Genomic DNA, 54,985 nt, shown 5'->3' on the forward strand with positions numbered 1-54,985 from the left:
GACGAACGCCGTGAACAGCGGCATCTCCTCTGCGGCCTCATCGGGGTCGATCATCTTCTCGGGGTGCCACTGCACTGCCCAGAAGGGCCAGTCGTCGTCGGACTCGACGGCTTCGACGATCCCGTCCGGCGCCCAGGCGACGGAGTGGACACCGGGGGCGGGAATGTCGATCGACTGGTGATGGATGGTGTTCACGATCCGCTCCCGCGTGCCGTAGAGGGCGGCGAGCCGGCTCCCGTCCGCGAGGACGATCGGATGCCGGGCGGCGAGCTGCTGGTCGGCGGCGCGCACCGGCTGGTGGTGTTCCGTGGTCGGGATATCGATCACGAGGGACCCGCCGAAGGCGATGTTGCTCACCTGCAGTCCGCGACAGATCGCGAGTACGGGGATACCGCGCCGGTGTGCCCCGAGGGCGAGTTCGATCTCGAAGCCGTCGCGCGAGGGGTCGTAGTTCTTCCCCTCCTGCGGCTCGGCACCATAGCGCGAGGGGTGCACGTCTTCGCCGCCGGAGAGCACCAGCCCGTCGAGGCGGTCGAGCACCTCGTCCACGCTCGCCGTCGGAGGGAGGAGAACGACGGCACCGCCGGCCGCTTCGATGGGGGCGGCGTACTCCGTTCCCAGGGTGTGCGCCGCGCGGCCGGCCCCGAGATCGGTGTCGATGAACCGGCGCCAGGTGGTGATGCCGATGAACGGGCGCGTCATGAGAGCTCGATCCAGGTGGTCTTCAGATCGGTGAACTTCTCGAGCGCGTGCAGGCTCTTGTCGCGACCGAATCCGGATCCCTTGACGCCGCCGAACGGGATCGTCATGTCGCCCTCTTCGAAGCAGTTGACCCACACGACGCCGGCGCGCAGGCGCCGAGACAGGGTGTGCACGGCGTTGAGGTCGGTGCTCCAGAGCGCGGCGGCGAGTCCGAACTCGGTGCCGTTCGCTATCTCGAGGGCGTCTTCGACGTCGTCGTAGGCGATGACCGAGAGCACGGGGCCGAACACCTCGCGCTGCGCGACCTCGTGCTGGGGAGTGACGCCGAGCACGACCGGGGCGAAGTAGCTGCCACCATCGACGGCGTGGAACCGCTCGGGGCTGCCGGCCGCGAGTTCGCCGCCTTCCGCCTGGGCGCGCTCGACGAAGCCGGCGATGCCCGCGAGCTGCCTCTCGCTGACGATCGCGCCCATCGAGGTCGTGACCTCGAAGGGGTCGGCGGGAAGGGTCGTGCGTGCGACGTCGGCGGCGATCTCGAGGGCACGGTCCCGCTGGGCGCGGGGAACCAGCAGACGCGACGAGGCCGTGCACATCTGGCCCTGGTTGTAGAAGCAGCCGTCGGCGGTGGCCCGCACCGCGCGCTCGAGGTCGGCATCCGGCAGCACCAGGCTCGCGGTCTTGCCACCGAGCTCGGGCCAGACGCGCTTGCCGTTCGACGCCGCCGAATAGCCGAGGAACTTGCGGCCGACCTCGGGCGAGCCCGTGAAGGTGACGACGTCGACGTCATGGTGCTCGCCGAGAGCACGGCCGGCGACCTGGCCGGTGCCGGGTGTGACGTTCAGGACGCCGGAGGGGATCCCGGCCTCGTGTGCGAGCTCGGCCAGACGGAGCGCCGAGAAGGTGGTGTGCTCGGCGGGCTTGAGCACCACGCTGTTGCCGACCGCGAGAGCGGGGGCGAGCTTCCAGGCGGTCATGGTCAGGGGGAAGTTCCAGGGCACGACGGCCGCGACCACTCCCGCCGGTTCGCGGGTGACGAGCGCGAGGCTGCCCGGGGCGGTGACCGGCATCTCGTCGAGGACCTTGTCCGCAGCCTCGCCGTACCAGCGGAAGCAGTTCACGACGGCGCGGAGCTCGGTCTGCAGCGCCTCGCGCAGGGGCTTGCCCATCTCGAGCGAGATGGTGAGGGCGAGCTCTTCGGCGTTGTCGTGGATCCTCTGGGCGAACGCGATCAGCAGCTGTCCACGCTCGCGGGGAGCGATCCGCGACCAGATCCCGGAGTCGAATGCCGCGCGCGCCGAGCGCACAGCACGGTCCACATCGCCCACCGAGGCTGCGCTGATCGGCGGGAGCGCACGTCCGTCGCGCGGGGCCACGGGAGTCAGGGGCTCGGCCGAGCCCTCCTCCCACGCGCCGCCGATGAACATGCGCGTGCGCAGGGGCAGGGTCGCTGCGCGATCCGCCCAGTCGTCTCCAGTAGCCGTGAACACGATCGTCCTCTCCAGGGGTGATGGCCCTGGAGAGGATACTTGCCCTATTTCGCCACTAGGTCAAGCTGTGGAGAACGATCTCGCCATTTCGTTACATGCCAGTAACAGAATCGGACTACAAACGAATTGCGCCGGTGGGCATGTCCTTCGCCAAGGCCTCAGGGGCCTCGTCGACGATCAACGATCCGCGCAACACCGGAGTGATGACCACCAGGGACTCCACCACCTCGAGACCTTCGTGTCCTGCCACCGCCGGTCCGGTGAGGAACTCGTAGAACTCGTCGGCGTCTTTCACGAGCACGTTGGCGAGCAGTTGCGAGGTGCCGGTGGTCGCGGCGATGAACTTCACCTCGGGCGCTGCCGCCAGGGCGGTTCCCACTCTCTCGAGGCGCGCCATCGGCACCCGGAGCCAGACGAGCGCCTCCAGTCCCAACCCGAACAGACTCGGCACGACCTCGGTCCGCGGATGCATCAGACCGCGACGGCTCAGGGACTCCATCCGGCGCCGGGTGGTCGTGACGTTCAGTCCCAGCGATCGGGCAAGCTGAGCGACCGGCATCCGTCCGTCCTTCAGCAGCAGCCGGATGAGCGCCTCTTCGTCCGTGCTCAGAGAATCGGCGGGGTCGACCTCGGATCCGGACGACTCGTCGAGCATGCGCGCCTGCTCGTCGGTGAGCACTCCCGCGCGCCAGTCGTGCCCCGAGCGGAAGAACTTCAGCACTGTCGTGACATTGATCGAGTCAATGCCGTCGAGCTCGGGGAAGTCGGTGAAGAGCAGCTCGCGGATGGAGGCGTCATCGTGGGGGAGCAGCATTCCGGCGATGTCGCTGCTGCCCTCGAGCACCGAGACCGAGGACGCGTCCGCCCGCCGCGCGAGCGTGCGTGCCACGTGCCACAGGGCATGGGGCTCGGTCGTGATGCGGAACAGCACCGCGCGGGCGTGTAGGACGCGGGCCGGGTCGACGTAGGTGGAGACGCGGACCAGTCCTCGATCCAGCAGCCGTTGGCCTCGACGGGCGACCGTGCGCTCGGGCAGATCGACCACGCGAGCGATCTCGCCCCACGACGCGCGGCCGTTCACCTGCAGGGCCGCGGCGACGATCCGATCGGTCTCGTCGGCGATCACATCATTCGCGGACACTTGCTCTCCTTCACCGGGGACGGACTCGGGTGAAGGCTATCTCAGTCGGCGGTTCCGTCAGGCGATGGGGAGTCTTGTCGACAGCGTCCGGATTCGCTTCAGATGTCGCTGAAGTCGTTGCCTCCGGTGCTGAGGCGGGTCACGACATCGCCGGTGATCTTGAGGTCGATGTACTCCACGCCGACTTCTCCGGGATTCACGAGGGACGATGTGCCGGGAACCTCTCGCACGTCGATGCTCAGGTAGTCGGCGACGCCGTCGCCGTCTTCATCCCAGCCGTCCACCGCTCCTGCGGCCATCGCCTCGGCGCGCGTGGAACCGATGCCGATGCCCTCCGGGGTGCGGAATATCACACCGGGGGCATCCGCCGACACGACCAGGTCGATACGGGTCTCGCGGACCGTCGCCTCCGTGCCCTGCCAGTCGTATCCGGAGTACACGGCGCCGTAGGGGCCCTCGACGGTTCCTTCCGTCGGAGCCGATCCGAAGGCGTCGGTGAGGGCGGCGACAGCGCCGTCAGGGTCGTCGTACGCGATCACGGCGCCGTCGTCGACCGAGAGGCCGTCGACCGAGATCTCGACGACCCGGTCCGCAGGCGTGGGGGACGGAGAGGCGACCGGCGACGATGACGATGACGGCGTCACCGAGCCGTCTGTGCTCGCCGGGGCGCAGGCGGTGAGCGAGAGGCCCAGGAGTGCGGCTGTGGCCGAAGCGAGGATGAGGCGAGAGTGAGGGCGCATGTCCACAGCGTAGGGGTGTGTGGAGGAGGGGATGGCTCCCCGTGAGCAGCGGAATCCGCATCGTTATCGATGGGATATCTGTGCAGGGAAAGAGGGTGCCGGCCTGTCCGAAGACGGCACGGCACCCTCTCGTGCGGACTACTCCGCCTCGGTCGTCTCCACCGCGGCGTGACGGCGACGACGGCGCATCGCGAACAGGCCGAGGCCGGCGGCGAGGAGCACGACGGCTGCGACGATGTACGGCGCGCTGTCGGCACCTGTGGTGGCGAGGTCGCCGCCTGTCGAGCCGCCGTTGCCCGGTGCCACCGCTCCGCCACCGGCTGCCGCTGCGACGGTGAGGGCCGCGGTGACTTCGGTGCCGTCGGGCAGGATCACCGCGAGCGTGTGCCCGCCGGCCGGGGTGTTCGCCGGGATCGTGACCGTGCGCTGGAAGGATCCGTCCGCACCGGCGGTGGCGGTGCCCAGCTGCACCGGGTCGGACCGCAGCTCGAGTCGCAGCTGCGCGCCCTCCGCGAAGCCGCTGCCCGATACCGTGACCGTGCCGCCGGCCTTCACGGATGCCGCGCCGAGCTCGACCTTGGCCGGAACTTCGGGCTCCGGCGTGACCGGAGGCGTGACGCCGGCCTCGGTGACCCACTTCTCCCCGGCATTCGACTTCGTCACGGTGAACGTGTCGTAGACGGCGCCGACGGGGAGGTCGGTGGTCGCGCCCGGCTGCTTCTCGGCGAGGTACGAACGGTAGACCAGCTGATTCTTCGACACGTCGATGACCTGGTACGTGGTGACACCCTGGCCACGCAGCACCTGGGTGGCGCCGTTGTTGGTCCAGACGTTCTTCTCGGGGATCTCGAGGTCGTAGTGCTTCGCGCCCGAGTTCGACACGACGTAGACCGGGCCGGTGGTGAGGCCGGTGGTCTCGGTGGCATCGGTGTTCACGTAGCCGCGAGCGTAGGTGTGGTCGTGGCCCATGAGCACCAGGTCGATGTCGTTGCGCTGGAAGACCGGGAGCCACTCGGCGCGCAACACCGGCTCGTCGCGACCCTCGGATGCCGAGAACACCGGCTGGTGGAACGTGACGACGTTCCACTTCGACGGGCTGTTCTGCAGCAGCAGGTCGAGCCAGGCGCCCTGGAAGCGGGTCCACAGCGTGCCGATCTGGGACGACGGGCACTCCGTGCCCGTGCAGGACGGGAGTCCGGCCGGGGTGAGGAAGGTCGTGTCGCGGGTGGCGTTCAGCGTGATGAAACGCACGCCCTGGTAGTCGGTGTAGTACGCGGTCTCGGCGGCGAACGAGCTCCAGTGGTCGAAGAACGCGCGGTACTGCTGCGCCACGGCGGAGTCGCCCTTGGCGAGGTCGGCCAGCTCGCCGATCGAGCTCGTCGACGGGTTGTTGCGCGGGTATTCGAACGCGGCCTTCCACGCCGTGAGCAGCTTGTCGCCCGAGTATTCGTGGTTGCCAGGGGCGGCCATCACGTTGGTGCGGACGGCCGAGTCCTTCATGCCCTTGAACCAGTTGACCCACTCGTTCTCGTTGCTCGACGTGTTGATGAGGTCACCCGCGTGCACCGAGCCGATCGACCGGGGCGCGGCGGCTTCCGCCTGCTTCACGACGCTCGGCCACGTGGTGTCGAGGCCGATCTGCGCGTCGCCGTAGTAGATGAACTGGAAGTCGGTCGCGGACGGATCCGCGGTGCGGAAGGTGAACCAGTCGCTCCAGCTGCCCGGGAGGCCGACGCGATAGCGGTACTCGGTGGCGGCGGTGAGGCCGGTCACGGTGGCCGAGAAGTGCTTGTTCGGGTTGCCGTTCACGACACCCGCGTCATATGCGTCGACGGTGCGGGTCTCGCCGCCCGCCGAGGGCGCGATCTCGACCTGTCCGACCGTGTGCGAGGAGTCGCCGGCGAGCCAGGAGAACGACTGCGAGACGGCAGGCTGCTCGGTCGGGGTGAGGATGACGCGGGTCGGCGGGGCGACGACCGGGGTGCCGGGGGCGGATGCCTTGACCAGGGTCAGCGACGACATGTCGAAGAAGATGTCGGAGCTGGTCTCCCGGTCCTGGAACAGCGAGACGGCGATCGTGTTGGTGCCGTCGTGCAGCAGGTCGCCTTCGGCGCTGAACGTGCTGGTGAGCGGGTCGCCGTTGCCGTCTCCCGCGTACTCGACGTTGGTGGTGTCGGTGATGCGGCCGTCGACGTAGCGGGCGACCTCTTCGCCGTTGATCCAGACGATGATCGCGTCGTCGTACGTGATAGTGCTCTGGAGGGCCGCGACCTGCTCGGCGACGCCCGCTTCGAGCTCGAAGGTCGTGCGGAAGAAGTAGGTCGGGACGGTGGGGGCCGCCGTGCCGTCGAGGTAGTGGTTCAGAAGGGTCTTCGGCGTCTGCGGACCGACCGGTGCGAGCTTCCCGCCCTTCGCGCCGAACGAGCCGGCAGCGGTCTTCCATGCACTGTCGTCATAGGCGGGCAGCGTCCAGTCACGGAGCGCCGCCGGTGCGGGAGACGGGTCGGAGCCGTCGTCGAGGTAGTGCCAGGAGGTGTCGCCGGTGATCAGCGATCCCGTCGGCACCTCGGGGTCGGGTGCGGCGAGAGCCGCGGGGGCGACGACGGCGCCGCCGAGCAGGGCGAGGAGCGCGACGGACGTCAGTCCGCGACGCCGCCACCGCACCGCAGGGGTGGGGGAGGTCATGTCAGTCCTTCGAGGTGGGGTTTCCGTGCTCAGCCGCACGAGGCCCCTCCACCCCATCGAAGACGGATGACCGGCGTCTGACCCCGAAGGGAAGGGTGGGTGAACTCCGCGACCGACGCTCCTTCGGCCGAAACGGAGACCGACGTCGCGGGGACCGGCGTGTCGAGGGGTGGCGCGCCGGCGCGCGGGCGGACGATCTGGGTTTTCGCAGAAGGGCTCGGAGAAGAGGCAGGGGCAGCAGACTGCCCCGGCACGAACGGCTCACCCCGGTACGCTGGAACCCATGCTCAATATGGCTGACGGCCTCGCCCGTCTCGGTGCGCTCGCCGAGAATCCGGTCGTCCGCACCCTCGCGACGGCGTTCGAGGAGGCCGGCTTCGATCTGGCCGTCGTCGGTGGTCCGGTGCGCGATGCGCTGCTCGGACGCGTGACCCATGACCTCGACTTCACGACCAACGCCTCGCCCGACGAGATCCTGACCATCGTCACGCCGATCTCGACCGCCCAGTGGGACATCGGCCGGGCGTTCGGCACGATCGGCGCGCGCGTGCAGCGCGAACAGGTCGAGATCACGACGTATCGTGCCGACAGCTACGACGGTGTGACCCGCAAGCCCACGGTGGAGTTCGGCGACACGATCGACGGCGACCTCGTGCGCCGCGACTTCACCGTCAACTCCATGGCCCTGCAGGTGCCGTCGGTCAAGCTCGTCGACCCGACCGGTGGGGTGGAAGATCTGATCGCGGGTGTTCTGCGCACCCCGGCGGACCCCCGGATCTCATTCGGCGACGACCCCCTGCGCATGCTGCGCGCCGCGCGCTTCAGCGCCCAGCTCGGCTTCCGCGTCGAAGAGGCCACGGCCGAGGCGATCGCCGAGCTCCGCGAGACGCTGAAGATCGTGAGTCCGGAGCGCATCCAGTCCGAGCTCGTGCGCCTCATGCAGACCGAAGACCCGGTGCGCGGGATCCGCGTGCTGGTCGACACCGGGCTGATCGACGAGTTCCTGCCCGAGGTCACCGAACTGCGCCTCGAGGTCGACGAGCACCACCACCACAAGGACGTCTACGAGCACTCGCTCACCGTGCTCGCCCAGGCGATCGAGCTCGAGCACTCCCGGCACCCTGGCGCCGCGCCCGACGTGCCGCTGCGCATCGCGGCACTCCTGCACGACATCGGCAAGCCGCGCACCCGCAAGCTCGAGGCCGGGGGAGTGGTCACGTTCCACCACCACGATGTGGTCGGGGCGCGCATGGCGCGCAAGCGGCTGCAGGCGCTGCGCTTCGACACCGAGACCACGAACGCCGTCGCCACGCTCATCGAGCTGCACCTGCGCTTCTTCGGCTACGCCGAGGGCGCCTGGACGGATGCGGCCGTGCGTCGCTACGTGCGCGATGCCGGCGATCTGCTGGAGCGCCTGCACATCCTCACCCGCGCCGACGTGACCACGCGGAACAAGCGCAAGGCCGGTCGTCTCGCGAGCGCCTACGACGACATCGAGTCGCGCATCGCCGCACTCCGCGAGCAGGAGGAGCTCGACGCGATCCGTCCGGAGCTCGACGGCAACCGCATCCAGCAGGTGCTCGGCATCAGCCCCGGACGCGAGGTCGGCGAGGCGTACCGGTTCCTCCTCGACCTGCGCCTGGACGAGGGCGTGCTCGGGCCCGATGTCGCCGAGCAGCGGCTTCGGGAGTGGTGGGCCGCGCGCGGCTGACCTGTCTCAGCGCAGTTCGGGGACGATGATCTCGACGTCGCCGGACACGAGCTCGAAGTCCTTCGGGTTGAAGGTGAGGAGGGCGGCGCCGAGTGCGTAGGCGTGCCCGGCCAGCATGAGGTCCTTGCTCCGGGCATGTGCGGGACGGGTCAGGATCACCTCCGACGCAAGGCGGGCGTATCCCTCCGCGGCTGCCCGATCGAACGGGAGCCAGTCGGCTTCGAGGAGTGAGGAGAGGCGCATCAGTTCGTTGCGGCGGCTGCGGCGAAGAACCGGATCCGTCGCACGCTCGACTCCGAGCTGAAGTTCGGCGTAGACGATGGCGCTCAGAGCCACGTCGTCCGGGGGCAACTGCACGCTGTCGAGCTGGATCAGCACGTTCGTGTCAAGAAGAATCACGACTCTCCCACGGGTCCCGGAGCGGTTCGAGGAAGAAGGGATTCGGCCTGTCCGCCTCCAGCTCCGCCGCCCATTCCCGACGCATCCTGTCTTGTTCCGGGGTCGACGGGTTCGCTTCCACCCTCGCCATGATCTCGCTTGATGGGACCGACCACCGGCGCGGACGGGCCATCCGCTGCGCCAGGTCGGCTTCGAGCCCGCTCGCGCTGTTCTTCGCCAATCGCGTGAGCACGTCGCGCACCTCGGCCTCCATCGAGCGGGAGTTCTGTCGGGCACGCTCCTTCAGCGCGTCGACGACATCGTCGCTGAGATTCCGGATGGTCACGGTCGCCATATCCCGCCTCCTGACAGCAGAATGCTAGCAGGAAGATCTCTCTCGCATCACCCCTCGCGCCGACGCTCCAGCTCGGTGAACACCACGCCGCTTTCGTAGGCGACCGTCTGCACGGCATCGAACCTCTCGGGGCGATACGGGCGCTCACCGAACAGGGGAATGCCCGAGCCGAACAGCAAGGGCTGTCGTTTGAGGACGAGTCGGTCGATCTCGTCGGCGAGTGTCGCCGCCAGGGCGCCCCCGCCGCAGAGCCAGATGGCGGCGCCATCTTCCTGTTTCAGTCGCCGCACGACGTCGATCGGATCCTCGGCCGTGACGACGAGGCTCTCGCCCTCGGCCGTCTTCGAACGACTGAAGACGATCTGTCGCAGGTGACGGTAGGGGCTGGAGACCCCGCCGACGGCGTAGGTGTTCCACCCCATCAGCACCGTGTCGAAGACGTCGAGGTTCTGTGCGATCCCGAGCGCTGCGGCCGCGGCGGTCGGGAGGGTGTCGGCGAAGCGCCGATTGATGCCGTCCATGTGGTCGCCCTCGACGAGGAACGCGTCGAACTCGCCGTTCGGGCCGGCGATGTAGCCGTCGAGGGTGACGGCGGCGTAGTACACGAGTTCTCGCATGATGCTCCAATCACTACACTTGTCGCAGTTACAGTACAACAGGCGTAGTGATTGCGCTAGTCTTCTTCCCATGGTCAAGAACGACTCCCGGCGGCGGGCGATCGCGGATGCGGGACTCACGGTGCTCGCACGGGAAGGGTCGAGAGGTCTCACGCACCGCGCGGTCGACGTCGCCGCGCGGGTTCCGACCGGCACCACATCGAACTACTTCCGCAGTCGGAACGCCCTGATCGAGGGACTCGTCGAGCGAATCGGAGAGCGACTCGCTCCTACGACCGAGGATCTCGAGCGCCGCGCGAACGTGCCACCCGGCCCCGCGCTGTTCGCCGACTACATCCGCGACATCGTGCGAAGGCTGACCGAGGATCGAGACGTGACGCTCGCCCTGTTCGAGCTGCGACTCGAAGGCGGCCGACGCCCCGAGGTCGCCGCCGTGCTGGGCGCCTGGCAACGTGCCGGCTTCGACGGCGACATCGCCTTCAACACCTCGGCAGGGCTCCCGGGCGGACGGCGCGAGATCGCGCTTTTCCACTACGCGATCGACGGACTGCTGCTCGACCGGCTCACCACTCCGATCGATCCGGACACCTCGACGGACGAGGTGATCGACGACCTCGTCGCCGGCCTCCTCCGTTGACGCGGTGAGGTGTTCCCTCGGGGCCGCGCTGCTCGTACACTGAGGCAACGCACGCTCTCGACGATCGGAGACCGCTGTGTCTGCGCCGTGGCAGGTATCCCGCGAGTCCCTCCCCCCGACATCGCGACTGCTCATCGAGCGTGCGCACGAAGAGCTGCTCGCCGGCAATCTCGACGACCGGCGCCTGCAAGAGGTGCGCCCCCTCGTCCGCGAGTCGTGGGAGAGGTCGTGGCGCGGTCGGGTCGGACCCGAAGGCGCTCCTCCGCTCGAACTGGTCAGCGACGAGCTCGAGGCCTACCGCCTCGCCCACCCTCTCGCCTCGGTGATGGACATGATCCGTGCGCTGCTGCTGCCCGGCGAGGCGGAGGACACCGGAGTGATCATCGCCGTCGGCGACCAGGCCGGACGCCTGCTCTGGATCGAGGGGGATGATCAGCTGCGCTCGCTCACCGACGGCATGGGCTTCGTCGCCGGTGCGAACTGGTCGGAGGATGCCGTCGGCACGAGCGCCCCCGGAACCGCGCTCGCCCTCGGCCAGTCGGTGCAGATCCGCGGCGCGGAGCACTACAACCGCCTCGTGCATCCGTGGTCATGCACGGCTGCACCCGTCCGCGACCCCGAGACGCAGCGTGTGCTCGGAGTCATCGACATCACCGGAGGCCCCGAGGTGGTCTCGCTGCAGGCGCGACTGCTGGTCGATGCGACGGCCCGCGCGGTCGAGTCGGAGTTGATGGTGGCTCGTCTGCGCCGACGGAGCGAGGAGTCCCGGCCGCGAACCAGCGTGACGAAGGGACGCATGCCGGCGACCGCGCGCGCGACGCTGCATGTGCTCGGCCGGGATCGAGCCCGCCTGGAGACCGAGTCCGCACACGACGAGTCCATGATCGAGCTCAGCGCACGCCACGCGGCGATCCTGCTGATGCTGGCCGTGCACCGCCAGGGTCTCTCGGCCGAGCGCCTCTGCGAGCTCGTCTACGGCCCGGGCGTCTCGCCCGACACGCTCCGCCCGGAGATGGTTCGCCTGCGCAAGGTGCTCGAGCGCACGGCCCCCGATCTGGTGCCCGAGTCGCGCCCGTACCGCCTTCCCGTCGCCCTCGATACCGACGCACATGACGTGCTGTCACTGCTCGATCGCGGCGCGCACCGGGTGGCGCTCACCGCCTATCGGGGTCCGGTGCTCCCCGAGTCGACCTCGCCCGGCGTCGAGGAGTTCCGGGAGTCGGTGAGGGGAGCGCTCCGCGAAGCGATGCTGTCCGAGGCGAGTCTCGACGTGCTGCTCTCCTACGCAGAGATCCCCGAGGGGCAGGGAGATGCCGAGGCACTCCGTCTCGCGCTGGAGATGCTCCCCGCCCGGTCGCCGAAGCGCGCAGGGCTCGTCGCGAGGATCGAGCGCCTCGAGGCCTGACCGCGGCCTGCAACCGGGCGCAACGTTGCGCATCGGGGCGCAACCCCGGGCGACCTACCTTCGGAGAAGAGCCGCTGCACCGACGCGCGGCCCCGTCGAAGGAGACCCCATGAGCATCGTCGAAGAAGACGTGTCCCTCGCCTACGCGGCCCCGGGCCAGCCGGGCGCCCTCGCGAACTACCGGCCGCGCTACGGCCACTACATCGGCGGCGAGTTCGTCGAGCCCGTGAAGGGCCAGTATTTCGAGAACGTCAGCCCCGTGAACGGCAAGGTCTTCACCGAGGTCGGTCGCGGCACGAGCGAAGACATCGACCGGGCCGTCGAGGTCGCGTGGCAGGCGTTCGCGACCTGGGGCAAGACCAGTCCTGCCGAGCGATCCGTGATCCTCAACAAGATCGCCGACCGGATCGAACAGCACCTCGAGGAGATCGCGGTCGCCGAGACCTGGGAGAACGGCAAGCCGGTGCGCGAGACCCTCGCCGCCGACATCCCGCTCGCCGTCGACCACTTCCGCTACTTCGCCGGCGTCCTGCGGGCGCAGGAAGGCGGCATCAGCCAGCTCGACGAGAACACCGTCGCGTACCACTTCCATGAACCGCTGGGTGTGGTCGGGCAGATCATCCCCTGGAATTTCCCGATCCTGATGGCGGTCTGGAAGCTGGCGCCCGCGCTCGCCGCGGGCAACTGCGTCGTGATCAAGCCCGCCGAGCAGACACCGGCATCCCTGTTGTTCCTGTTCGAGATCATCGGCGACCTGCTGCCGGCCGGCGTCGTGAACATCGTGAACGGGTTCGGTATCGAGGCGGGCGCTCCGCTCGCGCAGCACAAGCGCATCCGCAAGGTCGCCTTCACGGGCGAGACCACGACCGGTCGCCTCATCATGCAGTACGCCTCGCAGAACCTGATCCCGGTGACGCTGGAACTCGGAGGCAAGAGCCCCAACGTGTTCTTCGAAGACGTCGCGCGTTCGACCAGCGATCCGTTCTACGACAAGGCGCTCGAGGGCTTCACGATGTTCGCGCTGAATCAGGGCGAGGTCTGCACCTGCCCCTCGCGCGCACTCATCCAGCGGTCGATCTACGACGGCTTCCTCGCCGACGGGCTGGAACGGGTCGCGAAGGTCGTGCAGGGCAATCCGTTGGATCCGGCGACGATGATCGGCGCGCAGTCGTCGAACGATCAGCTCGAGAAGATCCTCAGCTACATCGACATCGGCAAGCAGGGCGGTGCGCGACTGCTCACCGGTGGCGAGCGGGTCGATCTCGGCGGCGATCTGAGCGAGGGCTTCTACGTCGCGCCGACCGTGTTCGAGGGCACCAATGACATGCGCATCTTCCAGGAGGAGATCTTCGGGCCCGTGCTGTCGGTCACCTCGTTCGACGGCTTCGACGACGCGATCTCGATCGCGAACGACACCCTCTACGGACTCGGTGCCGGTGTGTGGAGCCGCAGCGGGGACACGGCTTATCGTGCAGGGCGGGCGATCGAGGCCGGACGCGTCTGGACGAACACGTATCACCAGTACCCGGCGCATGCGGCGTTCGGCGGGTACAAGCAGTCGGGCGTCGGGCGCGAGAACCACAAGATGATGCTCGACCACTACCAGCAGACGAAGAACCTCCTCGTCTCGTACGCGGAAGGGCCGATGGGCTTCTTCTGAGCTCGATCCCCGGGCGGGCGCTGCTCCCTCAGCATCCGCCCGGCTCCCTCCCCGGAAGGCGGCAGTCATGGTCAGCATCGGCACCTATCAGCGCGTGGACGTGACGGAGGCGGCGGCCGCACTCGTGCGTGAGCTGACCGCACAGCACGGGCCGCTCATGTTCCACCAGTCCGGCGGCTGCTGCGACGGCTCTTCACCCATGTGCTATCCGATCGGGATGTTCATCACGGGGCCGGGCGACGTGCTGCTCGGTGCCCTCGACGTCGGGCTGCCGCAGACGGTGGAGGTGTTCATGTCGGAGTCGCAGTTCGAGTACTGGAAGTACACGCACCTGACCATCGACGTGGTGCCGGGGCGCGGTGCGGGTTTCTCGGTCGAAGGCCCGACCGGGATGCGATTCCTGATCCGGTCCCGGATGCTGAACGATGCGGAGCTGGAGTACTTCGGCTTGTCGACGCGAGCGGTGTGAACGGCGCGACGGAGGCTTCTGGTTACGATGAGCCGATGTGGTGGACGGACGAGCAGTGGTCGGAGCTCATCGATCCCGCGCGGTGTGGCATGTGCGGCGACGCTCACCTGGAGGAGAACGAACACAGCATCCTGGTGGGTTCCACCGAGGCCACGTACTTTCGTCTCGTGCGAAATCAAGCTCACGCCGGTTATTCCGTGGTGATTCTTCGTGAACACGTCACCGACCTCGATCGGCTCGATGCGCTCCAGCTCAATGCTTTCTGGCACGACGTGCAGCGCGCGGGGAAGGCGGTCGGCGCGGCGTTCACGCCCCGAAAGATCGACTACCTCGTGATGGGGCATCGCGCACCGCACCTGCACTGCCATGTGTTCCCGCAGCATCGAGACGATGACCCGCTTCGGAATGTGGATATCGCGGAGGGGCCTGTGTACCTGTCGGCGTCCGAATTGGATGGTTCCGTCGCCGCTCTTCGCGAGACGTGGCGGGACTTCGCCTGACCCCGCCCGGTGCTCAGCGCGGCAGCCGCGGCACGGCATCGACCAGAGCCCGCGTGTACGGGTCCTGCGGTTTGTGCAGCACGGCCGGGGTGGCCCCCTGCTCGACCACGCGGCCGTTCTGCAGCACGAGCGTGCGATCACAGGCCGAGGCGATCGCGGTCAGGTCGTGCGACACCATCACGAGCGACAGGCCGTTCTCGCGGCGAAGCCGGTCGAGCAGCTCGAGCACCTGCACGCGCGTCGTCACGTCGAGGGCGCTGACGGGTTCGTCGGCGAGCAGCACCCGGGGGCGTGAGACCACGGCGCGCGCGATCGCGATGCGCTGGCGCTGCCCACCGGAGAACTCGTGCGGATAGCGGCGCGCGGTATCGGCGGGAAGTCCGACGGAGTCGAGCGCCTCGGCGATGCGGCGTTGTGCATCGGCGCCGGATGCCAGACCCAGCGAACGGAGCGGTTCGCCGATGATCCGGTCGATGCGTTGGCGCGGGTCGAGAGACGAGTACGGGTCCTGGAACACCGGCTGCACGCTCGCGCGGAAGCGACGCATCTGCGCCCGGTCGCGCAGTGCGAGCGGGGCATCCTCGAACAGCACCTGTCCATCGCGCGGGGCGGCGAGTCCGAGCAGCAGTCGCAGGATCGTCGACTTGCCCGCACCCGATTCGCCGACCAGGCCGAGGGAGTCGCCTTCGTCGATGCGCAGCGACACGTCGTCGAGCACGCGGCGGGACCCGTAGGCGAAGCCGGCACCACGCAGTTCGAGCAGGCTCATGCGCCGACCTCCCCGGCGTCGAGGAAGGCGTCGAGTGCACGGGCGCTGTCGACCAGCATCCTCGTGTACGGCTCGGCGGGCTCCTGCAGCACCTGCGCGACCGTGCCTGCTTCGACCACGAGTCCGTCGCGCAGCACGACGATGCGATCGACCATGCGCGAGACGACGGCCAGATCGTGGCTGATGAACAGCAGCGCCATGCCTCGTTCGTCGACCAGGCGTTCCATCAGCGCGAGCACGCCGTCCTGCACGGTCACGTCCAGTGCAGTCGTCGGTTCGTCGGCGATGAGCAGTTGCGGGCGAGCCGCGAGGGCGACGGCGATCGCCACCCGCTGACGCTGGCCACCCGAGAGCTCATGCGGGTAGGCGCGTGCGATGCGGGCGTCGGACAACGCGACCTCGTCGAGGGCAGCCGCTACCGCAGAACGCAGTTCCGCGCCGCGCAGCCCGAGGTGGCGACGCAGCGGTTCGGCGATCTGGCGACCGACCTTCATCAGCGGATCGAGCGCGGTGAGGGGCTCCTGGAACACGATCTGCGCGACGGGTCCGCGCAGGGGGCGCAGATCGGCGTCTCGAGCGTCGATCACCTGGTGGCCGTCGAGCAGCACCGAGCCCGACGCGCTGAGGGCATCCGGTAGCAGCCCGGTCACGGCCAGGGACGTCAGCGATTTGCCCGAGCCGGACTCACCGATCAGGCCCAGGCGCTCACCGGGCGCGAGGGAGAAGGCGACATCGCGCACGAGGGTGCCCGCGCCGGAGCGGACGGTGAGGCCGGAGACGTCGAGGATGCTCATCGGCTCCTCCTGCGGGTCGGGTCAGCCAGGTCACGCAGACCGTCGGCGAGGAAGTTCACGCCGAGCACGAGCGCGATGATCGCGACACCGGGAGCGATGGCGCCGACGGGGGCGGTGAGCACGGTGCCCTGCGCCTCCTGCAGCATCCGCCCCCAGGAGGCGTTGGGCGGCGGTGCCCCCAACCCGAGGTACGACAGGCTCGCCTCGGCCAGCACGGCTGCGCCGAACTGCAGCGCCAGGTTCACGGCGAGCGTGGGTGCGATGTTCGGCAGCACATGCTGGAACACGATTCCGAGCACACCGGTGCCGCTCGTGCGCGCGGCGGTGATGTACTGCTCCTGCAGCACGCGACGCGCGAGGATGCGCGTGAGACGGGCGACGACCGCCGACATCGCGAGTCCGATCGCGAGCACCGCCGACCACAGCGACGCTCCCTGTACGGCGACGACCAGCATCGCGAGCAGGAGGACGGGGAACGCGATCACGACATCCAGTCCGGCGGAGAGGGTGTCGTCGACCCAGGGGCGCGCGAATGCGGCGAGAAGCCCGACGACGGTGCCGAGGATCGCCGCGATCGCGACGGCGCAGGTGCCGACGATGAGGGCGATACGTGCGCCCCACATCAGCTGCGAGAACAGGTCGCGTCCGAGTCGGTCGGTGCCGAGCAGGTGCAGGGTGCTGGGCCCCTCGAGACGGCCGCCGCTGGTGTCGGCCAGCGGATAGGGGAGCCAGAACAGGGAGACCAGGGCGATCAGCACGATGATGCCGGTGAGGACGATCCCGATCAGCAGGGTCGCCTTCGGCCGCCGGCGCACGGGCACGGACGCGGTGATCAGCTGTTCGGCGACGCGGCTCATCGGTTCCCCGAGACGCTCGTGCGCAGGCGCGGGTCGATCAGGCGCTGCACGATGTCGGCGGCGAACCCGACCAGCAGCACGAACAGGGTGCTGACGACGAGGACGCCCTGGATGACCTGGAAGTCATGCTGTTCGATGGCCGACAGCAGCAGGCTGCCGAGTCCCGGAAGCGTGAAGACGCTCTCGACGACCACCGCGCCGAGAAGCGTCGTCGACAGTTCGATGCCGAGCACCGCGACGACGGGCACCGCGCCGTTGCGCACCCCATGCCGGAGCAGAGCCTCACCCATGCCGGAACCACCGGCGCGGGCGGTGCGCAGATAGTCGCTGCCGAGCACGTCGAGCGTCGCCGAGCGCACGTATCGGCTCAGGGAGGCGCTCATGACGATCACGATGGTGAGGATGGGCAGCGCGAGCGAGCGCAGTGCATCCGTCGGATCTTCCCAGTCCTTGCGGGGGAATCCGCCGGACGGCAGAGCACCGAGGCCGAGCGCGAACACCCAGACGAGCACCACGCCGACCCAGAACACGGGGACCGCGACACCGAGCTGCGCGAAGCCCGAGAGGGCGATGCCGTACCAGCGGTCGGATTTCACGGCGGCGGTGATGCCGATGACGAGGGAGACGAGCAGCGCGATCGTGAAGGCGATGAGGGTGAGCGGAAGCGTCACGGCGAGACGGTCGGCGATGTCGGGCCCGACAGGGCGCGAGCTCAGGAACGATTCACCCAGATCGAAGCGGAGCACCTGGCTCGCCCACGTCGTGAACTGCTGCAGCAGCGGCTGGTCGGAGCCGACCTGAGCGCGCGCGGCATCGATCTGCTCCGGGGTGGCGTTCACCGAGAGCAGGGCGTTGGCCGGGTCGCCGGGAAGCAGGCGCAGCAGAACGAAGATCGCGACCATCGCGACGACGAGCGATACCGCGAGGAACGCGAGGCGGCGCAGGAGGTAGGCGAGCATGGCTTCTCAGGATGACGTGGGGGATGCCGACGCGCGGCATCCCCCACGAACGTCAGGACTTGACGATGTCGTAGGCGAAGAACTGCGAGTTCAGGCCGTTGACCGGGTACCCGCTGAGATCGCTGGAGGCGACCACGATCTGCGGGTACAGGTACAACCATACGCTCGCGGCATCCGCGGCGATCTTCTCGTTGACCTGCTTCAGCAGGGCCGTCTGCTCGTCGGTCGTTGCGGCCTGCTCGGCCTGGGCGACCCACTGCTGCACGTCGGTGTCGTTGTAGCCCCAGTAGAAGTCGGGGTTGCCGTACCAGACCACGTCGCGGTCGTTCACGTGCTCCTGCAGAGTGGCCTCGAAGTCCTGCTCCTTGAACACCTTCGTGTACCACTCGTCGGCGCTGATCGTGTTGATCTCGACCGTGATGCCGACCTGGGCGAGCTGCGACTGCAGGAACTCCGCCACGGCGGGGTGCGGGTCGTAGCTCGGGGTGTCGAGCGTGAACGTGAAGCCGTCGGCGTAGCCGGCCTGCGCGAGCAGATCCTTCGAGAGCTCGACGTCGTAGGGATTCACGGAGGTGAGGTCCTCGTACCAGGGGTCGGTCGGCGGCACCATCGACCCGATCAGCGTGCCGTAGTCGCCCCAGATCGACTCGAGGAGCTTCTTCGTGTCGATCGCGGAATAGACCGCCTTGCGCACGAGCGTGTTGTCGAAGGGGGCGACGCGGTCGTTGAAGGCGAGCAGCTCCTTCGTGGTCGAGGTGCCCTCGCTCACGACGTAGTCGTCGGAGTCGAACTGCGTGAGCGAGTCGGGGTTCTGCACACTGGTGATGACGTCGATCTCACCCGTGAGGAGTGCGTTGTTCTCCGCCGTCGCGTCGGTGAAGTACGTGTAGACGACCTCGCCGTTCTTGGCAGGCTCGCCCCAGTAGTCGTCCCAGCGCTGGAGGGTGAGGGTCGAGCCCTTCTTCCACTCGTCCAGCGTGTACGGGCCGGTGCCGTCTTCGGACGACGTGATGTCGCCGGCCTCGTCGTTCACGATCCAGACGTAGCTGAGGTTGTACAGGAACGAGATCGAGCGCTCCGACAGCGTGAACACGACCGTCTTGTCATCGGGGGTGGCGATGTCGGCGATGGTCTTGAAGCTCGACTTGCGGGCGGACACGGAGTCTTCGGCGGTGACGGCCTCGATGCTCGACTTCACGTCGGCGGAGGTGAGCGGGTCGCCCGAGTGGAAGGTCACGTCGTCGCGCAGCGTGATCGTGTAGGTCAGGCCGTCGTCGGACACCTCGGCGTCTTCGGCGAGGAGCGGTTCGACCTCGCCGTCGTCCGTGAGCCGGTACAGGCCCTCGTAGACGTTGCCGGTCAGCGCCTCGGTCACACCCTGGCCGCCGCCCTGCGTGTTGCTGAGGTTGGTGGGCTCGTACAGCGACCCGATGAGGATCGTGGCGTCTTCGCTCGCGGTGGCGTCGTTGCTCGTGCCCGACGCGCAGCCGGCCACGAGGGCGAGCGTGGCGACGGCGCCGAGCGCGCCGAGGATGCGGGTTCTTCTCATGAGTACTCCAGGGTGAGCGAGTGCGGCGTCAGGCCGCGTAGATGTCGAAGCCGTCGCGGAACACGACGTTCTTCTCGCCTGCTCGGATAGGCAGGGGGAAGCGGTTGGATGCCGGCGGCAGCGGGCAGTTGTACTGGGCGCTGAATCCGCACGGCGGCACGAAGGCGCGGTTGAAGTCGAGGACGACGGAGCCCTCGTCGTCGCGCAGCTGCACGAACAGGAAGCGACCGGATCCGTAGGTCTCCGAGCCGTTCGTCTCGTCGCCGAACACGAGCAGCAGCGTGCCGCCGTCGTCGAACGCGGCGAGGGTGTACTCGTGGCCGTCGAGCTCGAGGCGGATGTCGCCGGGGACGACCAGGTCGCGCGTGCCGCCGTTGTCGCGGATGTGCTCGAACGACACGCGTCGATCACCGGAGACCGGGGTGAAGTGTCCCTCGAGCACCCACGCCGGGTCGTAATCGTAGGTGTCGATGCGGTCGAAGGCGCGGATGGCGGGGGCGTCGGCATCCCAGACGCGCAGCCCGTGCTCCGCCTGACCCGTCTCGATGTTCGTGCGCTCGATCGGCGTCACGGTCACTGTGCCGGCCGCGGCGCGCTGTTCGGCATCGACATCGGGGCGCTCACCGGTCCAGCGGGTCTCGATCAGGGCGAGGTTGCCGGTCGGCGACGTGACGGCGGCGCGGCGCTCGGCCTGCCAGTGGGTGTGTTCTTCGCGTTCAGACATCGCTTTCAATTCTCTTGCATGCAGAAGGGGGCGGGGTCGGGTTCGTCACCCGGGGTCACACAGGCGGTGCTCAGTCGCTCGCGCCGTCGAGCATCGCCCTCGACGCGCGCGTCTGCGCGCGCAGAGCTGCGGCCAGAGCGGAGACGGCGGGCAGGCGCAGCGACTCGGGACGAGCGACCAGGTAGTAGGGGAGCTTCTCGGCGAACACCGAGGGCAGCAGCCGCACGAGGTCGTGGTGGCGGTCTGCCGCGAAACAGGGGAGGAGGCCGATGCCGGCGCCTGCTCGCGTGGCCTCGACATGCACGAAGACGTTGGTGGAGGTCAGGCCGTCCTGCATGCGCGGCACGAGTCGGCGAGGCAGGTCGAGGGCATCGACCTGCAGCATCGAATCGACGAAGTACACCAGCTGGTGCTGCTCCAACTCGGCAGCGGTGCTCGGCGTTCCGACCCGATCGAGGTAGTCGCGGGACGCGTACATTCCCAGCGTGTAGGTGCCGAGCTTCACGGCGTGCGCACGACGCGTCTGCGGCACCCCCACCACGACCTCGAGATCGAGACCGGCGCGATGCTCGGCGGCGCGCCGGGTCGCCGCGACGATCTCGACCGTGAGTCGCGGATGGTCCCTGCGCAGCGCGGCGACCGCGGGGGCCGCGATGTAGGCGCTGAACCCGTCTGTCGCCGACATGCGGACGACGCCGGAGATCGGATCCGGCGGTTCGGTGCCGCCGTCGAGCTGCGACAGCGCCGCTTCGATCCGGCCTCCCGTCTCTGCGGCGGACCGGCCGAGGTCGGTCAACTCCCACCCCGTCGCCGACTGTGCGACCACGCGTCCGCCGAGCACGTCCTCGAGGGCGGCGATACGGCGGGCGACGGTCGTGTGATCGAGTCCCAGATGCGCGGCGGCACTCGTGTAGCGTCCGGTGCGCGCGACCGCGAGGAGCACGAGAAGGTCGTCGGCGCGAGGCCGCTTGACAGCATCCATTCTGCAATTATGCACAGTCGATGTGCAGCACTGGGCGTTGTTGCAGAGACCGCCGTGCTCGACACTGGGACGCGGGTGTCACCGGCGACACCCGAAGGAGACAGACATGACATCCTCAGTGAGCGCGGCCCCCACCGCCCCCTCCGCCCCGAACTCGAAGCTGAAGCGGGTCGTCGCGGCCTCCATGGCCGGCACGGTCGTGGAGTGGTACGAGTTCTTCCTCTACGCCACCGCGGCCAGCCTGGTGTTCGGCACCTACTTCTTCCCCGCAACCGGTTCTCCCCTCGACGGGATCATCGCGGCCTTCGTCACCTACGCGATCGGATTCATCGCGCGTCCGCTCGGCGGCATCGTCTTCAGGCAGATCGGCGACCGGTTCGGCCGCAAGCCCACCCTGCAGGCGACGATCATCATCGTCGGCGCAGCGACGTTCCTGATGGGGTGCCTCCCCGGGTTCCAGAGCATCGGCTACTGGGCGCCCGCCCTGCTGGTGGCGCTGCGCTTCCTCCAGGGCTTCGCCGTGGGCGGGGAGTGGGGCGGCGCCGTGCTGCTGGTCGCCGAGCAGAGCCCCGACCGCTCGCGTTCGTTCTGGTCGAGCTGGCCCCAGGCCGCCGTGCCCGTGGGGAACCTGCTCGCCACCCTCGTGCTGCTCGTGAGCTCATGGGTGATGAGCTCGGCCGCCTTCCTCGAATGGGGCTGGCGCATCGCCTTCTGGTTGTCGGCGGTGATCGTGCTGGTCGGCTTCTACATCCGCCGTCACGTCGAAGAGGCGCCGATCTTCCTCGAGGCCAAGGCGCAGGTCGAGGCGGAGAAGGCCACGTCGTACGGTGTCGTCGAGGTGCTGCGCCGCTATCCGAAGGGCATCCTGCAGGCGATGGGCATCCGCTTCGCCGAGAACATCGTCTACTACATCGTCGTCAGCTTCACGATCGTCTACCTGAAGACGGTGCACGAATACGACACGAGTCAGTTGCTGCTCGCGTTGCTCATCGCGCACGTCGTGCACTTCGCGATCATCCCGCAGCTGGGGCGTCTCGCCGACCGGTGGGGGCGTAAGCCCGTCTACCTCACCGGCGCGATCCTCAGCGCGACCTGGGCGTTCTTCGCCTTCCCGATGTTCGACACCCTCAACCCGGTCCTCATCGTGCTGGCCGTGACCATCGGGCTCTGCTTCCACGCCTTCATGTACGCCCCGCAGCCGGCGGTGATGGCGGAACTGTTCCCCACGCGGATGCGGTACTCGGGCGTCTCCCTCGGCTCCCAGGTCACCGCGATCCTCGCCGGCTCGCTCGCCCCGATTCTCGCGATCCAGTGGTTGCGCGACTTCGGATCCTGGTTGCCGATCGCGATCTACATCGTCATCGCCTGCGTCGTGACCGCCATCGCCGTGGTGTCGTTGCGCGAGACGAAGGGCATCTCGCTGCAGGCCATCGATGACGCCGATGCCGCCCGTGCGGCCGCGGCCTGATATGCGAAGGAGTACGACATGACCGATCTGCACGGACGCAGGGCGCTCGTCACGGGTGGGGCGAGCGGCATCGGGGCGGCCTGCGCCCGTGAGCTCGCTTCGGCGGGCGCCCGGGTCACGGTCGCCGATGTCGACCGTGCGTCCGCGGAGGCGCTCGCGGCGGAGATCGGCGGAGAGGCGTGGCACGTTGACCTCTCCGACCTCGGGGCGCTGGCCGATGCCCGCATCGACGTCGACATCCTCGTCAACAATGCGGGAGTGCAGCACGTGAGCCCGATCGAGGACTTCGCGCCGGAGCGGTTCTCCTTCATCCTGCGGCTCATGCTCGAGGCGCCGTTCCTGCTCATCCGGGCCGCCCTCCCCGGAATGTACGACCGGGGCTTCGGGCGGGTGATCAACGTGTCGAGCGTGCACGGCTTGCGCGCCTCCGCCTACAAAGCGGCGTACGTCGCAGCGAAGCACGGCTTGGAGGGGCTGTCGAAGGTGACGGCACTGGAGGGCGGGCCCCGAGGTGTGACGAGCAACTGCATCGACCCGGGCTACGTGCGCACGCCCCTCGTCGAGAAGCAGATCGCCGATCAGGCCCGCGTGCACGGGATCCCCGAGGAAGAGGTCCTCGCGACCGTGATGCTCACCGAGTCCGCCATCAAGAGGCTCGTCGAGCCGAGCGAGGTCGCCTCGCTCGCGCTGTGGCTCGCCGGTGACTCCGCGGGGATGGTCACCGGGGCCAGCTACACGATCGACGGCGGCTGGTCGGCCCGCTGAGGGCGTGCTTCAGCCGTTGAGGCGCTCGGTGAGATGCACGGTCACCTCGTCGCCGTCGCCCTTTCCGATGCGCGTGCGGATGGGGGCGGCGACCGGGAGCTTGTGGGTGCCGTCGCCGAGCGCCATGAAGGCGCCGCGGAAGGGCTCGCCGTCGATGGTGCCCGCGACCTTGACGAGTCCTCGTGTGCCGAAGATGGTCGCGGAGTCGTCCAGCTGCACGCAGGTCCAGGTGTCGCCTTCGCGAACCTTTCCGAGGGTGGCCGTGAATGTGATGTCGAGGGGGCTGCTCATGTGCCTCTCCTTTCGGTCAGACGAACGATCCGACGATCGCTCCGATGATGACGAGCTTGAGGATCCAGTCGAGCAGGTGCACGCCCGCTGCCGGCAGCGCGGTGTTCTCGTGCACGACGCCGCCCATGAGCAGGACGAGAGGGAGTGTGCACAGCGCCAGTCCGAGGAGCGACCCGGAACCGGCGCCGTGCCAGCCGGCTGCGATCATCAGCCCGGCCACGAGGCAGGAGACGATGAGGCTGCGCAGGACCACCGATGCCATCTGTGCGGCGGCGGGGAGGCCGGGTCGAGGAGTGCTCGTCCGAGAGATGAGCGCCGAGACCGGGGGCACGGCGTAGAGCAGAGCGCTCGCGATGAACGATGCCACCGTGGCGAGGACGATTGCCGGAACGATCATGTCGGCCTCCTTTAGTACTTGTTGGTACTCAAAGTATGCCCGACAGGGGAAACTGTCAAGTACTAAACTGAACGACATGACCGCGATGACTCGAACGCCTGGACGTCCGGCCGGTCGCACGGGCGAAGCGCTGCTCGATACCGCCCGTGATGTCTTCCTCGAGTTCGGATACGCGGGGGCATCGATGGACGAGGTCGCCAAGCGCGCCCGCATCTCGAAGGCGTCCCTCTATCGGGAGCATGCGTCGAAGTCGGCGCTGTATGCCGCCGTCGTCCGGCATTGGGCGCTCGCCGGCCGTGATGCCATGAGACCGGCTCTCGAAGCGGTGAGGGCGCATCCCGACCTGAGGGAGGGGCTCGTCGCACTCGGCGAGACGATGCGGGCCGGGATGCTGAGCGCGCCGGTGGTGGCGATGCGTCGACTGGTCATCGCCGAGGCGGCCGCGCATCCGGAGGTCGCGAGGGACTACCTGGCGCAGAGCTGGGACGCGAACATCCGCAATCTCGCAGACGCGATGATCGATCTCTCCGACGCGCACGGCCTGACCGTCGACGACGCCGACGCACTCGCGAGCGAGTTCACTTGGCTGGTCGTGGGCGCACCTTTGAACGCCGGCCTCTTGGGTGTGGAGACAGGTGAGCCACCGGTGGCCAGAGCCGTCGATCTGTTCTTGGCGGGCTACCTCCCTCGCGAGGACCGCGGGTAAGCAAGCGCATTCGCCCGAATGGATGCAACGGGTTGCAACCTCGCCCGGTATACCATTTGGCCATACGCCCAGCAGCGTCAGTCCCCAGCTGACCGTGGGCGGGGCGGCTCAGCCGTCATGCGGAGGGAGAGTGGATCTCTTTTCGATCCCGAGGGGGGATGGGGTGGGAGCTCGGTCCCCAGCCGGCACCCACCCCCACACTCGGCCCTCCGCCTCTCTCCGCCCGTCGGCTCAGCCCGGCTCGTTCCGTCGGCTCGGTTCCGTCGGCCTCTGTTCCGTCGGCCTCCGTTCGGTCGGCTCCGTGGAATGGGTTCAGTACAGTCGGCTGACGATCCAGAAGCCGATGACCGCGATCACGATGACGACCGGCACCCAGGTGCCGCCGCGCTTGAGCCGTCGGCCCTGCGGCGCGACGCCGGGAGGCGGGGTGAGCAGCCCGGCCGGGGGAGCGAACGGCAATGAGGGAGTCGGCGCCGGAGCCGAGGCGAGCGATCCGGTCTCGGCCACGAGCCGCTCATCGCGCCACCGCGTCCATTGATCGAACTTCGTCAGCAGGGCTCCGACGGTGCCGAAGAGCCAGGCCCAGGTGGCGGGATCGAGGCTCGAGACCTTCCGTTGCGTGTAGAGGAACAGCCAGTCGTCGACGATCTCCACGTCGAGCTCGGCGGCGTTGTCGATGAACCTCGCCATGATGTCTGGCGTGAAGAGATAGAGGGCATCGCGTTCGTACCCCTCAGGGCAATAGAGCGTGAAGTGCCGATCGAAGTCGCCCTCGAGGGACAGGCGCTGGCTTCGCTGGAACGATGCCGGCAGGTTCGAGCCGAAGCCGTTGTTGCCCGTGGCGTCGAGCACGATGTTCGGCAGCGGCACGTCGAGCTTCACGGCCACGTATCCCCACCGGTAGGTCGTGGAGTTCTTTCCCGACTGCACCGTGTACTGGTAGTTGCCGAACTCGACGAAGCGCGGGCGGGTGCCGCGGATCAGATCGGTGGACTGCCGTGCGCGGCCGAGATGGAAGATCATGCCGGGCAGGGGTGGGTCGGCGACCTTCGGCTCGTAGGTCATTCCGTTCGCCTGGGCGAAGCTGTGCAGTCGATATCGCCGGGCCTGCGCGTTGCGCACGCCCAACCAGATCATCACTCCCACCGCTGCGAGGAGGAGCACGATCAGCACGAGGGGGATCGCCGCGGCGGCGGGCGAGTCGCCGAAGGACGCCAGACTCAGGGTGACGCCGACGAGGAGCGGGAGCATCACGACCGCGAAGATCGCTGCCGCGACGATGCCGATGACCGTGGACGCCGTCACGCCGCCCGTCGGTCGCGAACGGAGTTCTGCGGCGAAGGCGCGCACCGCAGCGGGATCCACCGCATCGGTGAGCGGGCGCGCGTCGAAGGGCGGCTGCGGGGAGGTCACCGGTTCACCGCATCGGCGTCCCACGTGAGGGCCGCCCCCTCCGGAAGAGGGAGCGCCTCCAGCTGCTCGTCCGCGCAGAGCGCCTCGATCAGGGCAGACGAGCCGGCCACGATCGTCGAGTCGTAGTCGACCTCGCTCACCATCACCCAGGCACGATCCTCGGGCCAGAGGATGCTCGGGCTCTGGCCCGATGGCGGGAATCCGTGCTCCTCGGCGGGGAGATCGCGCCACGGCACGTGCAGCACCCACTCCGGGTCGGCGAATGCGCGCGGCGGAGCGGAGAACAGCACGTGGTCGCGCCCCGGCAGATCGAGCCGAGGCCCCTCCGAGATCTCCCGCGAGAGGATGCCCTCTTGCCAGGTGGGCCGACGGAAGACGTTGTTGAACGGGTCGTGCGCGCTGCGCTCGAGCAGCGCCTGATGGTTCGGATCGTCGGTGAAGGTCAGGAAGGAGCGGGAGGGTGTGACACCGAAGAAGCCCAGCAGCCCCCCTCGCCCCTCCCAGAGCGCGGCGAAGCCCGCATCCGGGGTCTGAGTGTGGTCCACGAGGTGAGCGGCGATGGCCGCCAGAAGGGTCGGATCGAGCTCACCCTCCATCGGGGCGGTGAACTCGCGACCGTCCGGGGCGATCCGCGTGCGCCAGTCGCCGTCGGGCGGGGTGCGCACGATCCGCTGCCATTGCGCGAGCGGATGCAGGACCGTGCCGAACGCCGCGGCGGTCTGCGCCCAGGAGACGGGCTCGTCGACGAACTCGGCCATGAGCGCGCGCTGCTCGGGCTCTGGCATGCGCACCAGCTCGTCAGCCGTCGGGATCGTCCGGCCGGGCAGCGACCGGGCGATCGCCGGATGGAAGATGCGTGCGTACGCAGGGAAACCACGGGGCACCACCCCGTGCATGGTCTCGTAGTCTGCGTCGAGCCGCTCGCGCAGCCACGCTCCCGCCGAGGGATCGGACATCCACTCCATGCCCCCACGCTACCCGGCACATCGCGGCGCGCAGTGTCGGCGGACACCGGGCGTGCAGAGAGCGGCTCTAGGCTGACGGCGTGGAGACCGGGAGAGGGACCGTCGCACCGCGGTCCTCAGCCGCGCCGCGGCCCGCTCTCGCGTGGGAGCTCGCCCGCATTCTGATCGGCATCGCGGTCGTCGGGATCCTCGTGTACGCCTATGCCCTGCGCATCGCCGTCGGAGACGTGAATCCGCTCGACTACTTCGGGTACTTCACGAATCAGACCAGTCTGATCGCGGCGGGCGTCCTGATCAGCACCGGATTCCTCGGTGTGAGCGGCCGACGGTCTCCGTCCTGGCTCACCCTGCTGCGCGGCCTCGTGACCGCGTACCTGATCATCGTCGGCGTGATCTACAACGTGCTCGTCCCGGGCACCGGCTCGGCGCCGCCCTGGGTGAGCGTCGTCCTGCACGTCGTCTTCCCCGTGGTCGTCATGCTCGACTGGCTGCTGGTCGGCGATCACCCGCGCCTGCCGTGGCGCCTGCTGTGGTTGCTGTTGCCGTACCCCGTGATGTGGCTGATCGTGGTGCTCCTGCGTGGCGTGACGGACGGGTGGGTTCCGTACGGTTTCCTGCTCCCGGAGCGGGGCCCGCTGTCGCTGCTGCTCCACATCGTCGTCCTGCTCGCCGCCGTTCTGCTCGCCGGAGTCCTGGTCTGGTCCGCCAGCCGATTCCGCGGCGTGTGGAGCGCCGGTCGTCGCATCGACCGCACCTGATCCGACCCGGTGCTGTGCTGTCCCGGGCCGGGCACTACGGTAGGAACCGCGTCACGCGAGCCGATGGTGGTGGGGGAGAGTCCGAATGCTGAATCAGGCCGAAGCGGTGTCCGGCGAGAGGGTCTTCCGCAGGCACCCGCTCCGCTCGGCCGTCGGGGCGATCATGCTCTCGGTGGTGCTCTCTGCGGCGACGCTCTTCCTTCTCCCGAGGTTCCTGCCCGCCACCATGAAGATCTCGACCCGCGGCGTCGTGGTGCTCGTGGTCGCGATCGCGCTGACCATCGCCGTGTTCGCCGGCTTCTTCTGGTTCCGCAACATCCGGATCGTGGTGCGTCCCCAGGAGGTCGAGATCGGCAAGGCGGGCAGTCGTGAGACGTTCGCACGGGCGACGACCGCCTTCCGCGCGAAGATCACCGAGCACCGCACGAACGGACTCCCCAGCGGCACCACGCGTGCGTTGATCGTTCACAGCGGCGACCGGGAGATCACGATCGAGCTCCCCGGCTATTCGAGGCCGATGTTCAACGAGCTGATGGCGACGCTCAATCCGATCGCGCAGCCGGTGTTCGACGATCCCGTCGCCGCCGCGCGCGCCGGGGCCCAGCTGCCGACGCAGTTCGCGATCGACGGCGGGGGCGAGCGGCGCCTGGCGACGCGGATCACCATCGCCGCTGTCGGGCTGCTCGTCATCGCTATCGCTGTCGGGCTGCTCGTGGCGGTGCCCGGTTTCGTCGAGAGCGAGCTCTCGGCCCTCATCCTGCTCGCCCCGTTCGCGGCGCTCGCCGCCATCGGGTTCGGGATCGGGGCCGTGCAGCGACGACGCCTGGTGCGGTCGATTCCCGCCCACGTCTCCGTCGACGGTCAGGGCATCCGCATCGACGGCGTCGACACCCCCTACTCGCAGCTCACCCGCATCTGGCTGACTCCGCCCGCGTACCCGGTCAAGCGCCTCCGCCTCGAACGCGCCGGCGGCAAGGCCACGACGCACCTGCTCGCTTCCTCGCTCGTGGGCATCACGCCGGACTACGGCGATCTCCTCCTGGCGGTACGTGCCAGGACGGCGCATCTGCCCGGCCTGCTCTCCCTGGATCTCGAGTGACGGCGCCGGAGCAGGGGTCGGTGCCGGTGCAGGAGCCGGCGAGGTTCGCCCCCGAGTACCCGATCCGCACGGAGCGGCTGCTCCTGCGCCCGATCGCCACCGCCGATGCCGTCGCGATGCACGTGTACAAGTCGGATCCGGATGCCGTGCGATACGTGCCGTATCCACCGCTGGAGCTGGCCGACGTCGAACGGCGCATCGCCACCACCTGGTCGAACACGCGGTTCACGAAGGAAGGCGACGCTGTCTCCCTCGCCGTCGAGGAGTGTGCGTCCGGAGCCCTGGTCGGCGACGTGGTGCTGTTCTGGCGCAGCGAGAACGACCGATCCGGCGAGGTCGGATACATCTTCGACCCGCGGGCCACAGGCCGGGGCTACGCGACCGAGGCGGTCGATGCGCTCCTCGCCCTCGGTTTCGACGGCCTGGGCCTGCATCGCATCGTCGCGCGGCTCGATGAGCGCAACACGTCATCCGCACGCGTCGCCGAAAGGCTCGGCTTCCGACGCGAAGCGCGGTTCGTGGAGAGCGAGTGGTTCAAGGACGAGTGGACGACCCTGCTCGTCTACGCCCTCCTCGGCGACGAATGGCGCGAACGCCGTGGGCGGAGGTAGCGGGCGGAGATAGCGGGCGGAGATGACCGGGACGGCGTGCGATCACTGATCGCACGCCGTCCCGAAGCCCTCCCGCTACTGCTTGAGCATCGCGACGGCGAGCTTGTGCGAGTCGTCGATCAGATGGGAGTGGTCGTCGTCTCCGAGATCGATGCGCACCCACTCGAGCGTGCCGGTGAAGCCGTTGCCTGCTGCCGGGTAGTCGGGGGACACGGGGGAGGCCAGGTCGCAGCCGACGTCGACGGTCTCGTCAAAGGTGAACTGGAACGGGATCGTCTTGTGCACGCGCCCTTCGCCGATCTTGTCGTCGCCCGCGTAGAGGGTGACGGTGCCGCCCTTGGCGAGTCCGCCGCCGTCATAGGCGAAGTGCGCCCGCAGCTCCTGCTCGCCGGCAGGGATCGGATCGTCGGAGCGAATGATGTCGACGTCGATTCCGAGCAGGTTGTAGGCGAACGCGAGGCGTCCGTCCTTCGTGTAGAACGACCAGCCGCCGTACGCCCCTCCCTGCGCGATGAGCACGCCGTCGACTCCGGATTCGGGCACCGCCACGCGGGCGGTCACGGTCCACGACTTGTTCTTGATGTTGATGGTGGTGTTCTCGCTGAGGCGCTTCATGCCCGGGTAGAACTTCTGGGTGTCGCTCATCGAGAGCACCGGCCGACCGGCGAGGTCGGGGTTGAACCGCTCGGCAGTGCGGATGTCGAGGGGAAGCACGTTGAAGCGCGCTGCCTGGATGAGGAAGAGCTGCTGCAGGTGGGCGAGCCGCTCCGGTTCCTGGTCGGCGAGGTCGTGGGACTGGGTCCAGTCCTCGTCGACGTTGTAGAGCTCCCATCGGTCGTCATCGAGTCCGTGGTCCGATCCGAGCCACGGATCCTTGTGCTTCGCGACCGCCGTCCACCCCTTGTGATAGATCGCGCGGTTGCCGACCATCTCGAAGTACTGCGTGATGTGGCGCTCCTCGGCCTCCGCGTCCGCGAATGTGTAGTTCATCGGGGTCCCCTCGTAGGGGCGCTGCGTCACACCGTTCACGCTCGTCGGTTCGGGGATGCCCGCGGCTTCGAGCACCGTCGGGGCGACATCGATCACGTGCGAGAACTGGTTGCGGATGCCGCCCTTCTCCACGCCTCCATTCGGCCAGCTGACGATCGTGCCGTTGCGGGTGCCGCCCCAGTGGCTGGCGACCTGCTTGGTCCACTGATACGGGGTGTCCATGGCGTGGGCCCAGCCCACCGCGTAGTGGTTGTACGAGCTCGGGGTGCCGATGTCGTCGATGTGGTCGGCCACATACTGCTCGGTCTCGACATCGTTCATGTGGTTGATCGTGAAGCCCTCGTTGGTCGTGCCGTGCATCGACCCCTCGGCGCTCGCGCCGTTGTCGCCGATGATCACGTAGACGAGGGTGTCGTCGAGGATGCCGAGCTCTTCATAGGCGTCGAGCAGGCGACCGACGTGATGGTCGGCGTAGGCGAGGAAGCCGGCGTACACCTCCATCTGTCGGGCCAGGGCGGGCTTGATCAGGTCGCTCATCTCGTCCCATGCGGGGATGCCGGGGCTGCGGTCGGTGAGCACGGCGTCGGCCGGGATGACACCGAGCTCGAGCTGGCGGGCGAAGGTCTCCTTGCGGATCTCGTCCCATCCCTGATCGAACTGCCCCTTGTACTTGTCGGCCCACTCGGCGGGCACATGGTGCGGGGCGTGCGTCGCGCCCGGGGCGAAGTAGGTGAACGACGGCACATCGGGGGCCAGCATCTTCTGCTCGCGCGTCCAGCCGATCGCCTTGTCGGTCATGTCGCCCATGAAGTGATAGCCCTGCTCGGGTGTGCCCCACGGCTCGACGGGCGTGGTGTTCTCGTAGATCGCCGGATACCACTGGTTGGTCTCGCCGCCGATGAAGCCGTAGAAGTACTCGAAGCCGTTGCCCGGGGTGGGCCAGCCGTCGAACGGTCCGATCGCGCTCGCCTGCCACACCGGCACCTCGTGGCACTTGCCGAACTGGGCGGTGTTGTAGCCGTTGAGCTTGAGGGTCTCGGCCAGCGGCGCGCAGCTGTTGGGGCGCAGGGAGTTGTAGCCGGGGGCCGATGTCGCGATCTCGGTGATGCCGCCCATGCCGACGGTGTGGTGATTGCGTCCGCTGAGCAGAGCGGCACGGGTCGGCGAGCACAGGGCCGTGGTGTGGAAGCGGGTGTACTTGAGCCCTGCGGCGGCCACACGCTCGAAGTTCGGGGTGTGGATCGGACCGCCGAAGGCACTGGACGCGCCGAAGCCGACGTCGTCGATGAGCACCACGAGGACGTTCGGGGCATCTTTCGGCGGGCGCACGGGCGTGATCGGCGGGAAGGACGTGTCCGGGTCGGTCGCGTCGTAGGTGACCGTGCCCGTGTAGGCCAGATCGGGGATCGGAAGACTGGAACGCTGGGGTTCGGACATACTGACTCCTACGGCTCTCGGCGAGCAGAGCAGCCCGCTTCGCGCTCAGCCTAAGCAGGCGGGTCCAGGGTGTCACCACCCGCGACGGGTGACTTTGCGGGTGAGTTTCGACGGGCATAATCAAGGGTGTGACTGCGACTGCAACCCTTCCCTCCCTCGACGGCCGCCGATTCCGGATGGTGTCGTCCACGACCTCTGCGGTCGACCCGGAAGCCCCGAGCATCTTCGAGTACTTCGAACGTGACGGCGCCATCTGGGGCGGGTACGAGGGCGACACGGTCACCTTCGGCAAGTTCGTCGGCACCCGCATGGGTGACACGATCTGGGTGTCGTTCGTGCACGTGCTCAAGGCCGACGGCACGGTCGTCACCGGCGATGGTGAGAGCGAGCTGGAGCTGACCGACGACGGTGGCATCCGTCTCGTGGAGCACTACGAGATGCACGGACTCCCGCAGCTCAGCGTGTGCGAGGAGATCTCCGCCTGAGGCCTGCGCCTGAGTGACGGCGCCTCAGCGCGGCGGGAGGGCGTCGCGACCGGGAGAGGCGGGCGTCCACCGCGTCATCCCGAGCGGGATCTCGGTGTCGCGCTTCGGCAGGTCCGCCGGCAGCAGGTAGGGGCGGCGGATCACCTCGTCGAGCACGACGACGCTCACGACCGTGCGCACCTCGGGCAGCTGGGCGATCACGCCGGTGGAGAACTCGTGCACGCCGCTGACGTCGACGGCGCGGATGAGCAGCATGGCGTCGTGCTCGCCGGTGGTGATGGCGCACCACTCGACGTCGGGCATCTCCAGCACGCGTTCGCGGAACGACGCCCAGGCCTGCGGCATCACCGTGACGAACACGAGCGCGCCGATGGAGAGCCCCGCCTTCGCCTGATCGACGCGGGCGCTGAAGCCCGTGATGACCCCGTCGTGCACGAGCGACTCGACCCGCGTGTACGCATTCGCGCGGGAGATCCCGACCTTGTCGGCGAGTGCCGCGATCGAGACACGACCGTTATCACGCAGGACTTCGAGGATTCTGTACGCCGTCTCGTCCAAAGGGGCAGCACTTCGTCCAGAATGCTTCGGATCTTCCGCATTCTTGCTGGACATATTGTTCCTCACATCCGAGGTTCTGGACAGAGCGTGTCGAGGTGACCCGCTCTTGCTGGACACATCGTCGCATATGATGCGAATCTGATCCACGGTCGTCCACATCGGTGGCGACTCACCCGAATGTACTCCTCGCCTCTGGAGGCCCTCATGTCGTCACGCCGTATCACGCCGGTCATCGCGCTCGGAGCCGTCGCGCTCCTCGCGCTCGCAGGTTGCTCGGGAGGGAACTCGGCGACGGGCGGCGGACAGTCCGGCTCCGACTCCCTCGTCATCGACACCGCGTTCTCGATCGAGACCACCGACCCGGGTCACACCTACGACCCGACCGGCAACATGATCGCGAAGGCCCTGTACGAGACCCTCGTCGACTTCGAGGGCTCCGACGTCTCGACCCCGGTGCCGGGCCTGGCATCCTGGGAGCAGAACGACGAGGCGACCGAGTTCACCTTCACGCTCGAGGGCGACCGCGTCTTCTCCGACGGATCGCCGATCGAGGCGAAGGACGTCGTGTTCTCGCTGCAGCGCATCCAGGGCATGGAAGACGCCAAGCCGAACTTCCTCCTCGGCGGCCTCACGATCACCGAGGTCGACGACAAGACGATCCGGTTCACGTCCGAGACCCCGCTGCTGCAGCTGCCCGCGATCCTCGCGAACCCGGCACTCGGCATCGTCAACTCCGACGTCGTGATCGAGAACGGCGGTGCGATCGACGGCACCGACTCGGCACAGAAGTTCCTCGACGGCGCATCCGCCGGCTCCGGCCCCTTCGTGCTCGACACCCTCGACCTCAGCTCGCAGGTCGTGCTGACGAAGAACGACGAGTACAACGGTGACGAGGCCTCCGACTACACGCGCGTGGTCGTCCGCAACGTCTCGGAGAGCGCCACCCAGCTCGCCAACCTCAAGGGCGGCGACTCGATGGTCGCGATGGACCTGAACGGCGACCAGGTCGCCGGCCTCGGCGACGACATCACGGTCGACTCCGTTCCGTCCGGCCAGACGATCTTCCTGCTGCTGAACCAGTCCTCGGCCGTCGCCGGTGACCTGGCGAACGTGAAGATCGCCGAGGCGATCCGCTACGCGCTCGACTACGACGCGCTGCTGGAGCTGGCCGGCGCCGGCTCCGTGCAGGCGACCGGCGTCATCCCTCCCGGATTCGAGGGTGCTCTCGACAGCGGCGTGGAGCAGGACCTCGACAAGGCGAAGGCCGCGCTCGCAGAGGCCGGCTACACGGGCCAGACCCTGAAGCTGCAGTTCCCGAACGACTACCCGGTCGGCGGCGTGGAGTTCACCCCGCTCGCCGAGCGCGTGCAGGCACAGCTCGAAGACGCCGGCATCACGGTCGACCTCGCCCCCGCGCCCTTCGCGACCGAGCTCGACGCCTACGTCAACGGCACCGAGGGCTTCGGTCTGTGGTTCTGGGGTCCGGACTACGCGGACTCCGCGAACTTCCTGCCTTTCGCCCCGGGCCTGAAGGTCGGCCTCCGCGCCGGCTGGGCCGCCGAGGCCAACCCGGAGATCGCCGGTATCGCGGCCGGTGCTGCCGCCGCGACCGACCCCGACCAGCGCACCGCCGCCTTCACCGACTTCGCCGAGGCGATGCAGGCCGAGGGTCCGTTCGTCCCGCTGATCGTGCCCGGTCGCAACATCTCCTCCGCGGACAGCGTGAAGGGTGCGGTGTACAACTCCGTCTGGGAGATGGACATCGCCGAGATCACGCCGGCCGGCTGAACGGACATCCCATGACGACAGTGGCGGTGCAGAGGCAGGCGCAACGGCGCCGGTCGCCTCTGATCGGATACCTGCTGCGGCGGGCCGGCACCTCCCTGCTCCTGTTGGTGGGCGTGACGATCGTCACGTTCGCGCTCACCAACCTGGTGCCGGGAGACCCGGTCTCGGCCGCGCTCGGTGAGGGTGCGTCGCAGAACCCCGCGACGCGTGATGCGTTCATCAAGGAGCATGGTCTCGACCAGCCGCTGTTCGTGCAGTACTTCATCTATATGGGGAACCTGCTGCGCGGGGACCTCGGCACGTCGCTGGTGACCGGACGCCCGGTCACCAGCGACCTCGCCACCGCGGTGCCGGCGACCATCGAGATCGCGATCGGGGCGATCATCGTCAGCCTGGCGGTCAGCATCGTGCTCGGCACGCTCGCCGCCTACCGCCGTGGACTCGTCACCGACCAGGTCATCCGGGTCGTGACGCTGGTGGGCCTCAGCGTGCCGACCTTCTGGCTGGCGCTCGTGAGCTTCTACGTCTTCTTCCTCGAGCTGCGCATCGCACCGGGCTCCGGTCGCATCTCGCCGTCGATCACCCCGCCGCCGCGCGTGACCGGGCTCTACACGGTCGACTATCTCCTGAACGGAGACGCCGTCGGCTTCTTCGACGCCCTCGCGCACCTGGCTCTTCCCGTCATGGTGCTCTCGCTCGTGACCATCGGCCTGCTGACCCGCTTCATCCGCACCTCGGTGCTCGAGGTGCTCGGCAGCGACTATGTGCGCGCCGCACGCGCCAAGGGCCTCCCGGCCATGCGCGTGATCCTCGACTACGTGCTGCGTGGCGCCTCGCTGCCGATCCTGACGGTGGTGGGCGTGGCGTTCGGGGCACTGCTGTCGGGCACGGTGCTCGTCGAGTCGGTGTTCGCCTGGCCGGGCCTCGGCACCTACGCCTACAACTCGGCCGCGAACCTCGACCTGCCCGGCATCATGGGCGTCGGCCTCGTGGTCGGCATCATCTACCTCCTCATCAACTTCATCGTCGACATCCTCTACGGCGTGCTCGACCCGAGAGTGAGGATCGCATGAGCCGCATCGCCGCCGCGTCCCCCGCCGGGCGCTTCCGCTTCCGCTGGCCCCGTGCCTGGCGCACGCCGCTGGGCATCATCGGCACCGTGATCGCCGGAGCGTGGATCATCGTGGCCTTCACGGCGCAGTGGTGGGTCCCGTATCCGCCGAACGCGCAGGTGCTGCCGCGTCTGCAGCCGCCGGGCATCGACACGTTCCTGGGCACCGACGGCAACGGACGCGACATCTTCTCGCGTCTGATGACCGGAGCCACCGTGAGTCTCCCGCTGGCGCTCATGCTCGTGATCGCCGCCATGATCATCGGCACGCTCATCGGTGCGCTCGCCGGATACTTCGGCGGCTGGGTCGACGAGACGCTGATGCGCATCACCGACCTGTTCATGGCCTTCCCGACCGTGATCCTCGCCATGGTGGTCGCCGCCTCGCTCGGACCGTCGCTGTTCAACGCGGTGATCGCCGCCATCGTGGTGTCGTGGCCGCAGTACTCCCGCGTCACGCGCAGCATCGTGCTGGGGCTCCGTGGTCAGAACTACGTGATCGCGGGCCGCCTGCTCGGGCACTCGCCGGCACGCACGCTGTTCGTCGACATCCTCCCGAACATCGCCGGCCCCGTCCTGGTGCTCGCGACGCTCGACATCGGTGCGGCGATCCTGCTCCTCTCCGGCCTCTCCTTCCTCGGTCTCGGCGCGCAGCCGCCGACCGCGGAGTGGGGTTCGATGATCTCGGGCGCGATGCAGAACTTCGACGCCTGGTGGCTCGGGGTCTTCCCCGGGCTCGCGATCCTGACCGTGGTGCTGGCGTTCAACTTCCTCGGAGACGCGATGCGCGACGTGCTCGACCCCACGGCCGAGATCACGCACGAGAAGGCAGCCGATCACAAGGCTTCCGCGACGGGGGTGGCCGCATGAGCGCGCAGAGCGCTGCCGTGCAGCAGACATCGACGCTCAGCATCCGCGACCTGACGATCGACATCGGACGCCCGCTCGTGAAGGGTGTCTCGCTCGAACTCGAGGCCGGTCGCATCCACGGCCTCGCCGGGGAATCGGGCTCGGGCAAGACGCTCACCTCGCTCGCCGTGCTGGGGCTGCTCCCGCGGCAGGCGCGGACCGGCGGGTCGATCCTGCTCGGCGGCGAAGAGCTGGTGGGACTGCGCCGTCGCGCCCTCAACCGGGTGCGCGGCAAGCGGATCGCCATGGTCTTCCAGGATCCGTCGGCCTCTCTGCACCCGCAGCTGCCGGTCGGACGCCAGCTCACCGACCACATGCGCGTGCACCTCGGACTCAAGGGCGCCGCCGCACGGGCGCGGGCGGTCGAGCTGCTCGAGACCGTGCAGGTGCCGAACCCCGCCGAGGCACTGAAGCGCTATCCGCACCAGTTCTCCGGCGGCCAGCGTCAGCGCATCGCGATCGCATGCGCCCTGGCCTGCGACCCCGAGGTGCTGCTGGCGGACGAGCCCACCACGGCTCTCGACGTCACGGTGCAGGCCGGCATCCTGAAGCTGCTGCGCGACCTGGCGGTCGAACGCAACCTGGCCGTGCTGCTCGTGACGCACGACCTGGGCGTGATGAGCGCGATCGCCGACCGGGTCGCCGTCATGAAGGACGGCCGGATCGTGGAGCTCGCCGATCGCGAGACGCTGTTCCGCGATCCCCAGCACGAGTACACGCGCATGCTGCTCGCGGCCCTGCCGGGGTCGCGCATCGACGAGGCACCGGAAGGGCAGGCCGCAGATGAGTGAGGTCTCCGTCCTCGATGCGCAGGACGTGGTCGTGCGCTACCCGGGCAACCCGCCGGTGATCGCCGTGAACGGCGTGTCGATCAGCGTCGCCGCCGGGGAGACCGTGGCCCTGGTGGGCGAGTCCGGCAGCGGCAAGTCCAGTCTCGCCCGTGCCGTCGTCGGCATCGAGAAGACCGCCGCAGGGACCGTGCTGTTCCGCGATGCTCCGGTGTCGCCGCTCGGCATCCGCCGTCGCTCGATCGCCCTCACCGGCATCCAGATGGTGTTCCAGGATCCGGCGACCTCGCTGAATCCGCGGCGCCGGGTCGGCGACCAGATCGCCGACGGCATCGCCACCGCCCGCGCCCGTGGCGCCGAAGGATCGACCGTGGACGAGTGGCTGGAGCGCGTCGGTCTGCCGACCACCGTGAGCACACGCTTCCCGCATCAGTTCTCGGGCGGGCAGAAGCAGCGCATCGCGATCGCCAGGGCCTTGGCCGCTCGTCCCTCGCTCTTGGTGGCGGATGAGCCGATCTCAGCGCTCGATGCGTCCACGCAGACGAGCGTCGCCGGCCTGATGCGCGACCTGGTGGCGGAGTCGGGAGCGGGCATGCTGTTCATCTCGCACGACCTCGCCGTGGTCCGCCGCATCGCCGACCGCACGTTCGTGATGTTCGGCGGACGCGTGCTCGAGTCGGGTCCGACCGATCAGCTCTGGGCCGCACCGCGGCACCCCTATACACAGGCGCTGCTCGCGGCGATCCCCGAGCCCGACGGCGCGGGTCGCATCCCCGCCGCCCCGTCGGTCGACGACCGCACGGTGTGGGCGGAGATCCCGCCGGTCATGTACTGAGAACTCTCCGCGCTCACCCGTGCTCCGCTCGCGCGTGTGCTCCGAGCGCCCCGGCCGTGACAGGACCGTGCGGGCCGAGGCTGCAGCCCCGGCCCGCACGGGTCACCGGCGTCAGAGCGGTGCGACGATGTCCTGCTTCACGTCCCACTCGGTGACTTCCTGAACGCTCTCGATCTTCTGGCCCTCGACCTCAGTGGAGGCGTTGGCCGCGAGCACCACATAGTCGCTCGTGACCTCGAAGAGCATCGTGACGGTCGATCCCTGCGACTCGGTCGTGCCGCTGAGCAGGTACACGTCCTGGCCCAGGCGCGTGCCCGTGCCGGTGACCGTGTATTCGCCGGAGAGCGTGTCGGCCACGCCCATCGGGTCGGAGGCGTCGACGGCCTTCGCGGCGGTGCTGAGCGTGCTGATCTCCTGGTCGGTGGAGTTCTCGTCGGCGACCTGCCACTCGCCGGTGGTGGATTTCACCCAGGCGTCGTCGCCGATCACGATGACCGAGCCGAAGCTGGTGCTGGTCTCGACGGCCTTGTCGGCCGGGTTGTAGCGGGTGGTCGACTCCATGCCCAGAGTCGTCATCGTCGCCGAGAATCCGGCGGTGTCGGTCATCGCCGCCGTCACGCACTCCGCCAGCGTGGAGCCGTCGACGGTCGCGCCCTCCTTCAGCTCGGGGCAGTCCGTCTTCGGCGCTTCCGCCTCCTGCGATGCCCCGGAGTCGGGCTTCTTCTCGGCTGTCGTGTCCGATCCGCCCCCTGAACATCCCGTGAGCAGCACGGCGGCGGCGAGAATGACGCCGACCCCCCATTTGTTGACGCGCATCGCGTCCCCCCTCAGGTCGAGATGCCCGATGACCGTCATCGGGCACTCGTCCCAGCATGCCAAACGTCGCAGAGGTTCTCGCGAGCCGCAGTCGTGGTGTCGGGCATCATTCGCGGCGGACGCGTGATTCCGCTAGACTGTCGAGGTTGTCTGCCTTGCGGCGTCCATTCGGGATTCCAGAGGCGGGCACGTGCACACACCCTCCTGCTCCCGGGAAAGTCCCGAGAGCCGTTCTAGTCCGAAGGAGGTGGGTAAGTGACGCACCAGTACGAACTCATGGTCATTCTGACCCCCGAGATCGACGAGCGCCAGGTCGCCCCGACGCTCGACAAGTTCCTGAAGGTCATCACCAACGATGGTGGCTCTATCGAGAACGTCGACATCTGGGGAAAGCGCCGTCTCGCATACGAGATCCAGAAGAAGACCGAGGGCATCTACGCCGTCGTCAACTTCACCGCGACCAGCGCCGCCACGCAGGAGCTCGACCGTCAGCTGAAGCTGAACGAGCAGATCATGCGCACCAAGGTGCTCCGCGCTGAAGAGGCTCAGGCGATGATCGCCTCCGAGGCCAAGCGCTCCGAAGAGAAGGCTGCCCGCAAGGCCGCCAAGGCTGCGAAGGCCTAAGTCTCATGGCCGGCGAAACCGTCATCACCGTGGTGGGAAACCTCACGGCCGACCCCGAGCTGCGCTACACGCAGAACGGGCTGCCGGTGGCGAACTTCACCATCGCATCGACGCCTCGGAACTTCGACCGTGCCGCGAATGAGTGGAAGGACGGCGATGCGCTGTTCCTCCGTGCATCCGTCTGGCGCGAGTTCGCCGAGCACGTGGCGGGTTCGTTGACGAAGGGCATGCGCGTCATCGCGCAGGGCCGTCTGCGTCAGCGCTCCTACCAGGACCGCGAGGGCAACCAGCGCACCGCGATCGAGCTGGAGGTCGACGAGATCGGCCCCTCGCTCCGGTACGCGACCGCGCAGGTCACCCGTGCGGCCTCGACCGGCGGTGCCGGCGGTGCCGGTGGCGGTGGACAGTCCCGTCCCGCGCAGCAGCAGGTGTCGGAGGAGCCGTGGTCCACGCCCGGTTCGTCGACCAGCGCGGATGCCTGGAGCACTCCCGGCAGCTTCGGCGACGACACCCCGTTCTGAACAACTTCTGGATCCGGCCTGCACGGCCGGCATCCGCTCATCACTAAGGAAAAACTATGGCTGGAAAGTCGAGCGGCGACCGCCGCAAGCCGCGGAAGGGTGGCAAGCCCACCGCTCCCGCGAAGTCCATCCGGGTCGGTGTCATCGATTACAAGGATGTCGCCACCCTTCGCAAGTTCGTCTCGGAGCGCGGCAAGATCCGTGCCCGTCGTATCACCGGTGTCTCGGTGCAGGAGCAGCGTCTGATCGCCACGGCGATCAAGAACGCGCGCGAAATGGCGCTCCTGCCCTACGCTGGCGCCGGCCGGTAAGGGGTATCGAGATGGCAAAGCTGATTCTCACGAACGAGGTCGCCGGGCTCGGTAGCGCCGGTGACGTGGTCGAGGTCAAGAACGGGTACGCCCGCAACTTCCTCATCCCGCAGGGCTTCGCTACGGCGTGGACCCGCGGTGGCGAAAAGCAGGTCGCATCGATCCAGGCCGCGCGTCAGGCACGCGCGATCCACGATCGTGATGACGCTGTCGCACTGAAGAACGCTCTCGAGGGCACGAAGGTGCGCCTCACGGTCAAGGCCGGCAAGGAGGGTCGTCTCTTCGGCTCCGTCAAGACCGACCACGTCGCGGATGCTGTCGCAGCCGCCGGCCTGGGCTCGATCGACAAGCGCAAGGTGCACATCCCGTCGCCCATCAAGGTGACCGGTGAGCACGAGGCGACCGTGCGTCTGCACGACGACGTCACCGCAGTGATCACGCTGCAGGTCGTCGCCGCCAAGTAAGGCACGTCGAGAACGCCCCCTGTCCTTCGGGACAGGGGGCGTTCTGCATTCCGAGGGTGATCGGCGCCGCCTCACCCGCTCCGACCGTGCACCGGTCGGGCGTTCGCCGGGGGTTCGCCGACCTCATCGACGGTGTGGCCGCTGCACGCCGTCGCGGTCACGCTGGCCCTCTCGACACGCGACACGGTGAACCACCGCATGGCGTCGCGCAGTCGGCACCATCCGACCAGATACCACTGGCCGTTCGTGGAGGCGAACAGCACGGGTTCGACATCACGGGTGGTGGTGCTCCCGTCTCCTGCGGTGTAGCGGATGCGTACCACCCGCTGCTCCGCCATGCCCTCGTCCAGTGCCGATCTGATCGCGCGTGAGGGGGTGGGTGACGCGTCGACCCAGACGCGGTGGGCGAGTTCGTCGGCTCGCGCACGGGTGCGGGGATCGAGCACGTCGAGGATCTTCCGCACGCCGGCTGCGGCCAAGTCGGCGTACGGAGCATCGGATGCGGCGGACACGGCCGCCAGCAGCGCCACGGCCTGCGCGGGGGAGAGGCTGACGGGTGGCAGGGATGCACCTGCCGCCAATCCGTAGCCGCCGCCCGGGCCCGGGCGCGACCACAGCGGTGCTCCACCGCGCTCGAGGGCCGCCAGGTCGCGCTTGACCGTGCGCACGGACACCTCGAACTCGCGGGCCAGGCGTTCGGCCGACGTCCCCCGCGACCCGCTGCGGCGCAGCATCTCGGAGAGGGCATGCAGACGCTCTGCGCGCTTCATCGTTCGATCCGTGGGGAATTCATGACATGAATAGTGACACACACCTGTCCACAGTGCGGAGCAGCATGGGGGTATGACACACACGATGAGCACTCCGACCATCCTTCTCATCGCGGGCCATTGGCTGGGTGCCTGGGCGTGGGACGAGGTCCTCGAAAGCCTCGGCGCCGACAGGTCTCGCGCCGTCGCGATGACGCTGCCGGGTCTCGACGCAACCGACCCCGCGCGGGCGGCGAAGACGCTCGATGACCAGGCCGACGCGATTCTCGACGAGGTCGGCCAGCTCGGCGTCTCGGAGCAGCAGCCCGCGATCATCGTCGCGCACAGCGGGGCGAACGCCCCCGTGAGCCTCGTGCTCGACCGACACCCCGCCCTGATCGCACGCGTGGTGTGGGTCGACTCCGGCCCGGTGGCCGCCGGGAGCGTGTTCGCGCCCGACCTTCCGGACGACGTGGAGGAACTTCCGCTTCCGCCCTTCGAGGTGTTGGGACAGCAGGCGAGCCTCGAAGGCCTGAGTGCAGAGGTGCTCGAGCGCTTCCGCGAGCGGGCCGTTCCCGAGCCCGGGCCCGTGCTGCGTCAGCCCGTCGAGCTCACGAACGACGAGCGACGCACGATCTCGACCACCCTCATCTGCTGCTCGATTCCGAGTGCACAGCTGCTCGAACTCGCGCGCGCCGGTCATCCCATGTTCGCCGAGGTCGCGATGCTCGACCACCTCGACGTCGTCGACCTGCCCACGGGGCACTGGCCGATGTGGAGCCGTCCCGGTGACCTCGCCGAGCTGATCCAGGCGGCCGCGTCGCGCGGCCGCTGAACCCACCCCTGAGCCAGCGCCCCGATCCCGTACCCCGGGACGGATGCCTGGAGAAAGCGCGGAAGTCGGGAGAATCGGGTGGGTCCGCAGGGGATCCGCCCGATTCTCCCGACATGTGCCGCACGTCGCCGTGCCTCGGGGCTACGGCTTCTCGGACGTGACCTCGAAGATGTCCGTCGACGTCTCGGCCGAAGCGGCACGACGCTCCTCGCGCCGGGCTCGTCGCTCGGCGCGCTTGGCGATCCGGCGTTCCCTACTGCGCTCCACGAGCGTGTAGAGAACCGGGACCAGAACCAGAGTCAGCAGCGTCGACGACACCAGGCCGCCGATCACGACGATCGCCAGCGGCTTCGAGATGAACACTCCGCCGCCGGTCAGCCCGAGAGACATCGGGACGAGCGCGAACACGGTCGCGGCCGCCGTCATCAGGATCGGTCGCAGGCGCAGGCGGGTTCCATGCTCCACCGCCTCGTCGAGACTCGCTCCCGCACCACGAAGGCGGTTCACGAGATCCATGAGCACGATGGCGTTCGTCACGACGATGCCGATGAGCATCAGGAGTCCGATCAGGGCGGGAAGACCCATCGGGGTTCCGGTGAGGAGCAGGCCGAGGATCGCGCCGGTCGCTGCGAACGGGATCGAGATGAGCAGCACGAGGGGTCCGCGGAAGTTGCGGAAGGTGGCCACCATCACCAGCAGCACGAGTACGATGGCGGCCAGCATCGCCAGTCCGAGCTGGCTGAAGGCCTCATCCTGTTGTGCGGACGCGCCGCCCTGCTGGAAGGTGACTCCCGCCGGCAGATCGGTGTCGGCGATCGCCTTGTCGATCGCCCGACCGGCAGCCGCGAGGCCGCCCTTCTCCGGGGTCACGGTCAGCGTGACCTGACGCTCGCCCTCGGCGCGCGTGATGGTCGGCGCCGTGAGCTCCTCCTCGACGGTCGCGATCGCGGCGAGCGGGATCGCCGTGCCGGTGACCTCGGCAGCCGCCTTCTGCTCGGCCTCGGCGGCATCGGCCTCGGCCTGCTGGGCCGCGGCGTCGCTGCGGCTCTGGCGCAGGGCCTTGATCTGCTCGTCCGCCGCCGCGACGCCGGACTGGGCCCCCTCGATCGCACCCTGCAGCGCCGCGAGCTGCTCGGCGCGTTCGGTCTGCGCTTTGAGCACGGCCTCCTCATCCGGGCTCAGCGGGTCTTCGGGGACGATCGGTGCCGCCGAAAGCTCGGCGAGCTGCCTGTTCAGGGCCCCGATCTGGCCGGCGAGCTCGGCGCGCTGCTTCGTGGCGGTGTTGATCTGCGAGTTCAGTTCGTTCTCGGCCTTGGTCTTCGCCTCTGCGGCCTTCGCCTCCGCCTTGGCCTGGAGCGCATCCGCTGCCGCCTTCTGCGCCTCGGCGGTCTGCTGCGGGGTGACCGGGAGCATGATCTCACCGATCTTGTCGGCGGTGCGCGCCGCACCAGGGGTGCGCACGACGATGTCGCGCTCCCGGCCCTCGTACATGAGCGTGCCGACCGTGGTGCCGGAGAGTGCCTCCTGCACGGCCTTCGCGATCGTGGCGCGGTCGAAGCCGAGGCGCGCGGCCAACGGTTCGTCGACCTTCACCCGCAGCACCGGCTGCTCGCCCGCGAGCTCGCTCTTCACGGAGCGCACGCCGTCGGCGTCGGCGAGCTGCTTCTCGAGCAGGTCGCTCGCCGTGCGCAATGCTGCCGGATCGTTGCCCTGGATCTGCAGGTCGATGCCGTCACCGGCACCTGCCAGCGAGGCGTCCTGCGACGCGAGGTCGATCTCACCGCTGTCGGGAAGCCCGTCGAGCGCCTTCTGCACCTCCGATTCGACCTCGGCGACGTCGGAGCCGTCCTTCAGACGGAGGTCGTACGTGATCGACGCCGGGGTGCCGGGAGTGGGGACCGGGATCGAGGTGGTGATGTCGGCGATGCCCGGAACCTTCCCGAGAGTCTTCTCCACCGGCTCGGCCGCGGCGACCAGGTCGGCGGTGGCTTCCTTCGGGGGCGTCTGGACGACCTGCAGGGTGGCCTGGCCGGAGGAACCGAGGAAGTCGGTCTGGATGAACGGTGTCATCCCCAGCGTGGCGACGAGCAGCAGCGCGGAGGCGACGAGGGTGATCACGGGGTGACGACGGGTCGCGTTCAACGCCGGCATGAACGTGCGCTGCAGCCGGTCGGGGGCGGTGTGGATCTCGTCGAGCTCGGACGGGACGTCGCTCTCCGCAGACGGCGACGGCGAGACGGTCGCCGCGGCAGGAGCCGCGACCTCTGCCGCCACCGCGGTGGCTGCGGCGGCAGGAGCCGCGTCGGTCGTCATGCCCTCGGCCGCGGGCTGAGCCGTGTCTGCGTCGGCGGCGCGCTGCTTCGGAGCCTTGTTGAGGAACCAGGATGCGAGCACCGGCACGATCGTGAGCGAGACGACGAGCGAGGCGAGAAGCGCGATCGAGACGGTCACCGCGAACGGTCGGAACAGCTGGCCGGCGATGCCCGAGACGAATGCGATCGGCAGGAAGACCGCCACCGTGGTGAGTGTCGAGGCGGTGATGGCCCCGGCGACCTGACGCACAGAGGCGACGATGCCGTCGATCGTGAGCGGGCCGTCACCACGGCGTCTGGAGATGTTCTCGATCACCACGATGGAGTCGTCGACGACACGTCCGATGGCGATGGTGAGGGCGCCGAGGGTGAGGATGTTGAGGGTGTTGCCGCTCCACCACAGGCCCACCAGGGTGATCAGCAGCGACAGCGGGATCGACACGGCCGCGATGACCGTCGAGCGCCACGAGCGCAGGAACGCGAGGATCACGAGCACCGCGAAGAGCAGACCGAGCCCGCCCTCGACGGAGAGGTCGTGGATCGACTGCTCGATGTAGGGGGCCTGGTCGAAGATCGTGACGAACTCGGCGTCGAGGATCGGCGCGAGCCGGTCGAGCTCGGCGTTCACGCCGTGGGAGATGTCGACGACGTTGGCACCCTGTGCCGGCATCACCTGCAGCGTGAGCGACGGCTTGCCGTTGACGCGCGAGATGGTCTCCGCCGGCACGGTCTCGACCGTGACGTCGGCGAACTCCGCGACCGTGACGGCCCCCTCGCTCGTGGGCACCGGGAGCGCCTGGATGTCTTCCGGCGTCGCGAGACGCGACCCCACCGTGATCGAGAGGGGGCCTTCGGCGGAATCCGCCTGTCCAGCCGGGAGGGCGGCGCCATGCGCTTCGAGGATCGGTCCGAGCGTCGAGGGCTCGACCTTCAGGCGGGTGACGTCGGCAGGGCGGAGGTCGATCGTGATGCGCTGCGTCTCCTGGCCGGCGAGTGTGACGTCGCGCACACCCGGCACGCCCTTCAGCGCCGGGACGACGGTCTGCTGGAGCGCATCGCCGAACGCCTCCTGGTCGCCGCTGGTGCCGGCGCTCAGTGCCATGGCCGGCAGGTCGCCCGCACCGCCGGACGCGACGCTGACCTCCGTGTCCGAGGGGAAGCTCGGCTTCAGCGACTCGGCCGCGCTGCGGATGGTGCGCAGCGTCTCCTCGTCGTCTTCGCCGAAGGTCCACTCGACGAGCACCTGCGCGTTGCCGCTCGATGTCGTCGAGGTCACGCTCGTCACACCGGGAACCGCTCGCACCGCCTGTTCGAGCGGCTCGGTCACGCTGCTCGCCATCTCCTCGGGTGCCAGGCCCTGCGACTGTGCGGAGATGAACGCCATCGGAGCCTGCAGCGAGGGCATCAGCTCCTGCTTGAGGGAACCCATCGATATCAGGCCGAGGACGACGACGGCGAGCGTCGCGAGAGAGAGGATCAGGCGGTTCTTGAGACTGCTGCGTGTGAGGAACGACATGGAGCGATGAGGTGCTTTCGGCTGGGTCGCTGCGGCAGGCCGAGAAGCACGCGCGCGACGCGGAAGCCGCCTGTGGTCACCCGACCCTCGTCACTTGAGCCGGATCCTGTGGCTCCGGCTCAGCGCGACGAGAGGCGACTGAGCTTCGGCGACACGATCGACAGTTCGAGCCTGCCGGGTCGAGGGTGCCGGGGCATCCTCCCGCGGGGTGATCCTCGTCCCCCCGCGGGTGGACTCGGCGTGCCCGGCCCGACATGCGTCCCGGGCGCCCCGGCGTGCGCACGCCGAGGCGCGGCAGTGGTCCCGCGACGCGAGGTGATTTTGGATCCAGAATGCAGAGTTGGCCGGGATGATCCGATACTCTCGCTCCCATGGTGCAATCAGGGAACGCCGCGTCGCCCAAGGAACGGGCCGAGGCTCTGCAGAAGCTCGCGCAGCGACATGGAGCCGGATACCGGTCCGTCGGAGCGATGGCCTACGACATCATCCGCGATGCGATCCTCGACGGCACCCTGCCTCCGGGGATGAAGCTGCGGCAGGAGACCCTGGCGGAGTCCATCGGCATCTCGCGATTGCCGATCCGCTCCGCCCTGATCCAGTTGGAGGCCGACGGCCTCGTGGTCTTCCATGCCCGCCGCGGCGCGATGGTGCGGGCACTCTCGGTGCAGGAGGCGACCGAGGTCTACCACCTGCGCACGCTGCTCGAGAAGGACGCGCTGCGCCTGGCGATGGAGGAGATCACCCCGGAGCGGGTCAGCCGGCTGCGGGAGCTCGCGAAGACGGCGGACGACATCTCGGAGGGCGGCGAGTTCGTCGAGGCCCGCACCGAGTTCTACGCGACGCTCTACGACGCCGAGGCCCGGCCGGTGATGTGGGAGATGATCGAGCAGCTGCGGCTCAAGCTCGGACGCTACGTGCTCGGCTGGCGTCTGGTCTCTCCCGGCGCACATGACCACTCCCACGGTGAGCTGATCGACGTCGTGGCAGCTGGAGATGTGGACGAGGCTCTGCGCGTGCTCGAGTCGCACCTGAACCACGTGCGCGACGGGGTCATCGCACTGCTCGACGCGGCGGCGACCGAGGCTGCCGGCGACGGAGCCTGACGCCTGGGGGGAATGCATGACTCCTACACGGATGCATGACTCGGCACACCAGTCCGTTCATCCATCCGGGCAGGAGTCATGCAGGTGTGCGAGTAGGTGACGGTGTCTCAGGTGACGGTGCCGCGACGTGCGAAGCGAGGTTCACGCCAGATCTCGCTGTGCAGCACGTCTTCCAGCGCGTCGATCGCATCCCACACGTCGGTGTAGGAGGTGTAGAGCGGTGTGAACCCGAAGCGGATGAGGTCGGGGGCGCGGAAGTCGCCGATCACTCCGCGCTCGATCAGCGCCTGCATCACCGCATAGCCGTCTTCGTGTCGGAGGGAGACCTGGCTGCCACGGCGGGCGGACTCACGGGGGGTCACCGGCTCGATGCCCCAGCGCGGTGTGAGGCGGGTGTCGACGAGCGACATGAAGAGCTCGGTCAGCCGCAGACTCTTCTCGCGGAGGAGCTCCAGGTCGACGTCGTCCCAGATGTCGAGGCTCGCCTCGAGTCCGGCCACCGAGAGCAGCTGCGGGGTGCCGACGCGGAACCGCTCGATGCCCGGGGCCGGGGTGTAGTCCACGGTGAAGTCGAACGGCCGCGCGTGGCCGTGCCAGCCGGTGAGGGCGGGGCGGGCGGCATCGTGATGCCGAGCGGCCGCCCAGATGAACGAGGGCGAACCGGGGCCGCCGTTGAGGTACTTGTAGGTGCAGCCGACCGCGAAGTCGGCGTCGGCGGCGTTCAGGTCGATCGGCACGGCACCGACGCTGTGGCACAGATCCCAGACCACGAGGGCGCCGGCGGCGTGGACCTTGCGCGTGACCTCGGCGATGTCGTGCATGCGTCCCGTGCGGTAGTCGACCTGGGTGAGCACGACGACGGCGACGTGATCGTCGAGCACGTCGTCGAGCGTGGGGCCGTCGTCGGAGATCAGTCGGCGCTCCAGGGGCGTTCCGCTGCCGAGCAGCTCCTGCACCGCTTCGAGCATGTAGAGGTCGGTGGGGAAGTTGCCCCGCTCTGCGACGATCACGCGTCGTCCCGGTCGGAGTCTGACCGCAGCGACCACGGCTTGGAACAGGCTCGCCGACGTGGAGTCGCCGAGCACGACCTCTCCGGCATCCGCTCCGACGAGCGGCGCGATGCGGTCGCCGATCGTGCGCGGCTTGGCGAACCACCCGGCATCGTTCCAGCTGCGGATGAGGCCGGTGCCCCACTCCTCGGTGATCACGCGCTGCAGGTGCGCCGCGGTGTGGCGGGGCAGCGCTCCGAGCGAGTTGCCGTCGAGGTAGATCACACCGTCGGGCAGCACGAAGCGCTCGCGCATCGAGGCGAGCGGATCGGCATCGTCGAGGGCCGTGCAGGTCGCGCGGTCGATGGCGGGGCGGGTGGAGGTGGTGCTCATGCGGCGGGTCCGTTCGAGGTCATGCGGGTCAGCGCCCGAGGAATCGCAGGGCGTTGTCGCGGCGGATGGCGCTCTTCTGCGCCTCGTCGAGGAAGTCGGCGCGGTCGATGACGCCGCCGACGGGTCGCTCGCCCAGGGGGTAGGGGTAGTCGCTGCCCACCATCACCTGGGAGGCGCCGAGGGTCTCGACCAGCACGCGCAGGGCCACGGGGTCGAACACGACGCTGTCGACGCTGAAACGGTCCAGGTAGGCCGAGGGCGGCCGCTCGCTGACGCCGATGAGGTCGGGGCGTTGCCGCCAGGCGTTCTCGAACCGGCCCAGCCAGAACGCGAACGAACCGCCGCCGTGCGCGAACGCCAGGCGGAGGGTGGGCGGGACGCGATCGAAGACCCCGCCCAGGATCATCGCGATGATCGACAGGTGCGTCTCTGCGGGCATGCCGGTGAGCCACCGGGCCATCCAGCGGTCGAGACGAGGGGAGCCCGGCATGTCCCACGGATGCACGAAGACCGGGATGCCGCTGTCGGCGCAGTGCTGCAGGAAGGTCACCGTGCCCTCGTCGTCGAGGTCGCGGTCGCCCACGTGGTTGCCGATCTCGACACCGGCGTGGCCCGAGGCGATCGCGCGGTCGGCCTCCGCGCACGCGGCATCCGGATCCTGCAGGGGGACCTGTGCGAACGGGATCAGCCGGCCGGGGGCCGGAGCGCAGATCTCCAGAGCGAGGTCGTTGAAGATGCGCGCGACCTTGACGGCCTCGTCACCCGACTTGTCGTAGGAGAAGAACAGCGGCGTGGGAGAGACGACCTGCATCTCGACGCCGTCGGCGTCCATGTCGGCCACGCGCACCGACGCATCCCAGCAGTCGTCGCCGACGCGGCGGAACTCGGTCTCGCCGAGCATGATCATCGCCTCGCGCTCGGAATCCACCCGCAGGGTCGGCCAGACACCCGGCCCGACCTGTGTCGACAGGTCGGGCCAGGAACTCGGCACGAAGTGCGTGTGGACGTCGATCGTGCCCAAGGGGCTTCAGCCCTTGCCGGGGTGGACGGCGCCGCACTCGGGGCAGGTGCGCCCCTCTTCGCTCTCGTAGAAGTCGCGGAACACCGGCGGCAGGTCCTCGACGATGTCGCGCACCTGCAGCTCGACCTCGTGCACCTTGGCATTGCAGTTCGGGCAGAACCAGGCGAACTTCTCGAGCGTGCCCTCTTCGCGGATGCGCTCGATCACGATGCCGATGGAGCCCTCTTCGGGGCGCTGCGGGGAGTGGAAGACGTTACCGGGGAGCAGCCACATCTCGCCCTCGCGGATGTCGATGCGCTGCAGGCCGTCGGGGGTCTGGATGTTCACGTGCATGTTGCCGCGGTACTGGTAGAACCACTCCTCGTACGGGTCGAAGTGGAAGTCGGTGCGCTGGTTCGGGCCGCCGACGACCTGCACGATGAAGTCGCCCAGGGGCGTCCAGGCGGCCTTGTTGTTGACCGGCGGCTTCAGGAGATGCTCGTTCTCCTTGATCCAGGCCGGGAAATCGATCACGGGTGGGATGACGGGTGGGATGGTGCTCATTTCTCCTCCTCGAGAGTGGCAGCGGTGTTGTGGTCAGCGGTGGTGTGGTCAGCGGTGTTGTGTTCGATCGTTGTGTCGGGGCGGCGCGCGATCGCCTGGATCTCGATGCGCAGGTGCGGATGCGGCAGGGCATGCACGGCGACCGTCGTGCGGGCGGGTCCCTGCTCGTCGAAGTACTCGGCCCAGACCGCGTTGTAGGGAGCGAAGTCGTTCATGTCGACCAGGAAGCTCGTCGCCTGCACCAGGTCGTCGAGGGTGCAGCCGGCGGCGGCCAGCACCTCGCGGATGTTCTCGATGACCGCGCGGGTCTGCACCGCGACATCGAGCCGGGTCGCGCCGAACTCGTCGACCTCCGCTCCGGCGATGGAGTTGTCGGGGCGTCGGCTGGACGTGCCCGAGACGAAGACCAGGTCGCCGGAGACCTTGGCATGCGGGAAGCGACCTCGGGGCGTCGCCTTGCCCTCGACGAGGATGCCGCGTGATGTTGTCATCGTGATCCCTTCTCGAGGCTGTCGGATCCGTCGTGGGTGTGGATGGAGACGCGTCCGAGGCCGGTGATCGTCGCCTCGACCGTGCCCTGGTCGGGCAGCGGGACGGCGGCGGTCGCGGCGCCGGCGAGCAGGACCGTGCCGGCGCGGAGCGTGAAGCCGTGACGGGAGGCGAGGCGTGCGGCTGCCGCGATGGCACGGCCGGGGTCGCCGAGGATGGCCGCCGTCGAGCCCGTCGCGCTGACCCTGCCGTCGACCTCGAGCCGTACGGCCCTGTTGTCGAGCGCACCGGCCTGGACGAACGGGGTCCAGGGGCCGATCACGTACGCGGCGGCCGACGTGTTGTCGGCGACGACATCGGCGAGGCGGAAACGGAAGTCCCGGTACCGGGAGTCGATGATCTCCAGTGCGGGAGCGACGGCCGCGACGACCTCGCTCAACGGACGGTCGACCTCGGAGCCGTCGAAGTCCGCGGCGAGCAGGTACGCGACCTCGGGTTCGATGCGCGGGTGGATGGCGGACCGCCGGTCGAACAGCGCGCCGTCGTCGAGGCGCATCGCATCGGTGAGGCTGCCGACGATGACGTCATGCACGCCCATCTGCTGCGCCTTCGCCTGGCTCGTGAACCCGAGCTTGAGGCCCGTGAGGCGCTCGCCGCGGGCGATCCGACGGGCGATCAGTGCATGCTGCGTGGCGTACGCGGTGTCGAGATCGACCTCTGCGGATGCGGAGAGCTGGCTGATCGCGGTCGCGGTGCGCTGCGCGGTGTCGAGCGCGGCGGCGAACACCGCGTCCGCGGTCATGCGGTCACCCCCGAACGGGTGGCGACAAGGTCGAGCGCGACGTCGACGATCATGTCCTCCTGGCCGCCCACCATGCGGCGGCGGCCCAGCTCCACGAGGATGTCGCGGGCGTCGAGGCCGTGCTTCTCGGCCGCGCGCTCGGCGTGCAGCAGGAAGCTCGAGTACACCCCGGCGTAGCCGAGCGTGAGGGTTTCGCGGTCGACGCGGACGGGGCGGCGCTGCAGCGGACGCACCAGTTCCTCCGCCGCATCCTGCAGTGCGAACAGATCGCAGTCGTGCTCCCAGCCGAGCAGGTCGGCAACCGCGATGAACGCCTCGATCGGACAGTTGCCCGCTCCGGCACCCTGCCCTGCGAGCGAGGCGTCGACCCGGTACACACCGTGCTCGACGGCCGTGACGCTGTTGGCCACGCTCAGCGAGAGGTTCTCGTGCGCGTGGATGCCGATCTGCGTGCCGGGGTCGAGCACCTCGCGGTAGGCGTCGACGCGGTCGGCGACGTCGCGCATCGTGAGGCGTCCGCCCGAGTCGGTGACGTACACGCAGTGTGCGCCGGCCGCCTCCATGATCTTCGCCTGCTCCGCGAGACCGCGCGGGTCGTTGAGGTGGCTCATCATCAGGAAGCCCGAGACGTCCATGCCGTGCTCGCGCGCCCACGTGATGTGCTGGATGGCGACGTCGGCCTCGGTGCAGTGCGTCGCGACCCGCACGCTCGCGACGCCGAGGTCGCGGGCCCGGGCGAGGTCGTCGATCGTGCCGATGCCGGGAAGGATCAGGGTGGTCAGGACGGCGCGGTCGAGCACCTCGGCCGCCGCCTCGATCCACTGCCAGTCGGTGTGCGCTCCCTGTCCGTAAGCCACACTCGAACCGCCGAGGCCGTCGCCGTGCGCGACCTCGATGGCATCAACGCCTGCCGCCTCGAGAGCACGGGCGATATCGCGCACCTGGTCGGTCGTGTAGCCGTGGCCGATGGCGTGCATGCCGTCGCGGAGCGTGACGTCCTGCACGTAGACGCGGGGAGATGAGGTGGTCATGCGGGAACCCCTGTCCGTTCGGCGACGAGTCGTTCGGCCGTGCGCAGGGCGGCCGAGGTCATGATGTCGAGATTGCCCGCGTACTCCGGAAGATAGTGGCCGGCGCCGGCGACTTCCAGCAGGACGGTCACGCGCGTCCCGCGGAACGGTCGGTCGAGTGCGGGCACGTAGGGCTCGTCGACCGCATCGAACTGCACCTGCTGCTTGAGCCGGTAGCCCCCGACGTAGGCCTGCACCGCGGCGACCATGTCGGCGACCGAGGCGCTGACGGCATCCCGATCCAAGGCTTCAGGGTCGCCCTCGACCAGGCAGAACACCGTGTCCCTCATGATGAGCGGCGGGTCGGCGGGGTTGAGTACGATGATGGCCTTGCCGTGGTCGGCGCCGCCGATCACCTCCAGCGCACGGGCCGTGGTCTCGGTGAACTCGTCGATGTTCGCTCTGGTGCCGGGACCGGCCGACTTCGAGGCGATCGAGGCGACGATCTCGGCGTAGGCCACCGGGGCGACGCGCGACACGGCGGCCACCATCGGCACCGTGGCCTGGCCGCCGCACGTGACCATGTTGACGTTGGTCGCACCGAGGTGGGCGTCGAGGTTGACGACGGGCACGACGTACGGCCCGATCGCGGCGGGGGTCAGATCGACCATGAGGCGTCCGGCGTTGCGCACGAGGGCGTCGTTGCGGGCGTGGGCGCCGGCCGAGGTGGCGTCGAACACGAGCTCGACGTCGGCGAACTCGGGCATCGCGATCAGTCCGTCCACGCCCTCGTGGGTGGTGGCGACTCCGAGCCGTCGCGCACGGGCGAGGCCGTCGGAGTGCTCGTCGATGCCGGCCATCGCGACCACATGCAGCGTGGTCGAGAGCCGCTTCACCTTGATGAGCAGGTCGGTGCCGATGTTGCCCGAGCCGATGATGGCGATGCCGACGGTCATGCCGCAGCCCCTTCCGATGATGTGCCCGACGCTCTTCCGGATGCCGTGCCGAAGAAGTCGGCACGGACCTCGCCGAGACCGTCGAGTCGGGCGCGATACACCCCGGCGGTCGCGTCGACCATGGGGCCGAGGGCTCCGGAGAGGATCACCTCGCCGGCGCGCAGCGGCTGCCCGCGGCGGGCGACCTCGCGGGCGAGCCAGGCCACCGCGATCACCGGGCTGCCGAGGCATGCGGCCCCCGAACCGGTCGAGACCGGACGGCCCTCACGGTCGAGCGTCATGGCGAGCGCGGTCAGATCGAACCCGTCGAGGCGCCGAGGCGTGGTGCCGAGCACGACCGCCCTGCTGGAGGCGTTGTCGGCGATCGTGTCGGTGATGCGGATGTCCCACCCGGCCACGCGGGAGTCGACGACCTCGATCGCGGGCAGCACGAACTCCGTGGCACGGATCACGTCGGCGACATGGGTGGTGGGGGAGTCGAGGTCGCTGCCGAGCACGAAGGCGACCTCGGCTTCGGCCCGCGGCTGCAGGAAGCGGGCGAGGTCGATCGGCTCGCGGTCGGCGAACATCATGTCGTCGAGCAGCACCCCGTAGTCGGGGCTGTCGACGCCGAGCTGCGTCTGCACGGCGGGGGAGGTGAGGCCGATCTTGCGGCCGACGACCCGTCGACCCTCGTCGAGGCGGCGGGCGATGCCGAGCGACTGCACGGCGTACGCGGCATCCTGATCCGTCTCGCCGAGCAGGTCGCGCACCGGGGCGCACGGGTGCCCCGATTCGGCCGCGCGTCGCAGCCGTTCGTCGGCCGCACGCACACCGTCGGACTCGGGGAGGCCGGTCACAGCTGCACGCACACGTTCGTCGGCTCGGTGTAGAACTCGAGCGAGTGGTGCCCGCCCTCGCGGCCGATGCCCGAGAGTCCGACGCCGCCGAAGGGGCTGCGCAGGTCGCGCAGATACCAGGTGTTCACCCACGACATGCCCGTGCGCATCTGCTGCGCCACGCGGTGTCCGCGGGTCAGGTCGGTGGTCCAGGTGAC

57 protein-coding genes (2 of these 57 cut by a window edge) are annotated in these 54,985 nt (G+C 68.8%); 24 read left to right on the forward strand and 33 right to left on the reverse strand.

Annotated features, from left to right (window positions below):
• The 5 genes from ACLFA2_RS08925 to ACLFA2_RS08945 form a co-directional block, all read right to left on the reverse strand.
• Positions 1–702: the 5' portion of a gamma-glutamyl-gamma-aminobutyrate hydrolase family protein gene (locus tag ACLFA2_RS08925; RefSeq protein ID WP_426622420.1), read on the reverse strand. It extends 57 nt beyond the left edge of the window; the window shows 702 of its 759 coding nt (coding positions 1–702); it begins with the start codon at positions 700–702; its stop codon lies off the left edge, out of view.
• Entirely contained in the window at positions 699–2,189 is a 1,491-nt protein-coding gene (locus ACLFA2_RS08930; RefSeq protein ID WP_426622421.1) for an aldehyde dehydrogenase family protein, read from the reverse strand. Before ACLFA2_RS08930 ends, ACLFA2_RS08925 begins: the two co-directional genes overlap by 4 nt.
• A gap of 115 nt (positions 2,190–2,304) precedes the next feature.
• Entirely contained in the window at positions 2,305–3,330 is a 1,026-nt protein-coding gene (locus tag ACLFA2_RS08935; protein WP_322955894.1) for an Lrp/AsnC family transcriptional regulator, read from the reverse strand.
• Between the two features lie 98 nt (positions 3,331–3,428).
• Positions 3,429–4,070 carry a hypothetical protein gene (locus tag ACLFA2_RS08940; RefSeq protein WP_167254987.1) on the reverse strand — a complete coding sequence of 214 codons (642 nt, stop codon included), beginning with the start codon at positions 4,068–4,070 and terminating at the stop codon, positions 3,429–3,431.
• A gap of 138 nt (positions 4,071–4,208) precedes the next feature.
• Positions 4,209–6,755 carry a purple acid phosphatase family protein gene (locus ACLFA2_RS08945; protein WP_021201413.1) on the reverse strand — a complete coding sequence of 849 codons (2,547 nt, stop codon included), beginning with the start codon at positions 6,753–6,755 and terminating at the stop codon, positions 4,209–4,211.
• A gap of 283 nt (positions 6,756–7,038) precedes the next feature.
• On the opposite strand from ACLFA2_RS08945, the gene ACLFA2_RS08950 reads away from it, so the two are divergent.
• Positions 7,039–8,466 (forward strand): CCA tRNA nucleotidyltransferase, encoded by a 1,428-nt coding sequence (locus ACLFA2_RS08950; RefSeq protein ID WP_021201414.1) that lies wholly within the window; start codon positions 7,039–7,041, stop codon positions 8,464–8,466.
• A 6-nt stretch (positions 8,467–8,472) separates the two neighbouring features.
• Here ACLFA2_RS08950 and ACLFA2_RS08955 read toward each other — a convergent pair whose 3' ends face one another.
• Genes ACLFA2_RS08955 through ACLFA2_RS08965 form a run of 3 tightly spaced genes read right to left on the reverse strand, consistent with a single transcriptional unit; the run spans position 8,473 to position 9,816 of the window.
• Positions 8,473–8,865 carry a PIN domain-containing protein gene (locus ACLFA2_RS08955; protein WP_046399039.1) on the reverse strand — a complete coding sequence of 131 codons (393 nt, stop codon included), beginning with the start codon at positions 8,863–8,865 and terminating at the stop codon, positions 8,473–8,475.
• Positions 8,852–9,199, reverse strand: a complete 348-nt coding sequence (locus ACLFA2_RS08960) for a FitA-like ribbon-helix-helix domain-containing protein (RefSeq protein WP_021201416.1) — start codon at positions 9,197–9,199, stop codon at positions 8,852–8,854. Before ACLFA2_RS08960 ends, ACLFA2_RS08955 begins: the two co-directional genes overlap by 14 nt.
• A 47-nt stretch (positions 9,200–9,246) precedes the next feature.
• Positions 9,247–9,816 carry a dihydrofolate reductase family protein gene (locus tag ACLFA2_RS08965; protein ID WP_021201417.1) on the reverse strand — a complete coding sequence of 190 codons (570 nt, stop codon included), beginning with the start codon at positions 9,814–9,816 and terminating at the stop codon, positions 9,247–9,249.
• Between the two features lie 70 nt (positions 9,817–9,886).
• On the opposite strand from ACLFA2_RS08965, the gene ACLFA2_RS08970 reads away from it, so the two are divergent.
• The 5 genes from ACLFA2_RS08970 to ACLFA2_RS08990 all read left to right on the forward strand — a co-directional run bounded on the left by ACLFA2_RS08970 (position 9,887) and on the right by ACLFA2_RS08990 (position 14,487).
• Positions 9,887–10,453, forward strand: a complete 567-nt coding sequence (locus tag ACLFA2_RS08970; protein ID WP_021201418.1) for a TetR/AcrR family transcriptional regulator — start codon at positions 9,887–9,889, stop codon at positions 10,451–10,453.
• 76 nt (positions 10,454–10,529) lie between these two features.
• The gene (locus tag ACLFA2_RS08975) at positions 10,530–11,858 is read left to right on the forward strand and encodes a GAF domain-containing protein (RefSeq protein WP_021201419.1); all 1,329 of its coding nucleotides are present in this window, start codon (positions 10,530–10,532) and stop codon (positions 11,856–11,858) included.
• Between the two features lie 109 nt (positions 11,859–11,967).
• On the forward strand, positions 11,968–13,518 hold the full coding sequence (gene exaC / locus ACLFA2_RS08980) for an acetaldehyde dehydrogenase ExaC (protein WP_021201420.1): 1,551 nt from the start codon (positions 11,968–11,970) through the stop codon (positions 13,516–13,518).
• A gap of 67 nt (positions 13,519–13,585) precedes the next feature.
• Positions 13,586–13,987, forward strand: coding sequence for a DUF779 domain-containing protein (locus tag ACLFA2_RS08985; protein WP_021201421.1), 402 nt, complete (start codon positions 13,586–13,588; stop codon positions 13,985–13,987).
• Entirely contained in the window at positions 13,984–14,487 is a 504-nt protein-coding gene (locus tag ACLFA2_RS08990) for an HIT family protein (protein ID WP_152525983.1), read from the forward strand. The genes ACLFA2_RS08985 and ACLFA2_RS08990 overlap by 4 nt, the downstream gene beginning before the upstream one ends.
• 13 nt (positions 14,488–14,500) lie before the next feature.
• Here the strand turns inward: ACLFA2_RS08990 and ACLFA2_RS08995 are convergent, their stop codons facing one another.
• From ACLFA2_RS08995 to ACLFA2_RS09025, 7 genes are all read right to left on the reverse strand, one after another.
• On the reverse strand, positions 14,501–15,256 hold the full coding sequence (locus tag ACLFA2_RS08995) for an ABC transporter ATP-binding protein (protein WP_021201423.1): 756 nt from the start codon (positions 15,254–15,256) through the stop codon (positions 14,501–14,503).
• Positions 15,253–16,050 carry an ATP-binding cassette domain-containing protein gene (locus ACLFA2_RS09000; protein ID WP_426622422.1) on the reverse strand — a complete coding sequence of 266 codons (798 nt, stop codon included), beginning with the start codon at positions 16,048–16,050 and terminating at the stop codon, positions 15,253–15,255. Before ACLFA2_RS09000 ends, ACLFA2_RS08995 begins: the two co-directional genes overlap by 4 nt.
• Positions 16,047–16,907 (reverse strand): ABC transporter permease, encoded by an 861-nt coding sequence (locus tag ACLFA2_RS09005; RefSeq protein WP_426622423.1) that lies wholly within the window; start codon positions 16,905–16,907, stop codon positions 16,047–16,049. Before ACLFA2_RS09005 ends, ACLFA2_RS09000 begins: the two co-directional genes overlap by 4 nt.
• Positions 16,904–17,866, reverse strand: a complete 963-nt coding sequence (locus ACLFA2_RS09010) for an ABC transporter permease (RefSeq protein ID WP_426622424.1) — start codon at positions 17,864–17,866, stop codon at positions 16,904–16,906. The genes ACLFA2_RS09005 and ACLFA2_RS09010 overlap by 4 nt, the downstream gene beginning before the upstream one ends.
• 52 nt (positions 17,867–17,918) lie before the next feature.
• Positions 17,919–19,415, reverse strand: coding sequence for an ABC transporter substrate-binding protein (locus tag ACLFA2_RS09015; RefSeq protein WP_167255009.1), 1,497 nt, complete (start codon positions 19,413–19,415; stop codon positions 17,919–17,921).
• 28 nt (positions 19,416–19,443) lie between these two features.
• The gene (locus ACLFA2_RS09020; protein ID WP_167255011.1) at positions 19,444–20,139 is read right to left on the reverse strand and encodes a DUF1684 domain-containing protein; all 696 of its coding nucleotides are present in this window, start codon (positions 20,137–20,139) and stop codon (positions 19,444–19,446) included.
• A 70-nt stretch (positions 20,140–20,209) separates the two neighbouring features.
• A complete protein-coding gene (locus ACLFA2_RS09025) occupies positions 20,210–21,121 on the reverse strand; it encodes a LysR family transcriptional regulator (protein ID WP_029260792.1) in 912 nt (303 codons plus the stop codon).
• A gap of 106 nt (positions 21,122–21,227) precedes the next feature.
• On the opposite strand from ACLFA2_RS09025, the gene ACLFA2_RS09030 reads away from it, so the two are divergent.
• Both ACLFA2_RS09030 and ACLFA2_RS09035 read left to right on the forward strand, forming a co-directional pair.
• Positions 21,228–22,589, forward strand: coding sequence for an MFS transporter (locus ACLFA2_RS09030; RefSeq protein WP_426622425.1), 1,362 nt, complete (start codon positions 21,228–21,230; stop codon positions 22,587–22,589).
• A gap of 18 nt (positions 22,590–22,607) precedes the next feature.
• Entirely contained in the window at positions 22,608–23,354 is a 747-nt protein-coding gene (locus tag ACLFA2_RS09035) for a 3-hydroxybutyrate dehydrogenase (protein ID WP_029260791.1), read from the forward strand.
• Between the two features lie 9 nt (positions 23,355–23,363).
• Here the strand turns inward: ACLFA2_RS09035 and ACLFA2_RS09040 are convergent, their stop codons facing one another.
• Together ACLFA2_RS09040 and ACLFA2_RS09045 are read right to left on the reverse strand one after the other, a co-directional pair.
• Entirely contained in the window at positions 23,364–23,645 is a 282-nt protein-coding gene (locus ACLFA2_RS09040) for a DUF1905 domain-containing protein (protein ID WP_021201433.1), read from the reverse strand.
• Positions 23,646–23,661: 16 nt separating this feature from the next.
• Positions 23,662–24,042, reverse strand: coding sequence for a DUF1761 domain-containing protein (locus ACLFA2_RS09045; protein WP_021201434.1), 381 nt, complete (start codon positions 24,040–24,042; stop codon positions 23,662–23,664).
• A gap of 76 nt (positions 24,043–24,118) precedes the next feature.
• Here ACLFA2_RS09045 and ACLFA2_RS09050 point away from each other — a divergent pair, with 76 nt between their 5' ends.
• Entirely contained in the window at positions 24,119–24,748 is a 630-nt protein-coding gene (locus ACLFA2_RS09050) for a TetR/AcrR family transcriptional regulator (RefSeq protein WP_021201435.1), read from the forward strand.
• 312 nt (positions 24,749–25,060) lie between these two features.
• Here ACLFA2_RS09050 and ACLFA2_RS09055 read toward each other — a convergent pair whose 3' ends face one another.
• A complete protein-coding gene (locus tag ACLFA2_RS09055) occupies positions 25,061–26,161 on the reverse strand; it encodes a hypothetical protein (protein ID WP_426622426.1) in 1,101 nt (366 codons plus the stop codon).
• Positions 26,158–27,126, reverse strand: a complete 969-nt coding sequence (locus ACLFA2_RS09060; protein ID WP_426622427.1) for a hypothetical protein — start codon at positions 27,124–27,126, stop codon at positions 26,158–26,160. The genes ACLFA2_RS09055 and ACLFA2_RS09060 overlap by 4 nt, the downstream gene beginning before the upstream one ends.
• Positions 27,127–27,206: 80 nt before the next feature.
• On the opposite strand from ACLFA2_RS09060, the gene ACLFA2_RS09065 reads away from it, so the two are divergent.
• The 3 genes from ACLFA2_RS09065 to ACLFA2_RS09075 all read left to right on the forward strand — a co-directional run bounded on the left by ACLFA2_RS09065 (position 27,207) and on the right by ACLFA2_RS09075 (position 29,594).
• Entirely contained in the window at positions 27,207–27,884 is a 678-nt protein-coding gene (locus ACLFA2_RS09065) for a Pr6Pr family membrane protein (RefSeq protein ID WP_426622428.1), read from the forward strand.
• Between the two features lie 85 nt (positions 27,885–27,969).
• The gene (locus tag ACLFA2_RS09070; RefSeq protein WP_426622429.1) at positions 27,970–28,983 is read left to right on the forward strand and encodes a hypothetical protein; all 1,014 of its coding nucleotides are present in this window, start codon (positions 27,970–27,972) and stop codon (positions 28,981–28,983) included.
• Entirely contained in the window at positions 28,980–29,594 is a 615-nt protein-coding gene (locus ACLFA2_RS09075; RefSeq protein WP_426622430.1) for a GNAT family N-acetyltransferase, read from the forward strand. The genes ACLFA2_RS09070 and ACLFA2_RS09075 overlap by 4 nt, the downstream gene beginning before the upstream one ends.
• A gap of 75 nt (positions 29,595–29,669) precedes the next feature.
• Here the strand turns inward: ACLFA2_RS09075 and ACLFA2_RS09080 are convergent, their stop codons facing one another.
• A complete protein-coding gene (locus ACLFA2_RS09080) occupies positions 29,670–32,021 on the reverse strand; it encodes an arylsulfatase (protein ID WP_021201441.1) in 2,352 nt (783 codons plus the stop codon).
• 128 nt (positions 32,022–32,149) lie between these two features.
• Between ACLFA2_RS09080 and ACLFA2_RS09085 the strand changes: the two genes are divergently transcribed.
• A complete protein-coding gene (locus tag ACLFA2_RS09085; RefSeq protein ID WP_235045254.1) occupies positions 32,150–32,506 on the forward strand; it encodes a hypothetical protein in 357 nt (118 codons plus the stop codon).
• Between the two features lie 24 nt (positions 32,507–32,530).
• On the opposite strand, the gene ACLFA2_RS09090 is transcribed toward ACLFA2_RS09085, so the two are convergent.
• Positions 32,531–33,064, reverse strand: coding sequence for an Lrp/AsnC family transcriptional regulator (locus tag ACLFA2_RS09090; RefSeq protein ID WP_021201443.1), 534 nt, complete (start codon positions 33,062–33,064; stop codon positions 32,531–32,533).
• Positions 33,065–33,268: 204 nt separating this feature from the next.
• Between ACLFA2_RS09090 and ACLFA2_RS09095 the strand changes: the two genes are divergently transcribed.
• Genes ACLFA2_RS09095 through ACLFA2_RS09115 form a run of 5 tightly spaced genes read left to right on the forward strand, consistent with a single transcriptional unit; the run spans position 33,269 to position 38,495 of the window.
• Entirely contained in the window at positions 33,269–34,852 is a 1,584-nt protein-coding gene (locus tag ACLFA2_RS09095) for an ABC transporter substrate-binding protein (protein WP_426622431.1), read from the forward strand.
• A gap of 11 nt (positions 34,853–34,863) precedes the next feature.
• Complete coding sequence (locus tag ACLFA2_RS09100; RefSeq protein WP_029260780.1) at positions 34,864–35,925, forward strand: ABC transporter permease; 1,062 nt, start codon at positions 34,864–34,866, stop codon at positions 35,923–35,925.
• Positions 35,922–36,833, forward strand: coding sequence for an ABC transporter permease (locus ACLFA2_RS09105; RefSeq protein WP_021201446.1), 912 nt, complete (start codon positions 35,922–35,924; stop codon positions 36,831–36,833). Before ACLFA2_RS09100 ends, ACLFA2_RS09105 begins: the two co-directional genes overlap by 4 nt.
• A complete protein-coding gene (locus ACLFA2_RS09110; protein WP_021201447.1) occupies positions 36,830–37,663 on the forward strand; it encodes an ABC transporter ATP-binding protein in 834 nt (277 codons plus the stop codon). Before ACLFA2_RS09105 ends, ACLFA2_RS09110 begins: the two co-directional genes overlap by 4 nt.
• A complete protein-coding gene (locus ACLFA2_RS09115; RefSeq protein ID WP_021201448.1) occupies positions 37,656–38,495 on the forward strand; it encodes an ABC transporter ATP-binding protein in 840 nt (279 codons plus the stop codon). The genes ACLFA2_RS09110 and ACLFA2_RS09115 overlap by 8 nt, the downstream gene beginning before the upstream one ends.
• 111 nt (positions 38,496–38,606) lie before the next feature.
• Here ACLFA2_RS09115 and ACLFA2_RS09120 read toward each other — a convergent pair whose 3' ends face one another.
• Positions 38,607–39,350, reverse strand: a complete 744-nt coding sequence (locus ACLFA2_RS09120; RefSeq protein WP_426622432.1) for a hypothetical protein — start codon at positions 39,348–39,350, stop codon at positions 38,607–38,609.
• Positions 39,351–39,566: 216 nt separating this feature from the next.
• Here ACLFA2_RS09120 and rpsF point away from each other — a divergent pair, with 216 nt between their 5' ends.
• Genes rpsF through rplI form a run of 4 tightly spaced genes read left to right on the forward strand, consistent with a single transcriptional unit; the run spans position 39,567 to position 41,231 of the window.
• Positions 39,567–39,935: a 30S ribosomal protein S6 gene (gene rpsF / locus ACLFA2_RS09125; protein ID WP_021201450.1), complete on the forward strand. Its 369-nt coding sequence runs from the start codon at positions 39,567–39,569 to the stop codon at positions 39,933–39,935.
• 5 nt (positions 39,936–39,940) lie between these two features.
• Positions 39,941–40,456, forward strand: coding sequence for a single-stranded DNA-binding protein (locus ACLFA2_RS09130; protein ID WP_021201451.1), 516 nt, complete (start codon positions 39,941–39,943; stop codon positions 40,454–40,456).
• Positions 40,457–40,512: 56 nt separating this feature from the next.
• Positions 40,513–40,767, forward strand: coding sequence for a 30S ribosomal protein S18 (gene rpsR / locus ACLFA2_RS09135; RefSeq protein ID WP_017829850.1), 255 nt, complete (start codon positions 40,513–40,515; stop codon positions 40,765–40,767).
• An 11-nt stretch (positions 40,768–40,778) separates the two neighbouring features.
• Positions 40,779–41,231 (forward strand): 50S ribosomal protein L9, encoded by a 453-nt coding sequence (rplI, locus tag ACLFA2_RS09140; protein WP_021201452.1) that lies wholly within the window; start codon positions 40,779–40,781, stop codon positions 41,229–41,231.
• 71 nt (positions 41,232–41,302) lie between these two features.
• Here the strand turns inward: rplI and ACLFA2_RS09145 are convergent, their stop codons facing one another.
• Complete coding sequence (locus ACLFA2_RS09145; RefSeq protein WP_426622433.1) at positions 41,303–42,001, reverse strand: helix-turn-helix transcriptional regulator; 699 nt, start codon at positions 41,999–42,001, stop codon at positions 41,303–41,305.
• A 73-nt stretch (positions 42,002–42,074) separates the two neighbouring features.
• Between ACLFA2_RS09145 and ACLFA2_RS09150 the strand changes: the two genes are divergently transcribed.
• Positions 42,075–42,815, forward strand: coding sequence for an alpha/beta fold hydrolase (locus ACLFA2_RS09150; RefSeq protein WP_426622434.1), 741 nt, complete (start codon positions 42,075–42,077; stop codon positions 42,813–42,815).
• Between the two features lie 141 nt (positions 42,816–42,956).
• Here ACLFA2_RS09150 and ACLFA2_RS09155 read toward each other — a convergent pair whose 3' ends face one another.
• The gene (locus ACLFA2_RS09155) at positions 42,957–46,643 is read right to left on the reverse strand and encodes an efflux RND transporter permease subunit (protein WP_426622435.1); all 3,687 of its coding nucleotides are present in this window, start codon (positions 46,641–46,643) and stop codon (positions 42,957–42,959) included.
• Positions 46,644–47,014: 371 nt separating this feature from the next.
• Between ACLFA2_RS09155 and ACLFA2_RS09160 the strand changes: the two genes are divergently transcribed.
• Positions 47,015–47,746 carry a GntR family transcriptional regulator gene (locus tag ACLFA2_RS09160; RefSeq protein ID WP_021201456.1) on the forward strand — a complete coding sequence of 244 codons (732 nt, stop codon included), beginning with the start codon at positions 47,015–47,017 and terminating at the stop codon, positions 47,744–47,746.
• 107 nt (positions 47,747–47,853) lie between these two features.
• Here the strand turns inward: ACLFA2_RS09160 and kynU are convergent, their stop codons facing one another.
• The 9 genes in view from kynU to ACLFA2_RS09205 are tightly spaced (at most 28 nt apart) and all read right to left on the reverse strand, a layout consistent with a single transcriptional unit that may run on beyond the window.
• A complete protein-coding gene (kynU, locus tag ACLFA2_RS09165) occupies positions 47,854–49,128 on the reverse strand; it encodes a kynureninase (RefSeq protein WP_347124098.1) in 1,275 nt (424 codons plus the stop codon).
• Positions 49,129–49,156: 28 nt separating this feature from the next.
• Positions 49,157–50,149 (reverse strand): amidohydrolase family protein, encoded by a 993-nt coding sequence (locus ACLFA2_RS09170; RefSeq protein WP_021201458.1) that lies wholly within the window; start codon positions 50,147–50,149, stop codon positions 49,157–49,159.
• Between the two features lie 6 nt (positions 50,150–50,155).
• The gene (locus tag ACLFA2_RS09175) at positions 50,156–50,692 is read right to left on the reverse strand and encodes a 3-hydroxyanthranilate 3,4-dioxygenase (protein WP_426622436.1); all 537 of its coding nucleotides are present in this window, start codon (positions 50,690–50,692) and stop codon (positions 50,156–50,158) included.
• The gene (locus tag ACLFA2_RS09180) at positions 50,689–51,183 is read right to left on the reverse strand and encodes a RidA family protein (protein WP_021201460.1); all 495 of its coding nucleotides are present in this window, start codon (positions 51,181–51,183) and stop codon (positions 50,689–50,691) included. The genes ACLFA2_RS09175 and ACLFA2_RS09180 overlap by 4 nt, the downstream gene beginning before the upstream one ends.
• Complete coding sequence (locus ACLFA2_RS09185; RefSeq protein WP_426622437.1) at positions 51,180–51,983, reverse strand: 2-keto-4-pentenoate hydratase; 804 nt, start codon at positions 51,981–51,983, stop codon at positions 51,180–51,182. Before ACLFA2_RS09185 ends, ACLFA2_RS09180 begins: the two co-directional genes overlap by 4 nt.
• Positions 51,980–53,014 (reverse strand): 4-hydroxy-2-oxovalerate aldolase, encoded by a 1,035-nt coding sequence (dmpG, locus tag ACLFA2_RS09190; RefSeq protein WP_347124089.1) that lies wholly within the window; start codon positions 53,012–53,014, stop codon positions 51,980–51,982. The genes ACLFA2_RS09185 and dmpG overlap by 4 nt, the downstream gene beginning before the upstream one ends.
• The gene (locus tag ACLFA2_RS09195; protein ID WP_021201463.1) at positions 53,011–53,949 is read right to left on the reverse strand and encodes an acetaldehyde dehydrogenase (acetylating); all 939 of its coding nucleotides are present in this window, start codon (positions 53,947–53,949) and stop codon (positions 53,011–53,013) included. Before ACLFA2_RS09195 ends, dmpG begins: the two co-directional genes overlap by 4 nt.
• Positions 53,946–54,788 (reverse strand): 2-keto-4-pentenoate hydratase, encoded by an 843-nt coding sequence (locus ACLFA2_RS09200; protein WP_426622438.1) that lies wholly within the window; start codon positions 54,786–54,788, stop codon positions 53,946–53,948. The genes ACLFA2_RS09195 and ACLFA2_RS09200 overlap by 4 nt, the downstream gene beginning before the upstream one ends.
• Positions 54,785–54,985 carry the final stretch of a 2-hydroxymuconic semialdehyde dehydrogenase gene (locus ACLFA2_RS09205; RefSeq protein ID WP_401065620.1) on the reverse strand. The gene runs 1,308 nt beyond the window's last position, so the window shows 201 of its 1,509 coding nt (coding positions 1,309–1,509); its start codon lies beyond the right edge, outside the window — the gene reads right to left on this strand; the stop codon is at positions 54,785–54,787. The genes ACLFA2_RS09200 and ACLFA2_RS09205 overlap by 4 nt, the downstream gene beginning before the upstream one ends.

Origin of the sequence: Microbacterium sp. As-52 (assembly GCF_049949185.1) — a bacterium.
Lineage (GTDB): Bacteria > Actinomycetota > Actinomycetes > Actinomycetales > Microbacteriaceae > Microbacterium > Microbacterium maritypicum_A.

Excerpts from the sequence above, each read along its gene's own strand:
- ACLFA2_RS08940 (WP_167254987.1), bottom strand. The coding sequence starts at position 4,070 with ATGCGCCCTCACTCTCGCCTCATCCTCGCTTCGGCCACAGCCGCACTC.
- ACLFA2_RS08945 (WP_021201413.1), bottom strand. The coding sequence starts at position 6,755 with ATGACCTCCCCCACCCCTGCGGTGCGGTGGCGGCGTCGCGGACTGACG.
- ACLFA2_RS08950 (WP_021201414.1), top strand. The coding sequence starts at position 7,039 with ATGCTCAATATGGCTGACGGCCTCGCCCGTCTCGGTGCGCTCGCCGAG.
- ACLFA2_RS08960 (WP_021201416.1), bottom strand. The coding sequence starts at position 9,199 with ATGGCGACCGTGACCATCCGGAATCTCAGCGACGATGTCGTCGACGCG.
- ACLFA2_RS08965 (WP_021201417.1), bottom strand. The coding sequence starts at position 9,816 with ATGCGAGAACTCGTGTACTACGCCGCCGTCACCCTCGACGGCTACATC.
- ACLFA2_RS08970 (WP_021201418.1), top strand. The coding sequence starts at position 9,887 with ATGGTCAAGAACGACTCCCGGCGGCGGGCGATCGCGGATGCGGGACTC.
- exaC (WP_021201420.1), top strand. The coding sequence starts at position 11,968 with ATGAGCATCGTCGAAGAAGACGTGTCCCTCGCCTACGCGGCCCCGGGC.
- ACLFA2_RS08985 (WP_021201421.1), top strand. The coding sequence starts at position 13,586 with ATGGTCAGCATCGGCACCTATCAGCGCGTGGACGTGACGGAGGCGGCG.
- ACLFA2_RS08995 (WP_021201423.1), bottom strand. The coding sequence starts at position 15,256 with ATGAGCCTGCTCGAACTGCGTGGTGCCGGCTTCGCCTACGGGTCCCGC.
- ACLFA2_RS09000 (WP_426622422.1), bottom strand. The coding sequence starts at position 16,050 with ATGAGCATCCTCGACGTCTCCGGCCTCACCGTCCGCTCCGGCGCGGGC.
- ACLFA2_RS09005 (WP_426622423.1), bottom strand. The coding sequence starts at position 16,907 with ATGAGCCGCGTCGCCGAACAGCTGATCACCGCGTCCGTGCCCGTGCGC.
- ACLFA2_RS09010 (WP_426622424.1), bottom strand. The coding sequence starts at position 17,866 with ATGCTCGCCTACCTCCTGCGCCGCCTCGCGTTCCTCGCGGTATCGCTC.
- ACLFA2_RS09015 (WP_167255009.1), bottom strand. The coding sequence starts at position 19,415 with ATGAGAAGAACCCGCATCCTCGGCGCGCTCGGCGCCGTCGCCACGCTC.
- ACLFA2_RS09020 (WP_167255011.1), bottom strand. The coding sequence starts at position 20,139 with ATGTCTGAACGCGAAGAACACACCCACTGGCAGGCCGAGCGCCGCGCC.
- ACLFA2_RS09025 (WP_029260792.1), bottom strand. The coding sequence starts at position 21,121 with ATGGATGCTGTCAAGCGGCCTCGCGCCGACGACCTTCTCGTGCTCCTC.
- ACLFA2_RS09030 (WP_426622425.1), top strand. The coding sequence starts at position 21,228 with ATGACATCCTCAGTGAGCGCGGCCCCCACCGCCCCCTCCGCCCCGAAC.
- ACLFA2_RS09035 (WP_029260791.1), top strand. The coding sequence starts at position 22,608 with ATGACCGATCTGCACGGACGCAGGGCGCTCGTCACGGGTGGGGCGAGC.
- ACLFA2_RS09040 (WP_021201433.1), bottom strand. The coding sequence starts at position 23,645 with ATGAGCAGCCCCCTCGACATCACATTCACGGCCACCCTCGGAAAGGTT.
- ACLFA2_RS09045 (WP_021201434.1), bottom strand. The coding sequence starts at position 24,042 with ATGATCGTTCCGGCAATCGTCCTCGCCACGGTGGCATCGTTCATCGCG.
- ACLFA2_RS09050 (WP_021201435.1), top strand. The coding sequence starts at position 24,119 with ATGACCGCGATGACTCGAACGCCTGGACGTCCGGCCGGTCGCACGGGC.
- ACLFA2_RS09060 (WP_426622427.1), bottom strand. The coding sequence starts at position 27,126 with ATGGAGTGGATGTCCGATCCCTCGGCGGGAGCGTGGCTGCGCGAGCGG.
- ACLFA2_RS09070 (WP_426622429.1), top strand. The coding sequence starts at position 27,970 with ATGCTGAATCAGGCCGAAGCGGTGTCCGGCGAGAGGGTCTTCCGCAGG.
- ACLFA2_RS09080 (WP_021201441.1), bottom strand. The coding sequence starts at position 32,021 with ATGTCCGAACCCCAGCGTTCCAGTCTTCCGATCCCCGATCTGGCCTAC.
- ACLFA2_RS09095 (WP_426622431.1), top strand. The coding sequence starts at position 33,269 with ATGTCGTCACGCCGTATCACGCCGGTCATCGCGCTCGGAGCCGTCGCG.
- ACLFA2_RS09100 (WP_029260780.1), top strand. The coding sequence starts at position 34,864 with ATGACGACAGTGGCGGTGCAGAGGCAGGCGCAACGGCGCCGGTCGCCT.
- ACLFA2_RS09105 (WP_021201446.1), top strand. The coding sequence starts at position 35,922 with ATGAGCCGCATCGCCGCCGCGTCCCCCGCCGGGCGCTTCCGCTTCCGC.
- ACLFA2_RS09110 (WP_021201447.1), top strand. The coding sequence starts at position 36,830 with ATGAGCGCGCAGAGCGCTGCCGTGCAGCAGACATCGACGCTCAGCATC.
- ACLFA2_RS09115 (WP_021201448.1), top strand. The coding sequence starts at position 37,656 with ATGAGTGAGGTCTCCGTCCTCGATGCGCAGGACGTGGTCGTGCGCTAC.
- ACLFA2_RS09120 (WP_426622432.1), bottom strand. The coding sequence starts at position 39,350 with ATGACGGTCATCGGGCATCTCGACCTGAGGGGGGACGCGATGCGCGTC.
- ACLFA2_RS09130 (WP_021201451.1), top strand. The coding sequence starts at position 39,941 with ATGGCCGGCGAAACCGTCATCACCGTGGTGGGAAACCTCACGGCCGAC.
- rpsR (WP_017829850.1), top strand. The coding sequence starts at position 40,513 with ATGGCTGGAAAGTCGAGCGGCGACCGCCGCAAGCCGCGGAAGGGTGGC.
- rplI (WP_021201452.1), top strand. The coding sequence starts at position 40,779 with ATGGCAAAGCTGATTCTCACGAACGAGGTCGCCGGGCTCGGTAGCGCC.
- ACLFA2_RS09145 (WP_426622433.1), bottom strand. The coding sequence starts at position 42,001 with ATGAAGCGCGCAGAGCGTCTGCATGCCCTCTCCGAGATGCTGCGCCGC.
- ACLFA2_RS09150 (WP_426622434.1), top strand. The coding sequence starts at position 42,075 with ATGACACACACGATGAGCACTCCGACCATCCTTCTCATCGCGGGCCAT.
- ACLFA2_RS09155 (WP_426622435.1), bottom strand. The coding sequence starts at position 46,643 with ATGTCGTTCCTCACACGCAGCAGTCTCAAGAACCGCCTGATCCTCTCT.
- ACLFA2_RS09160 (WP_021201456.1), top strand. The coding sequence starts at position 47,015 with ATGGTGCAATCAGGGAACGCCGCGTCGCCCAAGGAACGGGCCGAGGCT.
- kynU (WP_347124098.1), bottom strand. The coding sequence starts at position 49,128 with ATGAGCACCACCTCCACCCGCCCCGCCATCGACCGCGCGACCTGCACG.
- ACLFA2_RS09175 (WP_426622436.1), bottom strand. The coding sequence starts at position 50,692 with ATGAGCACCATCCCACCCGTCATCCCACCCGTGATCGATTTCCCGGCC.
- ACLFA2_RS09180 (WP_021201460.1), bottom strand. The coding sequence starts at position 51,183 with ATGACAACATCACGCGGCATCCTCGTCGAGGGCAAGGCGACGCCCCGA.
- ACLFA2_RS09185 (WP_426622437.1), bottom strand. The coding sequence starts at position 51,983 with ATGACCGCGGACGCGGTGTTCGCCGCCGCGCTCGACACCGCGCAGCGC.
- dmpG (WP_347124089.1), bottom strand. The coding sequence starts at position 53,014 with ATGACCACCTCATCTCCCCGCGTCTACGTGCAGGACGTCACGCTCCGC.
- ACLFA2_RS09195 (WP_021201463.1), bottom strand. The coding sequence starts at position 53,949 with ATGACCGTCGGCATCGCCATCATCGGCTCGGGCAACATCGGCACCGAC.